Annotated in this window: 57 protein-coding genes and 4 pseudogenes (1 of these 61 only partly in view); 52 read left to right on the top strand and 9 right to left on the bottom strand. The window is 67.5% G+C overall.

Features of this window, described 5'->3' with window-relative positions; translation table 11 throughout:
- The 4 genes from V9E98_09450 to pyk form a co-directional block, all read left to right on the top strand.
- On the top strand, window positions 1-246 hold the end of the coding sequence (locus V9E98_09450; protein ID MEI2717205.1) for an AI-2E family transporter. Its footprint begins 882 nt before the window's first position; only the last 246 of its 1,128 coding nucleotides appear in the window; the start codon falls outside the window, past its left edge; it ends in the stop codon at window positions 244-246.
- An 84-nt stretch (window positions 247-330) separates the two neighbouring features.
- Window positions 331-795, top strand: coding sequence for a DUF6325 family protein (locus V9E98_09455; protein ID MEI2717206.1), 465 nt, complete (start codon window positions 331-333; stop codon window positions 793-795).
- Between the two features lie 281 nt (window positions 796-1,076).
- Window positions 1,077-1,181 carry an SHOCT domain-containing protein gene (locus V9E98_09460; GenBank protein ID MEI2717207.1) on the top strand — a complete coding sequence of 35 codons (105 nt, stop codon included), beginning with the start codon at window positions 1,077-1,079 and terminating at the stop codon, window positions 1,179-1,181.
- 48 nt (window positions 1,182-1,229) lie between these two features.
- Window positions 1,230-2,645 (top strand): pyruvate kinase, encoded by a 1,416-nt coding sequence (gene pyk, locus V9E98_09465; protein MEI2717208.1) that lies wholly within the window; start codon window positions 1,230-1,232, stop codon window positions 2,643-2,645.
- A gap of 58 nt (window positions 2,646-2,703) precedes the next feature.
- On the opposite strand, the gene V9E98_09470 is transcribed toward pyk, so the two are convergent.
- Window positions 2,704-3,192, bottom strand: a complete 489-nt coding sequence (locus V9E98_09470; GenBank protein MEI2717209.1) for a transcriptional regulator — start codon at window positions 3,190-3,192, stop codon at window positions 2,704-2,706.
- Between the two features lie 283 nt (window positions 3,193-3,475).
- On the opposite strand from V9E98_09470, the gene pyrR reads away from it, so the two are divergent.
- From pyrR to V9E98_09565, 19 genes and pseudogenes are all read left to right on the top strand, one after another.
- Window positions 3,476-4,048, top strand: coding sequence for a bifunctional pyr operon transcriptional regulator/uracil phosphoribosyltransferase PyrR (pyrR, locus tag V9E98_09475; protein MEI2717210.1), 573 nt, complete (start codon window positions 3,476-3,478; stop codon window positions 4,046-4,048).
- Window positions 4,045-5,016: an aspartate carbamoyltransferase catalytic subunit gene (locus tag V9E98_09480; protein MEI2717211.1), complete on the top strand. Its 972-nt coding sequence runs from the start codon at window positions 4,045-4,047 to the stop codon at window positions 5,014-5,016. Before pyrR ends, V9E98_09480 begins: the two co-directional genes overlap by 4 nt.
- Complete coding sequence (locus V9E98_09485) at window positions 5,013-6,323, top strand: dihydroorotase (GenBank protein ID MEI2717212.1); 1,311 nt, start codon at window positions 5,013-5,015, stop codon at window positions 6,321-6,323. Before V9E98_09480 ends, V9E98_09485 begins: the two co-directional genes overlap by 4 nt.
- Window positions 6,320-6,862: a hypothetical protein gene (locus V9E98_09490; GenBank protein ID MEI2717213.1), complete on the top strand. Its 543-nt coding sequence runs from the start codon at window positions 6,320-6,322 to the stop codon at window positions 6,860-6,862. Before V9E98_09485 ends, V9E98_09490 begins: the two co-directional genes overlap by 4 nt.
- Complete coding sequence (gene carA, locus V9E98_09495) at window positions 6,859-7,971, top strand: glutamine-hydrolyzing carbamoyl-phosphate synthase small subunit (GenBank protein ID MEI2717214.1); 1,113 nt, start codon at window positions 6,859-6,861, stop codon at window positions 7,969-7,971. Before V9E98_09490 ends, carA begins: the two co-directional genes overlap by 4 nt.
- Window position 7,972: 1 nt before the next feature.
- Entirely contained in the window at window positions 7,973-11,263 is a 3,291-nt protein-coding gene (carB, locus tag V9E98_09500) for a carbamoyl-phosphate synthase large subunit (protein MEI2717215.1), read from the top strand.
- Window positions 11,263-12,087 carry a hypothetical protein gene (locus tag V9E98_09505; protein ID MEI2717216.1) on the top strand — a complete coding sequence of 275 codons (825 nt, stop codon included), beginning with the start codon at window positions 11,263-11,265 and terminating at the stop codon, window positions 12,085-12,087. Before carB ends, V9E98_09505 begins: the two co-directional genes overlap by 1 nt.
- A complete protein-coding gene (locus V9E98_09510) occupies window positions 12,084-12,965 on the top strand; it encodes a hypothetical protein (GenBank protein ID MEI2717217.1) in 882 nt (293 codons plus the stop codon). The genes V9E98_09505 and V9E98_09510 overlap by 4 nt, the downstream gene beginning before the upstream one ends.
- A complete protein-coding gene (gene pyrF, locus V9E98_09515; protein MEI2717218.1) occupies window positions 12,962-13,651 on the top strand; it encodes an orotidine-5'-phosphate decarboxylase in 690 nt (229 codons plus the stop codon). Before V9E98_09510 ends, pyrF begins: the two co-directional genes overlap by 4 nt.
- A 19-nt stretch (window positions 13,652-13,670) precedes the next feature.
- A complete protein-coding gene (gene mihF / locus V9E98_09520) occupies window positions 13,671-14,003 on the top strand; it encodes an integration host factor, actinobacterial type (protein ID MEI2717219.1) in 333 nt (110 codons plus the stop codon).
- Window positions 14,000-14,563, top strand: a complete 564-nt coding sequence (gene gmk / locus V9E98_09525; protein MEI2717220.1) for a guanylate kinase — start codon at window positions 14,000-14,002, stop codon at window positions 14,561-14,563. The genes mihF and gmk overlap by 4 nt, the downstream gene beginning before the upstream one ends.
- Before the next feature lie 59 nt (window positions 14,564-14,622).
- Window positions 14,623-14,853 (top strand): annotated as a pseudogene (gene rpoZ / locus V9E98_09530) (DNA-directed RNA polymerase subunit omega).
- A 176-nt stretch (window positions 14,854-15,029) separates the two neighbouring features.
- Window positions 15,030-16,247 carry a bifunctional phosphopantothenoylcysteine decarboxylase/phosphopantothenate--cysteine ligase CoaBC gene (gene coaBC, locus V9E98_09535; protein ID MEI2717221.1) on the top strand — a complete coding sequence of 406 codons (1,218 nt, stop codon included), beginning with the start codon at window positions 15,030-15,032 and terminating at the stop codon, window positions 16,245-16,247.
- Window positions 16,248-16,340: 93 nt separating this feature from the next.
- Window positions 16,341-17,534 (top strand): methionine adenosyltransferase, encoded by a 1,194-nt coding sequence (gene metK / locus V9E98_09540; GenBank protein MEI2717222.1) that lies wholly within the window; start codon window positions 16,341-16,343, stop codon window positions 17,532-17,534.
- Window positions 17,535-18,102: 568 nt separating this feature from the next.
- The gene (locus V9E98_09545) at window positions 18,103-19,479 is read left to right on the top strand and encodes a hypothetical protein (GenBank protein MEI2717223.1); all 1,377 of its coding nucleotides are present in this window, start codon (window positions 18,103-18,105) and stop codon (window positions 19,477-19,479) included.
- A gap of 119 nt (window positions 19,480-19,598) precedes the next feature.
- Window positions 19,599-20,144, top strand: coding sequence for a peptide deformylase (gene def / locus V9E98_09550; GenBank protein MEI2717224.1), 546 nt, complete (start codon window positions 19,599-19,601; stop codon window positions 20,142-20,144).
- 3 nt (window positions 20,145-20,147) lie between these two features.
- The gene (gene fmt, locus V9E98_09555; protein ID MEI2717225.1) at window positions 20,148-21,083 is read left to right on the top strand and encodes a methionyl-tRNA formyltransferase; all 936 of its coding nucleotides are present in this window, start codon (window positions 20,148-20,150) and stop codon (window positions 21,081-21,083) included.
- Between the two features lie 17 nt (window positions 21,084-21,100).
- Window positions 21,101-21,937 (top strand): transcription antitermination factor NusB, encoded by an 837-nt coding sequence (locus V9E98_09560; protein ID MEI2717226.1) that lies wholly within the window; start codon window positions 21,101-21,103, stop codon window positions 21,935-21,937.
- Complete coding sequence (locus tag V9E98_09565; GenBank protein ID MEI2717227.1) at window positions 21,937-22,539, top strand: hypothetical protein; 603 nt, start codon at window positions 21,937-21,939, stop codon at window positions 22,537-22,539. Before V9E98_09560 ends, V9E98_09565 begins: the two co-directional genes overlap by 1 nt.
- 183 nt (window positions 22,540-22,722) lie before the next feature.
- Here the strand turns inward: V9E98_09565 and V9E98_09570 are convergent, their stop codons facing one another.
- Window positions 22,723-24,675 (bottom strand): hypothetical protein, encoded by a 1,953-nt coding sequence (locus V9E98_09570; protein MEI2717228.1) that lies wholly within the window; start codon window positions 24,673-24,675, stop codon window positions 22,723-22,725.
- Between the two features lie 32 nt (window positions 24,676-24,707).
- Entirely contained in the window at window positions 24,708-24,869 is a 162-nt protein-coding gene (locus V9E98_09575; GenBank protein ID MEI2717229.1) for a hypothetical protein, read from the bottom strand.
- Window positions 24,870-24,917: 48 nt separating this feature from the next.
- Between V9E98_09575 and V9E98_09580 the strand changes: the two genes are divergently transcribed.
- The 10 genes and pseudogenes from V9E98_09580 (at window position 24,918) to V9E98_09625 (ending at window position 32,491) form a co-directional block, all read left to right on the top strand.
- Window positions 24,918-25,910 (top strand): helix-turn-helix domain-containing protein, encoded by a 993-nt coding sequence (locus V9E98_09580; GenBank protein MEI2717230.1) that lies wholly within the window; start codon window positions 24,918-24,920, stop codon window positions 25,908-25,910.
- Window positions 25,911-26,109: 199 nt separating this feature from the next.
- The gene (gene rpe / locus V9E98_09585) at window positions 26,110-26,775 is read left to right on the top strand and encodes a ribulose-phosphate 3-epimerase (protein MEI2717231.1); all 666 of its coding nucleotides are present in this window, start codon (window positions 26,110-26,112) and stop codon (window positions 26,773-26,775) included.
- Window positions 26,772-27,386 (top strand): bifunctional diaminohydroxyphosphoribosylaminopyrimidine deaminase/5-amino-6-(5-phosphoribosylamino)uracil reductase RibD, encoded by a 615-nt coding sequence (ribD, locus tag V9E98_09590; protein ID MEI2717232.1) that lies wholly within the window; start codon window positions 26,772-26,774, stop codon window positions 27,384-27,386. Before rpe ends, ribD begins: the two co-directional genes overlap by 4 nt.
- Window positions 27,373-27,792 (top strand): dihydrofolate reductase family protein, encoded by a 420-nt coding sequence (locus tag V9E98_09595; protein ID MEI2717233.1) that lies wholly within the window; start codon window positions 27,373-27,375, stop codon window positions 27,790-27,792. The genes ribD and V9E98_09595 overlap by 14 nt, the downstream gene beginning before the upstream one ends.
- Window positions 27,793-28,416 (top strand): riboflavin synthase, encoded by a 624-nt coding sequence (locus tag V9E98_09600; protein MEI2717234.1) that lies wholly within the window; start codon window positions 27,793-27,795, stop codon window positions 28,414-28,416.
- Window positions 28,413-29,738 (top strand): bifunctional 3,4-dihydroxy-2-butanone-4-phosphate synthase/GTP cyclohydrolase II, encoded by a 1,326-nt coding sequence (locus V9E98_09605; GenBank protein ID MEI2717235.1) that lies wholly within the window; start codon window positions 28,413-28,415, stop codon window positions 29,736-29,738. The genes V9E98_09600 and V9E98_09605 overlap by 4 nt, the downstream gene beginning before the upstream one ends.
- 7 nt (window positions 29,739-29,745) lie before the next feature.
- Window positions 29,746-30,258 carry a 6,7-dimethyl-8-ribityllumazine synthase gene (gene ribH / locus V9E98_09610; GenBank protein MEI2717236.1) on the top strand — a complete coding sequence of 171 codons (513 nt, stop codon included), beginning with the start codon at window positions 29,746-29,748 and terminating at the stop codon, window positions 30,256-30,258.
- A pseudogene (locus V9E98_09615) lies at window positions 30,255-30,525 on the top strand (phosphoribosyl-ATP diphosphatase). The gene ribH and the pseudogene V9E98_09615 overlap by 4 nt, the downstream one beginning before the upstream one ends.
- Window positions 30,522-31,385, top strand: a complete 864-nt coding sequence (hisG, locus tag V9E98_09620) for an ATP phosphoribosyltransferase (protein MEI2717237.1) — start codon at window positions 30,522-30,524, stop codon at window positions 31,383-31,385. The pseudogene V9E98_09615 and the gene hisG overlap by 4 nt, the downstream one beginning before the upstream one ends.
- A 32-nt stretch (window positions 31,386-31,417) precedes the next feature.
- The gene (locus tag V9E98_09625; protein ID MEI2717238.1) at window positions 31,418-32,491 is read left to right on the top strand and encodes a hypothetical protein; all 1,074 of its coding nucleotides are present in this window, start codon (window positions 31,418-31,420) and stop codon (window positions 32,489-32,491) included.
- Here the strand turns inward: V9E98_09625 and V9E98_09630 are convergent.
- Window positions 32,475-33,854: an aminotransferase class V-fold PLP-dependent enzyme gene (locus V9E98_09630; protein ID MEI2717239.1), complete on the bottom strand. Its 1,380-nt coding sequence runs from the start codon at window positions 33,852-33,854 to the stop codon at window positions 32,475-32,477. The genes V9E98_09625 and V9E98_09630 overlap by 17 nt on opposite strands.
- Window positions 33,855-34,082: 228 nt before the next feature.
- Between V9E98_09630 and pap the strand changes: the two genes are divergently transcribed.
- Both pap and V9E98_09640 read left to right on the top strand, forming a co-directional pair.
- Entirely contained in the window at window positions 34,083-35,564 is a 1,482-nt protein-coding gene (gene pap / locus V9E98_09635; GenBank protein MEI2717240.1) for a polyphosphate:AMP phosphotransferase, read from the top strand.
- A gap of 263 nt (window positions 35,565-35,827) precedes the next feature.
- A complete protein-coding gene (locus tag V9E98_09640; protein MEI2717241.1) occupies window positions 35,828-37,351 on the top strand; it encodes a carboxyl transferase domain-containing protein in 1,524 nt (507 codons plus the stop codon).
- Here V9E98_09640 and V9E98_09645 read toward each other — a convergent pair.
- Window positions 37,336-37,686 carry a DUF1844 domain-containing protein gene (locus V9E98_09645; protein ID MEI2717242.1) on the bottom strand — a complete coding sequence of 117 codons (351 nt, stop codon included), beginning with the start codon at window positions 37,684-37,686 and terminating at the stop codon, window positions 37,336-37,338. The genes V9E98_09640 and V9E98_09645 overlap by 16 nt on opposite strands.
- Before the next feature lie 143 nt (window positions 37,687-37,829).
- Here V9E98_09645 and infC point away from each other — a divergent pair, with 143 nt between their 5' ends.
- From infC to V9E98_09665, 4 genes are read left to right on the top strand one after another with little or no spacing between them, the layout of a single operon-like run.
- The gene (gene infC, locus V9E98_09650; protein ID MEI2717243.1) at window positions 37,830-38,480 is read left to right on the top strand and encodes a translation initiation factor IF-3; all 651 of its coding nucleotides are present in this window, start codon (window positions 37,830-37,832) and stop codon (window positions 38,478-38,480) included.
- Window positions 38,481-38,494: 14 nt separating this feature from the next.
- Entirely contained in the window at window positions 38,495-38,692 is a 198-nt protein-coding gene (gene rpmI / locus V9E98_09655; GenBank protein ID MEI2717244.1) for a 50S ribosomal protein L35, read from the top strand.
- A 16-nt stretch (window positions 38,693-38,708) separates the two neighbouring features.
- Window positions 38,709-39,071 carry a 50S ribosomal protein L20 gene (gene rplT, locus V9E98_09660; protein ID MEI2717245.1) on the top strand — a complete coding sequence of 121 codons (363 nt, stop codon included), beginning with the start codon at window positions 38,709-38,711 and terminating at the stop codon, window positions 39,069-39,071.
- A 32-nt stretch (window positions 39,072-39,103) separates the two neighbouring features.
- A complete protein-coding gene (locus V9E98_09665) occupies window positions 39,104-39,910 on the top strand; it encodes an RNA methyltransferase (protein MEI2717246.1) in 807 nt (268 codons plus the stop codon).
- Here the strand turns inward: V9E98_09665 and V9E98_09670 are convergent.
- Window positions 39,898-40,851 carry an MBL fold metallo-hydrolase gene (locus V9E98_09670; GenBank protein MEI2717247.1) on the bottom strand — a complete coding sequence of 318 codons (954 nt, stop codon included), beginning with the start codon at window positions 40,849-40,851 and terminating at the stop codon, window positions 39,898-39,900. The two genes, V9E98_09665 and V9E98_09670, sit on opposite strands and share 13 nt — an antisense overlap.
- Before the next feature lie 74 nt (window positions 40,852-40,925).
- On the opposite strand from V9E98_09670, the gene V9E98_09675 reads away from it, so the two are divergent.
- From V9E98_09675 to V9E98_09690, 4 genes and pseudogenes are all read left to right on the top strand, one after another.
- Window positions 40,926-41,285 (top strand): hypothetical protein, encoded by a 360-nt coding sequence (locus V9E98_09675; GenBank protein MEI2717248.1) that lies wholly within the window; start codon window positions 40,926-40,928, stop codon window positions 41,283-41,285.
- A gap of 4 nt (window positions 41,286-41,289) precedes the next feature.
- Entirely contained in the window at window positions 41,290-42,093 is an 804-nt protein-coding gene (gene pheS / locus V9E98_09680; GenBank protein ID MEI2717249.1) for a phenylalanine--tRNA ligase subunit alpha, read from the top strand.
- Window positions 42,093-42,971 (top strand): annotated as a pseudogene (locus V9E98_09685) (phenylalanine--tRNA ligase subunit beta). The gene pheS and the pseudogene V9E98_09685 overlap by 1 nt, the downstream one beginning before the upstream one ends.
- A gap of 118 nt (window positions 42,972-43,089) precedes the next feature.
- On the top strand, window positions 43,090-44,601 hold the full coding sequence (locus V9E98_09690; protein ID MEI2717250.1) for a phenylalanine--tRNA ligase subunit beta: 1,512 nt from the start codon (window positions 43,090-43,092) through the stop codon (window positions 44,599-44,601).
- 27 nt (window positions 44,602-44,628) lie between these two features.
- Here the strand turns inward: V9E98_09690 and V9E98_09695 are convergent, their stop codons facing one another.
- From V9E98_09695 to V9E98_09705, 3 genes are all read right to left on the bottom strand, one after another.
- Complete coding sequence (locus tag V9E98_09695) at window positions 44,629-45,285, bottom strand: zinc ribbon domain-containing protein (protein MEI2717251.1); 657 nt, start codon at window positions 45,283-45,285, stop codon at window positions 44,629-44,631.
- 75 nt (window positions 45,286-45,360) lie between these two features.
- Window positions 45,361-46,527 (bottom strand): AMP-binding protein, encoded by a 1,167-nt coding sequence (locus V9E98_09700; GenBank protein MEI2717252.1) that lies wholly within the window; start codon window positions 46,525-46,527, stop codon window positions 45,361-45,363.
- Entirely contained in the window at window positions 46,508-46,933 is a 426-nt protein-coding gene (locus tag V9E98_09705) for an AMP-binding protein (protein MEI2717253.1), read from the bottom strand. The genes V9E98_09700 and V9E98_09705 overlap by 20 nt, the downstream gene beginning before the upstream one ends.
- Window positions 46,934-47,165: 232 nt before the next feature.
- Here V9E98_09705 and argC point away from each other — a divergent pair, with 232 nt between their 5' ends.
- From argC to V9E98_09750, 9 genes and pseudogenes are all read left to right on the top strand, one after another.
- Window positions 47,166-48,206, top strand: a complete 1,041-nt coding sequence (argC, locus tag V9E98_09710; protein ID MEI2717254.1) for an N-acetyl-gamma-glutamyl-phosphate reductase — start codon at window positions 47,166-47,168, stop codon at window positions 48,204-48,206.
- Window positions 48,203-49,354 (top strand): bifunctional glutamate N-acetyltransferase/amino-acid acetyltransferase ArgJ, encoded by a 1,152-nt coding sequence (gene argJ / locus V9E98_09715; protein MEI2717255.1) that lies wholly within the window; start codon window positions 48,203-48,205, stop codon window positions 49,352-49,354. The genes argC and argJ overlap by 4 nt, the downstream gene beginning before the upstream one ends.
- Window positions 49,351-50,259 (top strand): acetylglutamate kinase, encoded by a 909-nt coding sequence (argB, locus tag V9E98_09720; protein MEI2717256.1) that lies wholly within the window; start codon window positions 49,351-49,353, stop codon window positions 50,257-50,259. Before argJ ends, argB begins: the two co-directional genes overlap by 4 nt.
- Before the next feature lie 41 nt (window positions 50,260-50,300).
- Window positions 50,301-51,464 (top strand): annotated as a pseudogene (locus V9E98_09725) (acetylornithine transaminase).
- Entirely contained in the window at window positions 51,461-51,970 is a 510-nt protein-coding gene (locus V9E98_09730) for an arginine repressor (GenBank protein MEI2717257.1), read from the top strand. The pseudogene V9E98_09725 and the gene V9E98_09730 overlap by 4 nt, the downstream one beginning before the upstream one ends.
- A gap of 39 nt (window positions 51,971-52,009) precedes the next feature.
- Window positions 52,010-53,215, top strand: coding sequence for an argininosuccinate synthase (locus V9E98_09735; GenBank protein ID MEI2717258.1), 1,206 nt, complete (start codon window positions 52,010-52,012; stop codon window positions 53,213-53,215).
- Entirely contained in the window at window positions 53,212-53,610 is a 399-nt protein-coding gene (locus tag V9E98_09740; protein MEI2717259.1) for a hypothetical protein, read from the top strand. Before V9E98_09735 ends, V9E98_09740 begins: the two co-directional genes overlap by 4 nt.
- Complete coding sequence (gene argH, locus V9E98_09745) at window positions 53,535-54,158, top strand: argininosuccinate lyase (GenBank protein MEI2717260.1); 624 nt, start codon at window positions 53,535-53,537, stop codon at window positions 54,156-54,158. The genes V9E98_09740 and argH overlap by 76 nt, the downstream gene beginning before the upstream one ends.
- 451 nt (window positions 54,159-54,609) lie before the next feature.
- On the top strand, window positions 54,610-54,921 hold a 312-nt coding region (locus V9E98_09750; GenBank protein MEI2717261.1), incomplete at its 3' end, for a hypothetical protein.

Here is a 54,921-nt window from a genome sequence, read left to right on the forward strand (position 1 = left end):
ACGATCGTCGTGGGTTCGTTCGACGGCGATGTGATGCAGCCCTTGGTGATGGGCAAAGCCGTCTCCCTGCACCCGCTGGCGATCGTGACCATCATCGCCGCCGGGGCCCTGACATTCGGGGTCATCGGGGCGCTGATCGCGATACCGATCGCATCGTCGATCTACGTGATCCTGAAGTACCTCACGGGGCGAGATCCGGATCACCCCTATCCGCGGCGACCCGAGATGGAGCCGGCCCCGGCGTGATTGGGGCCCCGGTGCGATCGTGTGGGAGTGCGCAACTGCGGTGGCGTTCTATGATGCGGTGACACCCACCACTGGAGGATCTCCATGAGCCAAGCGGCCGCCGACGATATCGAACTCGGCCCCATCGACTACCTCGTTGTCGAGTACCCCGGGGGGCAGATGACCGGTGAGGCGCTGCCGCATCTGGTGTCCCTGGTCGAGTCCGGGACCATCCGGATCCTCGACGTCGCGCTGGTGCGCAACCTCGCAGGAGGCGGTTTCCAGGCGATCCGACCCGAGGATCTCGTCGCCGCCGGTGCCACGGAATTCGAGCTTCTGGCAGGTGTCGCGACCGGCATGTTGTCGGACGAGGACCTCGCCGAAGTGGCTGCCATCATGGACGCCGACAGTGCAGCAGTCATCCTCGTGTACGAGAACTCCTGGGCCGCTCCCATGGCCACCGCCATGCGCCGCGCCGGTGGACAGTTGATCTCCAACGGCCGGATCCCCGTCGAGGCCGTGGTCGCCGCCCTCGGCGAGAGCGTCGACGCCACGATCACCGGCCGCTGAGACCCACCACCCGCCGACCCCCAACCCCCACCCCAACCAGCACCCACCAACCAGCCGAGAACTCGAACCGAGAGGAACCACAATGCCCGGACTCTTGCGCGGCGTCGCCCGTACCGCGGTGATCGCCGGAACTGCCACCGCCGTGTCCAACGGAGTTTCCAAGCGCCAGGTCAGCCGCTGGGACAAGAAGGCTCAAGAACAGCAGGCTCAGCAACCGCAGCAGGCGCCCCCTGCCCAGCCGGCTGCCCCGGCCCCGGCTCCCGGCTGCCCCTGCCGACGACATGACCGCCAAGGTCGAGCAGTTGAAGCAGCTGGCTCAGTTGAAGGACCAAGGCATCCTCACCGAGGAGGAGTTCGCAGCCCAGAAAGCCAAGATCCTGGGCTGACGTCGGACTCCGCTGGAGTCGGATCGCCGCGACCACTAGGTTCGAGCCATGCGCCGGGCCAAGATCGTCTGCACCATGGGTCCCGCGACGGATTCCTTCGATGCGGTGCGCGAACTTGTCCAGGCGGGCATGGACGTGGCGCGCCTGAACCTGAGCCACGGCACCCATGCCGACCACGAGCGCACTTACCGCCATGTCCGCCGAGCCGGCGACGAGGCCGGGCGCGGTGTGGGAATCCTGGCCGATCTCCAGGGTCCGAAGATCCGGCTCGGTACATTCACCGATGGCTCCGTGGCGCTGCAACGAGACGAGCGGTTCGTCATCACCACCGACGAGGTCCCCGGTGACTCCGGGATCTGCTCGACCACCTACGCCGGGCTGCCCGGGGATGTGCGACCCGATGACCTGATCCTCATCGACGACGGCCGGGTCACCGTTCGGGTGGCCGACATCGTCGGCAACCAGGTGATCACCCGGGTCATCGAAGGTGGCGTCGTCTCCGACCACAAGGGCCTCAATCTCCCGTCGGCCACCGTGAGCGTGCCCGCGCTCACCGAGAAGGACGACGCGGACCTGCGGTGGGCGCTGCAGATCGGCGTCGACATGGTCGCGCTGTCCTTCGTGAGGTCGGCCGCCGACATCGATGACGTCCACCGCATCATGGACGAGGTCGGTCGCCGCGTGCCTGTGCTCGCCAAGGTCGAGAAGCCGCAGGCTGTCGCGCGACTGCAGGAGATCGTCGACGCCTTCAACGGCGTCATGGTCGCTCGCGGCGATCTCGGTGTGGAGATGCCGTTGGAGGAGGTCCCGCTCGAGCAGAAGCGCGCGATCGACTTGTGCCGCAAGGCGGGCAAGCCGGTGATCGTGGCTACTCAGATGTTGGACTCGATGATCACCGCGACTCGGCCGACCCGGGCCGAGGTGTCCGACGTCGCCAACGCGGTCCTCGACGGAACCGATGCGCTCATGTTGTCGGGGGAGACCAGTGTGGGTCGACACCCGGCGCACGTGGTCATGACGATGTCCCGCATCATCACCCACGTCGAGGAAGAGGCGTTGGACCGACTGCCGCCGCTACCGCCGGATCCGCAGGGATCGACCGCCCGGGCCATGACTCGCGCAGCTGTCGATGTGGGCCGGTCGGTCGAGGCGACTCACGTGATCGCCTTCACCGAGACGGGATCGACCGCCCGCCTGATCTCGCGTCACCGGCCGGACATCCCCTTGCTGGCCTTCACCCCGAACGCGGATGTGCGCAGCAAACTGTCCGTCGTGTGGGGAGTAGAGACCTTTCTGGCGCCGAAGGTCCGCGAAACCGACGACCTGGTTCAGCAGGTCGACTCGGCGCTGCTGGCGATCGGCAGGGTTCGACCGGGCGAACGTGTCGTGATCGTGGCCGGCGTACCACCGGGGGTGCCGGGTACCACCAACGGCATGCGGGTACACAAGATCGGCAGCGCCTGACGCCGGAACTCCGCCGAAGTCTTGGATCTCTCCGGCAAAAGACGTCCGGATCGACTGATCAGTCGACGGCGGATCGGGCCTCGGGGTTCAGGACCCCCCACGCGATGAGTTCCTCGGCGAGCAGCCCCGCCGGTTGGTCGTAGATCACGGCCAGGGTGCGCAAGTCCTCGGCACGGATCGACAGCACCCGGCCGTTGTAGTCGCCGCGTTGGGTCTGGATCGCGGCGGCGTAGCGCGCCAAAGGCGCAGCCTTGTCCGTGGGTACCCGGTTGAGCTGCTCGAGGTCGATCACGATCTGGGTCGGCGGTTCCAATGTGGCGCCCGCGACGCCGCCCGGCAGCAGTTCGCCCACCGGGACCCCGTAGAAGTCGGCGAGTTCGGCGAGTTTCGCCACGGTCACTGCGCGGTCCCCCCGCTCGTAACTGCCGATCACGACCGCTTTCCAGCGCCCTTCGGACTTCTCCTCGACGCCCTGCAGGGAAAGGCCCTGCTGCTGGCGGATCGCCCGCAATCGGCTGCCGAGAGCCTTGGCGTAGTCGCTGGACATATGTTCTCCCCACCCTGCGTAGTCGGTACGTCGCCGACAAATCAATACGTTACGTAGTCGCCATGCGAGCCTCAATCACTATACGTGCGGATTGGGTCACATCGAACCCCGTTGGAGACCTCTGAAGCCGCTTGAAAGACGATTGTGACCACCGAGGGTGATCGGACACGGATGTTCCAGACCGACGCCCCACGCCTGCTGCGCGGCGGGGACGCAGTCGCGGGTTAGGGTAGTTCGACCATCCTTTAACAAGCCGTCCAGCGAGGCGGCGAAGGAGTGTGACATGGGGACATCTCCGCCCAGTGGCAGCACCGTCGGCCCCGTCGTGCTCGACGACGCCGACCTCAACCGGGCCCTCACTCGCATCTCGCACGAGATCATCGAGTACGCGAAAGGGGCGCACGATCTCGTCATCCTCGGGATCCCGACCCGTGGTGCGATCCTGGCGCAGCGACTGGCCGACCGGATCGGTATGGCCGAGGGATGCGTCGTGCCCGTCGGGTCCATCGACGTGACCATGTACCGCGACGACTTGAACATGCACCCCGCTCGGGCGCTGGGACACACCTCCATCCCGAGCCAGGGGATCGATGGCCGCATCGTGGTACTGGTCGATGACGTGCTGTTCTCGGGCCGCACGGTTCGCGCCGCATTGGACGCCATCCACGACGTGGGCCGCCCCCGGGCGGTTCGGTTGGCGGTCATCGTCGACCGGGGCCACCGCGAACTACCGATCCGGGCCGACCACGTCGGCAAGAACCTCCCCACCCACAAGGGCGAGAGTGTCCGGATGCGCCTGACCGAGATCGACGGTGTCGACGAGATCGTCCTGCTGCGCAAGGAGGTCGACGAATGATCCGCCACCTACTGTCCGCCAAGGACCTCAGCCACGACGACGCCGTCTTGGTCCTGGACACCGCTGCCGAGATGGCCACCCTGTCCGACCGCTCGGTGAAAAAACTGCCCGCCTTACGCGGTCGCACCGTCGTGAACCTCTTCTTCGAGGATTCGACCCGCACCCGGATCTCGTTCGAGGCCGCGGCCAAGAGGCTGTCTGCGGACGTCATCAACTTCTCCGCCAAGGGGTCATCGGTATCCAAGGGGGAGACGCTCAAGGACACCGCCTTGACCCTGCAGGCGATGGGAGCCGACGCGGTGGTGATCCGCCACGGCGCCTCGGGGGCACCGCATCGGCTGGCCGAAGCCGGGTGGATCGACGGTGCTGTGGTCAACGCCGGAGACGGCACCCACGAGCACCCCACCCAGGCGCTGCTCGACGCCTTCACCATCCGGCGGCACTTGCGTGGTGGCACCGGCGACCTGGCTGGTCTGCGCGTGACGATCGTCGGAGACATCCTGCACAGTCGGGTCGCCCGATCGAACGTGCACCTGCTGGACACGTTGGGCGCGAAGGTCACGCTGGTGGCCCCGCCGACTCTGCTGCCGGTCGGGGTGGAGCAATGGCCGGTGACCGTGTCCTACGATCTCGACGAACCGCTGCCCGACAGCGACGCCGTCATGATGCTGCGCGTGCAGCGGGAACGGATGAACGCCGCGTACTTCCCCAGCATCCGCGAGTACAGCCGCCGCTACGGACTCGATCAAGATCGCATGGACCTGCTGCCCGAACACGCGATCGTCATGCACCCCGGTCCGATGATCCGCGGCATGGAGATCGCCGACGGCGTCGCCGACCACGATCGCTCGGTAATCGTCGAGCAAGTCGCGAACGGAGTCAGCGTCCGCATGGCGGTCTTGTACCTGCTCGTGGGTGGCGCCCGTTCCCAGTCGCCGGTCACTGTGGCTGCGGAGGTGGGCGCGTGAGTACCTACCTCCTGCGCGGAGTACGCCCGCTCGGTGGCGCAGTCACGGACGTCCTGTTGGCGGATGGCGTCATCGCCGCGATCGGTCCGGACGCTGCTACCGCTTCTGCTGCCCCCGGCGACACCGCCGTCACCGTCCTCGATCTTCCCGGGCAGGTACTGCTGCCGGGTCTCGTCGACCTGCACACCCACCTGCGCGAACCCGGCCGCGAGGACGCCGAGACCGTCCGGTCTGGGTCGGCTGCCGCCGCGCTGGGAGGGTTCACCGCGGTTCATGCCATGGCCAACACCGATCCGGTGGCCGACACCGCCGGCGTCGTGGAGCAGGTCTTCCGCCTCGGCCAGGAAGCCGGATACGTCGATGTCCATCCGGTCGGCGCGGTCACCGTCGGCCTGGGCGGCCAGCAACTCGCCGAGTTGGGTGCCATGGCCGACTCGGCTGCTCGCGTGCGGGTGTTCAGTGACGACGGCAAGTGCGTCGACGACGCCCTGCTCATGCGCCGGGCGCTGGAGTACGTCAAAGCATTCGACGGTGTGATCGCCCAACACGCGCAGGAGCCGCGCCTGACCGCGGGTGCTCAGATGAACGAGGGCGCTGTTTCGGCGGTCCTGGGATTGCGCGGCTGGCCGGCGGCGGCAGAGGAAGCGATCATCGCGCGCGACATCTTGCTCGCCGACCACGTCGGTTCCCGCCTCCACGTCTGCCATGTGTCCACCGCGGGCAGCGTCGACCTCATCCGGCGCGCCAAGGAGAGAGGCATCGACGTCACGGCGGAGGCGACCCCGCACCATCTGTTGCTGACCGACGAGTTGGCCCGCAGCTACGACCCCGTGTACAAGGTCAATCCGCCGCTGCGCACGGAGCGCGACGTCATGGCACTGCGGGAGGGTGTCGCGGACGGAACCGTCGACATCGTCGCCACCGACCATGCCCCCCACACGTCGGAGGACAAGGACTGCGAATGGGATGTCGCCGCCTTCGGCATGCTCGGGCTACCCACGGCCCTTTCCGTGGTGGTCATGACGCTGGTCGAGCCCGGTCTGCTCGACTGGGTGGGGGTCGCGGACCGACTGTCGTCAGCCCCCGCCGCGATCGGGCGTGTGCCCGATCAGGGTCGGCCCCTGGCCGTGGGGGAGCCCGCGAACCTCACTGTGCTCGATCCGGACGCGCAGTGGACCGTCGACCCTTGGCAGTTCCCCGGGCCTGCGCGGAACTCGCCGTACCGTGAGATGCGACTTCCCGGTCGGGTCACCACGACATTCCTGCGCGGCACCCCGACCGTGCTGGGAGGCGCACTGCAATGGTGAGCGCCGACCAACTGTCCCAACAGGCCGCGGTGACGGATTGGCCGTTGCGCCTCCTGCTCGTGATGCTGACGCTCGTCGTCATCACGCTGGCGCTGTGGGGGCTGCGGCGCGGCTGGCAGAACCGCGGCCGACGTCAAGACCTGACCCTCCCGGCGGTGCCCGCCGCGGTCACTGAGATGCCCTCTCGAGGGCCCGAGGGGGTGAGGGGCAAGTACCTGGGGACAGTGCCCGAGGGGCAACCCATGGAACGGCTCGTCGCCGCCGGGGCGGTCGCCCAGGCCGAGGTGATCGTCTCACCGGCGGGAGTACTGCTGCGCCGCCAGGGCGAGGGGCCGCTCTTCGTCCCCCATGACGACATCGTGTCGGTCTCCACGAGTCCCGGCCTGCTGATGCGCTACTACGGCCGACACGGTGTCCTGCTGATCAATTGGCAGTGGTCCGGAGCCATGGTGAGCAGCGGCATCTGGTTCGCCGACCCCGACGATCAGTCGGCCGTGCGCGACGCCATCGAGCATGTCCATCTGGAGGAAGTCTCATGACGGATCCTGCGGTCCTGGTTCTCGAGGACGGCCGAACCTTCCGGGGTCAGGCCTATGGCGCGCGAGGGGTGACATTCGGCGAGGCAGTCTTCACCACCGGCATGACCGGCTATCAGGAGACCCTCACGGATCCCTCCTATCACCGCCAAGTCGTCGTGCAGACCGCCCCTCACATCGGCAATACCGGCATGAACCGTGAGGACCCGGAGTCGCGGCGTATCTGGGTGTCCGGCTACGTGGTCCGCGACCCCGCAGTGCGGGCGAGCAGTTGGCGGGCCGACAGCGAACTCGAGGCCGACCTCGCCGCCGCCGGTGTCGTCGGCATCGCCTGTATCGACACCCGTGCCCTGACCCGACACCTGCGCCAGCGCGGTGCCATGAGGGTGGGTGTGTTCTCAGGACCTGACCTCGCGTCCGAGTCGGACCTCCTGGCGCAGGTGCGGGCCAGCCCGCCCATGGCCGGGGCCGATCTGACAGCCGAGGTCACGACCAGCGAGCCCTATGTCGTCGAGCCCGACGGCGACCACCGATTCACCGTCGCCGCCGTCGATCTCGGTATCAAGGCGATGACTCCTCGGCGCCTGGCCGAACGTGGGGTTCGCGTCATCGTCCTGCCCGCCGCGACATCCGCGACCGACCTGCTCGGCACCAAAGCGGACGGCTACTTCCTGTCCAACGGCCCTGGCGACCCGGCCACCGCCGACCACGCGGTGTCGCTGGTGCGCGCCGTGCTCGAGGCAGATCGACCCTTGTTCGGCATCTGCTTCGGCAACCAGATGTTCGGGCGCGCGCTGGGATTGGACACCTACAAGCTCAAGTTCGGCCACCGGGGGATCAACCAGCCTGTCAAGGATCTCGCCACGGGCAGGGTCGAGGTGACCGCCCACAACCACGGATTCGCGGTCGCTGCACCGCTGCACGAGCCCTTCGACACTCCGTTCGGGCCCGCTGAGGTGAGCCATGTGTGCCTCAACGACGATGTCGTCGAAGGTCTGCGTCTGGCCAGCGGGCGGGCTGCGAGTGTCCAGTACCACCCCGAGGCAGCCGCCGGACCCCATGACGCCGCCTACCTGTTCGATCGCTTCTGCTCCGTGATGGGGGGCAACTGACATGCCACTGCGTGACGACATCTCGTCGGTGCTGGTGATCGGCTCGGGGCCCATCGTCATCGGACAGGCCTGCGAGTTCGACTACTCGGGCACACAGGCGTGCCGGGTTCTCAAGGACGAGGGTCTGCGCGTGATCCTCGTCAACAGCAACCCGGCCACCATCATGACCGACCCGGAGTTCGCCGACGCCACGTACGTCGAACCCATCACCGTGGACATGGTCGAGCAGATCATCGCCAAGGAGCGTCCGGACGCACTCCTACCGACGCTCGGCGGGCAGACCGCGCTGAACACCGCCATCGCACTGTCCAAGGCCGGGGTGCTCGACACCTACGGTGTCGAACTCATCGGTGCCGACATCGATGCGATCGAGCGCGGCGAGAACCGGGAGGTGTTCAAGACCATCGTGTCCTCCATCGGAGCGGAGTCCGCGCGCAGCCGCATCTGCCACACCCTCGATGAGTGCTTCGCGGCAGTGGAGGAGTTGGGCTACCCGGTGGTCGTACGACCTTCGTTCACGATGGGCGGGGCCGGATCCGGTTTCGCCCACACGGCCGACGAACTCAGGCAGATCGCCGGCGCCGGACTGCTCGCGAGCCCCACCACCGAAGTGCTGCTCGAGGAGTCGATCCTCGGGTGGAAGGAATACGAACTCGAGCTCATGCGGGACCACAACGACAACGTGGTCGTCATCTGTTCGATCGAGAACCTCGACCCCATGGGCGTTCACACCGGCGACTCCATCACCGTCGCGCCCGCCCTTACGCTCACAGACCGCGAATACCAGCGGCTGCGCGACATCGGCATCGACATCATCCGTGCGGTCGGTGTCGACACCGGAGGGTGCAACATCCAGTTCGCGGTCAATCCGACCGACGGGCGGATCATCGTCATCGAGATGAACCCCCGTGTCTCCCGATCCAGTGCCCTGGCCAGCAAGGCCACGGGATTCCCGATCGCCAAGATCGCTGCCCGACTGGCCGTCGGGTACAGCTTGGACGAGATCCCCAACGACATCACTGCGGAGACTCCGGCCTCGTTCGAACCCGCTCTGGATTACATCGTCGTCAAAGTGCCGCGGTTCGCTTTTGAGAAGTTCCCCAACGCGGATGACCGCCTGACCACCACCATGAAGAGTGTCGGCGAAGCCATGGCCATCGGACGCAACTTCACCGAGGCCCTGCAGAAGGCCCTGCGGTCAATGGAACGCGCTGACGCGGAGTTCAGTTGGTGTGGCGATCCGGTCGCCGATCCACACGCACTGCTCGCGCAGGCGGCAACCCCACGCGATGGGCGGCTGCGGCTCGTGCAGCAGGCCCTGCGAGGTGGGGCCACGGTCGCCGAGGCCCATCAGGCGACGGGGATCGACCCTTGGTTCCTCGACCAGATCGTCGTGCTCAACGACATCGCCGATGAGTTGCGCGCGGCCACCGTCATGCAGCCGGATCTGGTCCGCATCGCCAAGCGCAACGGATTCTCCGATCGCCAGATCGGCGAGATCCTCGACCTCGGCGAAGACGTCGTGCGCGGTGTGCGCCACGCGCTGGGCGTACGTCCGGTCTACAAGACCGTCGACACCTGCGCCGCGGAGTTCGCCGCCCGCACGCCGTACCACTACTCCTCCTATGACGAGGAAACCGAGGTGGAGCCCGGACTTCGCCCGAAGGTACTGATCCTGGGAAGCGGACCCAACCGCATCGGACAGGGCATCGAGTTCGACTACTCGTGCGTGCACGCGTCCTTGACGCTGCGCGAGCACGGCTACGAGACCGTCATGATCAACTGCAACCCCGAGACCGTGTCCACCGACTACGACACGTCCGACCGGCTGTATTTCGAGCCCTTGACCCTCGAAGATGTTCTCGAGGTCTACCACGCCGAATCCGTCAGCGGCGAGGTCGCCGGTGTCATCGTCCAACTCGGGGGCCAAACGCCGCTCGGCCTGGCTCAGTCGTTGAAGGATCTCGGGCTGCCCGTGGTCGGCACGTCGCCTGAGTCCATCCACCTCGCCGAGGATCGCGGTTCGTTCGGACGGGTCCTGCTGCGCGCCGGGCTGCCGGCTCCCCGTCACGGCACTGCCCTGTCCTTCACCGAGGCCCGCGACATCGCCCACGAGATCGGGTATCCGGTCCTGGTGCGACCGTCGTATGTTCTCGGTGGCCGCGGCATGGAGATCGTCTACGACGACGCCATGCTGGCCGACTACCTCGACCGGGCCACCCAGATCAACCCCGAACACCCGGTGCTCATCGACCGGTTCCTCGACGACGCCATCGAGATCGATGTCGACGCCCTCTACGACGGCACCGACCTGTACCTCGGCGGTGTGATGGAACACATCGAGGAGGCCGGCATCCACTCCGGCGACTCGGCCTGCTCACTGCCACCGATCACGCTCGGTCACGCCGAGATCGAGCGGATCCGACGCTCCACGATCGCCATCGCCGACGGTGTCGGGGTCCGCGGCCTGCTGAACGTCCAGTACGCCCTGGCCGGCGACGTGCTGTACGTCCTCGAAGCCAACCCGCGCGCGTCCCGCACGGTCCCATTCGTCTCCAAGGCAACGGCGGTTCCGCTGGCCAAGGCGGCTGCCCGCGTGATGATGGGCGAGACCATCGCCGAACTGCGCGCCGACGGCACCTTGCCCGCCACAGGTGACGGCGGCACGTTGCCGATCGGGGCGCCCATCGCCGTCAAAGAGGCCGTGCTCCCATTCGGCCGCTTCCACGGGGTCGACACCGTACTCGGCCCCGAGATGCGCTCGACCGGTGAGGTCATGGGGATCGACTCCTCGTTCGGGACCGCTTTCGCCAAGTCCCAGTCGGGTGCCTACAGCGGTGGCCTTCCGACCAGTGGCCGCATCCTGGTCAGTGTCGCCAACCGGGACAAGCGGTCCATGATCTTCCCGATCAAGCGGCTGGCCGATCTGGGGTTCGACATCGCCGCGACCGAGGGCACCGCCGAGATCCTGCGCCGCAACGGGCTGAAGGTCTCGGTGCTGCGCAAGCACCGTGAGGGCCCGGGACCCGACGGAGAGCCCACCACGGTGCAAGCCATCAACTCCGGCGACGTCGCGTTGATCGTCAACACGCCCTTCGGGGTCGGCACCCGCCTCGACGGATACGAGATCCGCACCGCGGCCGTCACTCACTCAGTTCCGTGCATGACCACCACAGCCGGGCTCGCGGCGGCCGTCCAGGGCATCGAGGCCGCCCGAGATGCGCAGGTGGGGGTCCGCTCCCTGCAGGAACACGCCGCCGATATCGCCCGGCTGCGAGCCGGGACCGCGTGATGCCACCGGTCGCCCACTGGGGGGCCAAGGTTCTGGCCCGGCGCCGATCCGGGCGCTACGCGGTTTTGACGGTGGCGGCCGGTGGTGTGGCCGACCGCTGCCGTGCCGGTCACTTCGCATCGGTGTCGGTCGCGGGGCAGGATTCGTCGATGCTGCTGCGCCGCCAAGTCTGGATCGCGAACAGCTCGGCGTCTGGGCGCGACGGTGGCGCCCTCGAACTCGTCATCGATTCGGCGGAACCCGGTGGGCGCCGGGTGGCGGCGCTCGAGCCGGGGTCGGTGGTGGATCTGATGGCACCGCTGGGGCGGCCGTTCTCCCACCCCCGTGAACCGGTCGGGGTGGTAATGGTCGCGGGTGGGGGAGTTGCGGCAGCCCCGTTGATCCGGCTGGCGGCCGACCTGGGGGCTCGCGGTTGCCGGGTGACTTTCCTCGCCGCCGCCCATCCCGAGCCGTTCGGGATGCTCGATGCCAAGCGCGTCAGCACGGCTACCGCGGTGATCGATGGTGACCTCGGCGACGCAGTCCGCGACCATCTGGGCTCAGACATCTCGGTGCTGTATTCGGCCGGACCGGCAGATGTGCTGTGCGACGTTGCGCGAGCCGCCGCGGGCGGGGTGGCCCACCAGGCAGCGCTGCAAACGGATCTGGTGTGTTCGGCCGGCACCTGCACCGCGTGTGTCGTGCCCGTGACCGGTCGGGATCAGGTGACGCGCATGGTCCGCGCCTGTACGGAGGGTCCCGTGTTCAACGCCGACCTGGTGCGGTGGGACGACCTCGGCACCATCCCCGATGACTGCGCCGACGCCCCCGAGGTGCTCGCGTGAACGACGTCGACCTCGCCGGTGTCCCGCTGTCCAGCCCAGTGCTGGCAGCCGCCGGGTGCGCGGGCTCGGGCGCTGAGATGCAGCGGGTCACCGATCTGTCGGTGCTGGGAGCCGTCATCACGCGCAGCGTCACTGGAGCACCGCGTGCGGGGACACCTTTGCCGCGGCTGGTCGAATCGCCCAGCGGTCTGGTCAATGCTCTCGGGTTGCCGGGGCCCGGCGTGGATCGATTCGTCGACGAGGAACTTCCCGAACTGATGGCCACAGGTGCCACCGTGATCGTGTCGATATGGGCCGACAGCACCGCCGAGCACGGGCGGATCGCGCAGCGGCTGCGTCAGATTCAAGGCATCGCCGCGATCGAGGTGAATCTGTCGCACCCCTCGGGCGGCACGGCGGATCCGGCCGCGGTCATCCACCAGGTGCGGCGCAACACCGCGGCCCCGGTACCGGTGCTCGCCAAACTCGGCAGCGATGTGACGGTTCCTCTGGCGCGTTCTTGCGTCGCCGCAGGGGCCGACGGCCTGTCACTCATCAACGCCGTGCCCGCCGTGGCCATCGACGCGGCCGCCGGTCACCCGGCCCTGGGGACGGTGCCCGGGGGATTGTCCGGCCCCGCGATCCGGCCCATCGCACTGCGCGCCGTCTGGCAGGTGCACGAGGCGATCCCCGAGATCCCGATCGTGGCATCCGGTGGAGTGACCACTGGTGCGGATGCCCTGGAGTTTCTCCTCGCCGGTGCTACGGCCGTTGCGGTCGGCACCGCGTTGCTGAACGATCCCGGCGCCGGGCCCCGGATCGCCGATGAACTCCACACTCTGGTGGCGGGGCGAACCCTCAGCCAGATCCGAGGAACTGCCCACGGGAGGATTCCATGAGCCCGGCACTGGCCGTCGCACTCGACACGACCTCGGTCGACACGGCAACTGAGTGGGCTGCCGCCGTGGCCCCGCACGTCGACGTCCTCAAGGTCGGTTTGGAGTTCTACCTGCGCCACGGAGCCTCCGGGGTCGCGCAGGTGCGTCGGGCGGCCCCGGAATGCGGGCTGTTCCTCGATCTGAAGCTGCATGACATTCCGGCCACGGTCGCAGGAGGTGCCCGAGCGGTCGCCGCCCTGGCCCCCGACTTCCTCACAGTGCACGCGTCCGGTGGCGCCACGATGGTCGGTGCCGCTGCGGAGGCCCTACCGAACACGCGCATCGCGGCCGTGACGCTGCTGACCTCGCTGGCCCCGACGGACCTGCTCGCTTTGCGCCTGCCGCCCGCAGATGAACTGGTCGTGCAGTGGGCGCACGTCGCCGTGACAGCGGGCGCCCGGGCTCTCGTGTCGTCGGCGCTCGAAGTGGCGGCGCTACGCGTGGAGTTCCCCGGCGATGTCCGGCTGATCACCCCCGGTATCCGCCCGGCCGGTGGTCAGGCGCAGGACCAGAGCCGGGTCGCGACCCCCCAGGCCGCAGTCGGCTGGGGATCCGACGTCCTCGTGGTCGGCCGTCCCATCACCGCAGCTGCCGCTCCCGCTGCCGCCGCGGCGGCTATCGCGGCCGAGATCCGGGCCGCATCGTGATCCTTGCTAACGTTCCCAGGTGACCCCGCCGGTGCCACCTCCGCTCACCGCAGCAGAGCGCAGCGGTGCCCGTGACCGGGCACTGGTGGCCAGACGCACGAGGGCGGAGGTCAAGGCCAAGGTCAGGGCCGGGTACCTGTCCTTCTCACAAGTGGTCGACATCGCGTTCACGGACACCGAACAGGGCCGGGCGGTCGCGCGGATGACTGTCGGTGAACTCCTCCTGGCCCTCCCCGGTGTCGGACCCACCACTGCCGACCGACGGCTGGTGGAATTGGGGATCAACGGCGACCGCAGGCTGCGGGCGCTCGGTGAGCGTCAGCGCAGCCAACTGGTGGCGGTGTTCTGGTGATCCGCTGGTGTGACCTTCTCGTCGTCAGCGGACCCTCGGGTGTGGGCAAGGGCACCGTCATTGCCGAACTGCTGCACCGCCGCCCCGACGTGTGGCTGTCGGTATCGACCACCACCCGATCGCCGCGACCGGGGGAGGAGCACGGACGGTCGTACTTCTTCGTGTCGCGACCGGAATTCGAGGAAATGGCGGCTGCGGGCGGATTCCTCGAGTGGGCCGAATACGCCGGCAATCTCTACGGCACCGCACAGGCGCCGGTGGCCGAACGGATCGCCGCCGGTCAGCCTGTCGTTCTCGAGATCGACCTGGCCGGTGCCCGCCAGGTCCGCCAGCGTCACCCCGACGCACTGTTCGTCTTCCTCGCCCCACCCGACACTGCCGAGCTGAGGCGTCGTTTGGCAGGGCGCGGCACCGAGAGTGGTCCGGACGCCGAAGCCAGACTGCAGCGAGCCGTCGCCGAGATGGAAGCCGCCGACGAGTTCGACCACGTGGTCACGAATTCGCTGGTGTCCGAGTCCGTCGATCAGTTGCTACAGTTGTGGGACACCCGTCGCGCCTGACGCGACGCCAGCGGCGTCCGAACCCGCATTCACCTGACCCACGACGAGAGGCCACCCACATGAGCGCGCGTCCCGAGGGCATCACACATCCCTCCATCGACGAACTGCTCGCCACCACCGAGTCCAAGTACTCCCTGGTCATCTACGCCGCCCGGCGGGCCCGTCAGATCACTGGCTACTACTCGCAGATGGGCGACTACCTCCTGGAATACGTGGGGCCGCTGGTCGAGACCCACCCGCAGGAGAAGCCGATGAGCATTGCGCTGCGGGAGATCCACTCCGGCATGCTCGTGGCGACCACCGACGACGCCCCCGAGACTCCGATGACCGACTCGATCCCGGGCGAACCGGAGTTGGTGGCCATCGACACCACCGAGATGGTCGTCGTCGATGAGATCGCTGACGATGCAGCAGGCGTCGAGGTGATCGTCACCGACGAGCCGGCCTCCGACACCGAGTAGGCATAGTGCCCGCCGACCTGACCGGTCTGCGCATCGTGGTCGGCGTGTGCGGCGGGATCGCCGCGTACAAAGCCGCGGCACTGGTCCGGCTTCTCACCGAAGATGGCGCCGACGTGACTGTGGTGCCGACCGAGTCCGCTTTGCGCTTCGTAGGCGCCCCGACATGGGAAGCGCTGTCGGGTAAGCCCGTTAGCACCACCGTCTGGGAGCGGGTACCCGACGTGCAACACGTCCTGCTCGGGCAAAGTGCCGATCTCGTCGTCGTGGCACCCGCCACCGCCAACCTGCTCGGCAAGGCCGCCGCAGGACTTGCGGACGACCTGCTCACCACCACTTTGCTCACTGCCCACGGCCCGGTGGTCATGGCCCCCGCGATGCACACCGAGATGTGGCAGCACCCCGCCACCGAGGCCAACGTCGCGACTCTGCGCCGACGCGGTGTTCGGGTGATCGAACCTGACGTCGGACGGCTGACCGGGTCGGACTCAGGTCCGGGTCGGCTGCCCGAACCCGCTCAGATCGTTGCCGAGTGCCGTGCGGCGCTCGGTTCCGCCCACGATCTCGCCGGGCGCCGGATCCTGATCTCGGCGGGTGGCACCCGGGAACCCATCGACCCCGTGCGATTTCTCGGTAACCGCTCCAGCGGCCGGATGGGCTGGGCGCTGGCGCGAACAGCGGTCGCTCGAGGCGCAGAAGTCACAGTGGTTGCCGCGAATGTGTCACTGCCGACCCCCGCGAATGTCGACCGAACCGACGTGATCACCGCCGCCGATCTGCATGAGGAGATGCGCGCCCGGCAGGCGGACCACGACATCGTCGTCATGTGTGCTGCCGTAGCGGACTTTCGGCCCCGCACCGTCAGCGACGCCAAGTTGAAGAAGGGCTCGGACTCCGAGCCACAGTCGATCGAGTTGGAGCGGACTCCCGACGTCCTGGCCGATCTCGTCACCCACCGTTCGCCCGGCCAGGTCATCGTCGGATTCGCCGCCGAGACAGGTGACTCGAACGCCGACGCATTGACGCATGCGCGGGCCAAGTTGGCGGCCAAGGGGTGCGACTTCCTCGTCGTCAACGATGTCGGCGGCGGTTCGGTGTTCGGCGCCGATGACAATGAGGTGGTGGTCCTCGACGCGACGGGCGCGGCGGTGACCATCGACCGAGCGGACAAGACCCGAATCGCCGACTCCGTCTGGGATCGGCTCCTCGCAGTATCTGCGGGTTGATTCGGACGGGGCGGCGCCACCCGTTACCCTGTGGGGAACCCCGGGGGCCCGCCGCTCCCGGTCGGCAGCCGGAACTCCCGAGGAGCAATCCCCATGACCAAGCGACTCTTCACGTCTGAATCAGTGACTGAAGGCCACCCCGACAAGATGGCCGATCAGATCAGTGATGCGATCCTTGACGACCTCCTGCGGCAGGATCCCGGCAGCCGGGTAGCGGTCGAGACACTCCTCACCACTGGCCAGGTCCATGTTGCCGGCGAAGTCACCACCGAGGGCTACGCCGATGTGATCGAGATCGTCCGAGACGTTGTCCTGGACATCGGTTACGACTCCTCCGTCAAGGGATTCGACGGCGAGTCCTGTGGGGTGTCGGTATCGATCGGCAAGCAGTCACCAGACATCGCCCAGGGGGTGGACGATGCCTACGAGGAGCGGATCGACCGCAGCGGAGACCCGCTCGACCTGCAGGGCGCCGGTGATCAGGGGCTCATGTTCGGCTACGCCTGCCGCGACACCGACGCCTTGATGCCTCTGCCCATCTCGCTGTCGCACTCCCTGGCCGCCACCTTGGCTCGAGTTCGTCACGACGGTGTCCTGCCGTACCTGCGCCCCGACGGCAAGACCCAGGTCACCATCGAATACGACGGGGACAAGCCGGTGGCGGTCGAGACCGTCGTCATCAGCTCGCAGCACGCCAAGGACATCTCGCTGGACGGCATGCTGGCACCCGATCTGCGCAAACACATCCTCGAGCCCGTTCTGGATGACTTCGGATTCGCCGCTGACGACATCCGGTTCCTCGTCAATCCCACAGGCAAGTTCGAGATCGGCGGCCCCATGGGCGATGCGGGGTTGACGGGACGCAAGATCATCGTCGACACCTACGGAGGCATGGCCAGGCACGGTGGCGGCGCGTTCTCGGGCAAGGATCCCTCCAAGGTCGACCGCTCCGCCGCCTACGCGATGCGCTGGGTCGCCAAGAACGTCGTCGCTGCGGGCCTGGCGGACCGCTGTGAGGTTCAGGTCGCGTACGCCATCGGCAAGGCGCATCCCGTCGGACTCTTCGTGGAGACCTTCGGAACCGAGACGGTACCGACGGAGCAGATCGCCGGTGCCGTCATGGACACCTTCGACCTGCGCCCCGCCGCGATCATCCGCGACCTCGACTTGAAGCGGCCGATCTTCCGGCAGACCGCCGCCTACGGCCACTTCGGTCGAGAACTCGACGACTTCACCTGGGAGCGGACTGACCGGGCCGAGGACCTGGCCCGCGCCGTCAAGGGCTGATCCGTCTGTCCGATCAACTGCCCCTGATCGGACCGCGTGGCGGGCTGCGGCCCCGAACACCCGGACGTCCGGCGACCGGAGGCGACCGGCTCGTCGACGTTCTCGTCGACAGTCGATTGCCGCATCTGGCACGCGCGTTCACCTATTCGGTGCCCCACCGCCTGAGTCAGCGGGTGGCGCCCGGAGTGCGGGTCCGGGTGCGTCTGGCGGGCAAACTCACCGAAGGCTATGTCCTCTCCGGTGCGGCCGACTTTCGTGCTCCTGTCACCCCCATCGCATCGGTCGTGTCCGATGTCCCCGTTCTCACCACCGACATCCTTGCGCTGTGCCGTGAGGTAGCGACTCACTACGCCGGATCGGTCAGTGATGTCGTTCGGCTTGCTGTGCCCCCGCGGGTGGCCGGCGCCGAGACCGGGTGGCGCCCCGGATCTTCGCGTCCGCGCCGACAACCTCGCCCGGGCGTCGGACTCGCCGCTCATCCGTTCGTGGTGGAGGCCGCCGGCGGAGTCCCCGTGCGCGGTACTTGGGTCGCACCCGCGGGGGAGACTGGGCGGACCAATTGGCAGCAGTGGCCCGCGTTGTCACCGAGGCGGGTCGTTCGGTCGTCTTGGTGGCTCCGGACGCGCGCGATGTGGCTCCGCTGGCCGCCGCACTGCGATCTGCCGTACCCGGTCACACCGCGGTGCTCACCGCGGATGAGGGTCCCCGGGACCGGTACTCCGCATTCCTCGACGTCCTGAGTGGACAGGCCCATGTGGTGGTCGGAACCCGGGCCGCTGCGTTCGCACCGGTGCTCGACCCCGGTTTGCTGGTCGTGTGGGATGACGGCGACTCCTCCCTGGCCGAACAGCGGGCTCCCTATCCACACGCTCGAGAAGTGCTGGCCTTGCGCAGCCATCTCCAGACGTGCGCGCTGTTGTTGGCGGGACACACCCGATCCGCCGAGACCCAGCGATGGCTGGATGCCGGCTGGTGCTTGGATCTGACTGATCAGGCAGCCGTCCGCTCCCGCCGCCCGCATGTGTTCTCGACCATCGACCGGGTGCGTTCACCGTTCGACCTCGTGCGACGGCTGCCGCAGTCGACGGTGGCTGCGCTGCGAACGGGACTCGATGCCGGACCTGTGTTGGTGCAGGTGTCCCGGCGCGGTTACCTGCCCTTGACTGCCTGTCAGACGTGCCGCGAACTCGCTGAGTGTCCTCGCTGCGGCGGACCGTTGGAGGTCGCCGCCAACGGGTCGGTGCAGTGTCGCCGCTGCTCGGCGGCCGACGAGTTCCACTGCCCCTCGTGCGGGGGGACCCGGTTGCGGGCGGTGCGCTCCGGCGCGAGCCGCACCGCGGAGGAACTGGGTCGGCTGTTCGGGGGGATACCGGTGCTGCAGAGCACCGCCGAGCACCCAGTCGCCACTGTCGCGCACACCGCGATCGTGGTGGCCACCGCCGGCGTTGAGCCAATCGCCGCCGGCGGTTACACGGCTGGAGCGATCCTGGACGCCCAGGAGGATCTGTGGCGGGTAGGTGTCCGCTCGCGTGAGGAAGCAGGTCGACGCTGGTTCAACGCCGCGGCCCTGCTGCGTCCGGGGGCACCTCTGGCACTCAGCGCCGATTCCGACGACCCCGTCGTCCAGGCGCTGATCCGCTGGGATCCCGGGGTCCTGGCAGCCGACGAACTGAAGCGTCGCACAGCCGCCGGTCTACCGCCCGCACAACAAGTCGCTCAGATCGACGGTTCCCCGACCGACCTCGAGGAGGTCATCGCCGCGCTGTCTGGCGAGGTCGATGTGCTGGGACCGCGTGAGATCACCGGTTCCACGGCGCGAGCACTGTTGCGTTCGTCGGACTTCCCGTCGTTGCGTGATGAGCTGCGTACCATCATCATGGCTCGCTCCGCCCGCCACAGAGGTGGTGCCGTCCGCGTTCAGGTCGATCCGGTCGCGCTGGACTGATCGTGCGTTCATGACGAGTCCGACTCGTGTCCTGCCGGCGCCTCCCCGCCGCCCCCGACTGTGCGCTGGATCGAACGCCGGCCGGGACTGGGTAGGCTGACTCGGTCGAAAGGAGTCCAGTGGCGCTGCGACAGATCAGGCTGTTCGGCGATCCAGTGCTGCGGACCGTCGCCCAACCGGTGGAGACCTTCGACAAGGAACTGCGGCGACTCGTGCAGGACCTGACCGACACGATGCTCGACGCTCCCGGCGCCGGGCTGTCGGCGCCGCAACTCGGCGTGAGCCTGCGGGTCTTCACCTGGTACACCGACGGTGAACTGGGCCACCTGGTAAATCCGGATTTGGACCTGTCCGCAGATTCCGAGGAACTGGAAGAGGGATGTCTCTCCCTGCCCGGAATCCACGCACTCACCCCCCGGGCCATACGAGTGGTGGCCAGGGGTCAGAACATGTTCGGTGAACCGGTCACTGTCGAAGGTTCGGCGATCACGGCACGCGCGATCCAGCATGAGACGGATCACCTCGACGGGGTGTTGTTCATCGACAGGCTGGATTCCGAACAGCGCAAAGCAGCGCTTCGCGCCATCCGGGACGCTGAGTGGTTCGGTACCGAGGCGCCCGCTGTGCGCGTCAGTCCCCACGCGGTGACCGAACGGTGGCGGTGAGACGTGCGACTCCTCTTCGCGGGGACACCGGAACCAGCCGTGCCCGCACTGCAGCGTCTGCTGGCGTCGCGGCACGATGTCGTCGCCGTGCTCACCAGACCCGATGCACCGGTGGGCCGTGGTCGGCGTCTGGCCCGATCTGAGGTCGCCCGCGTCGCCGATGAGGCCGGAATCCCCGTGTTGCAGCCGTCGGGGCTGCGAGACCCCGCGGCCTTGACCACGATCCGGGACCTGAAGGTCGATGCCTGTCCGATCGTCGCCTACGGCAATCTGATCCCGAGCCCACTGCTGTCTGCGCTGCCACACGGATGGATCAACCTGCACTTCTCGCTACTGCCGGCGTGGCGAGGGGCAGCGCCGGTGCAACATGCGATCTGGCACGGTGATGATCTCACCGGTGCCACCACGTTCCTGCTGGACGAAGGGATGGACACCGGGCCCGTCTTCGGCACGGTGACGGAACCGGTGCACCCGCGCGACACCGCAGGTGATCTGTTGGCCCGGCTGGCGGTCTCAGGAGCCGAGCTACTCGCCGTCACCCTCGATGCGGTGGAGTCCGGCGACGTTGTCGCTGTCCCGCAAGGCGACGACGGGGCCAGCCTGGCTCCCAAGATCACTTCGGAGGACGCTCGGGTCGCCTGGCAGCAGCCAAGCCTTGCGGTGGACCGCCAGATCCGGGCGTTCACTCCCGCGCCAGGTGCCTGGACCACGCTGCGGGACATCCGGGTCAAGATCGCTCCGGTGCTCCCCGTACCCGGTCATGAGGATCTGGACGCGGTTCCCGGGCAACTGCGCGAGTCCGGCCGCAAAACGTGGCTCGTCGCCACCGGGTCGGGCGCGGTGCAACTCACGGACGTCCAACCGGCGGGCAAACGCAGCATGCCTGCCGCCGACTGGTTGCGAGGGCTGCGGCCCGGTGCGGGCGAGACATTCCGTTGACGCCTCCCCACCAGCCGTTGACGCCTCCCCACCAGCCGCGCGAGGCAACTGCTCGCGACATCGCCCTTGAGGTCCTCATCGCTGTCAGCACAGAGAACGCCTACGCCAATCTCCTGCTGAGCCAGCTCCTGCGGCGGCATCGCACCGATCGCCGTGACTCAGCTCTGGCGACGGAGCTGGTGTTCGGGACTCTGCGGTTGCAGGGAAGATACGACGCGGTCATTGCCGCCTGCTCCACACGTCCGCTGGAGCGCATCGACCCAGTGGTCCGCGACGCCTTGCGCCTCGGGTCGCATCAGATCCTCGACATGGCGACCCCGGCCTACGCTGCCGTGTCGGCGACCGTCGACCAGGTGCGCAGACGCCGAGGTCCGGGAGCTGCGAAGTTCGCGAATGCGATACTGCGCGCGGTTGCTCGCCGATCCTGGCCGGAGTGGCTCGCGGAAATCGCGCCGTTCCCTGAGCAAGCGGTCGGTGAGATCGTCGGTTCGTCCCTCTCCGGTCAGGCCGCCGTTTCTTCCGTGCAGTTGGAGGGCCGGCAGTCGGAGGAGCTGCTGCCGCGCTGGGAGGTCGAGTTCTCGCATCCCGTCTGGATCATCAGGTCCTTGCTTGACGCCCTCGACAAGCAGCGGGCAAGGGACGAGATCGAGGCTTTGTTGCAGCGCAACAATGAGCCCGCCCGTCACTCTGGTTGCCAGGCCCACCCGGATCTCCGCACGAGAACTCACCATCCGCAACCGGAGGGGAGACCGGCCGATGGTCCCCCTGGGCGGTTCGGGTGGCCGGTGACCCGGGTCGGTTCGCGGCCGTGCGCGATCATCGGGCCGCTGTACAGGATGAAGGCAGTCAGTTGATGGCCTTGGCCGTGTCCCGGCTCGACACTCCGCCCGGCGACTGGCTGGATCTGTGTGCCGGGCCCGGTGGCAAGACAGCGGACCTCGCGGGACCGGCTGCCTCGATGGGTGCGACCCTGACGGCCGTCGAGCAGCATCCTCATCGTGCCGATCTGATTCGTCAGACAGTCGCCGGCGGTCCTCCGGTGGACGTGCGGACGGGGGACGCGCTGGAGGTTGGACCGCAGCGGTACTCGAGGATCCTGCTCGACGCCCCATGCACCGGATTGGGTGCGCTGCGCCGCCGCCCGGAGCTGCGGTGGCGCCGCACGCCTGCGGACCTGCCTCAACTGCGTGCCAGCCAATTGGCCCTGTTGGCTCGAGCGGTCGACCTGCTGGTGCCAGGGGGATGCCTCGCTTACGTGACCTGTTCCCCACATGTGGCGGAAACCCATGACATCGTCAGCGCAGTCCGCAGACGGCACCCCGACCTCCAACAGGTACCGGCCGCGCATCTGTTGCCAGAGGTCGCTGACTGCGCCGTCGGGGATTTCGTGCAGCTGTGGCCACATCGCCATGACACCGACGCGATGTTCCTCGCGGTACTGCGCCGGCCGATGTGAACCCCGGCCACCGCTGTCGGCAGACGCATCCCGTGCCGGCAGGTCAGGGCCAGTGACCGCGGAGCAGTGGCCAGCGCCGGCAGATCAGAAGTGGGTGTGGTCGGACGCAGACTTCATCGGCCGTAGCCGTAGCCGTAGCCGAACCCGAACCCCACCCGGATCCGGCTTGGTCCGGGTGGCTGGTCAGGTTCGCAGGGGGTGTTCGGGGATGTCGTGGTGGGTGATGCCGGTGGGGGTGGCCCAGGTCCAGCCGCTGGGGCTGTCGCCGTCGGGGGTGTGACCGTCGGGGCTGTGACCGTAGGGGCGGTCGCTGTCGGGGCTGTGACCGTGGGGGCCGTTGTTGGTCAGTTTCCAATGTCTGTGTGTTTTGAGGTTGTGGTGGCGCCTGCAAACGGGTCCGAGATTGTCTGCTGTGGTGTCGCCGTCGGGCCAGGGCACGGTGTGGTCGAGGTCGCAGCGGTGCGCGGGGGCGCGGCAGCCGGGCATGCGGCAGTACGGTTCACGGGCTCGGATCAGCCGCGCCAACGCCGCGGATGGGGTGTAGGTCCGCGCGCTGGTGGCGGTGACGTGTGCGGTGGTGGGTTCGGTGATCCACCACCGCCATTTGCGGTCCGCGGCCAGTTCGCGGGCGATCTCGGCGGGGATCGGTCCGCAGCCGGGGATCTCACCAGCGTGGTCGGCCAGGGCGAGCAAGGTGGCGGCGTCGATGACCACCGCGACCTCCCCTCGCCCCGGGGTCACCCGCGGCGGGCGGGAACCCGACCAGAACCAGAACCAGAGCCCGGGCCTGAACCCGGGCCCGAACCGAGCCTGAGGTCGCGTCGCAGCCTGAGCCCGGGCCTGAACCCGGGCCCGAGTCCGGCCCTGGGGCTGAGTCGGGGTTCGAGGCTGGCTGCGGCGGTGCGCCTGACGCCTCCCCGTCGACCGCCCCCGGGCCTGAATCGCAGCCCGAGCCCAGATCAGAGCCCGATCCTGAGGCGGGGTCCGGGTCTGACGGTGGCGGCGCGACCGCCGTCTCTGCGTCCCCCGCGCTTGAGTCTGGGCCTGAGCCGAACCCGAGTCGCAGCCCGATCCCGACCCTGACTTCGGGCCTGACACGGCGGTCGCGCGACTGGCTGCCTGGTCGAGGAGCAGGTCGGTGAACACGTCGGCGCGTTTGTGGTCCGCGGTGCGGTCATCGTCGGGGTCGGTGAGGTGGTGGGCGAGGTCGTGCAGGCGGTCCATGATGCGTACCGCGACGTCATCGGGGAGGTCCGCGATGATCGTGCCCACGCGCCCGTCGCGGGTCATGGTGACCCGCCGCCCCGTCTTCGCGCGTTGGCGGGTCGCGCGGAGATCCACGTGCAGTGACGCGGCGATGCGGGTCAGGCACTGGCGGACCTCCGTGATCGTCCACGCCCGCGCCCCGGTGACGTGACGAGCGCGTAGTTTCTCGATCAAGATGTCCACGACCAGGTCCGCGCGCGCGGGGGCGTCGCGGGTCAACTCGTGCAGGTCGCAGGTGACCGCGCGGGCCATGAACCCCGTGACCAGGCCCTGCTCCACCGCGGCCGACAGCGCGGGGCGCGCGATCAACGCGCGCGCGGACTGCACCCGGGTCCGCGCCCCGCGGGGGGACACGCGTAGTGCGGGGGCCAGTTCGTCGACGGCGGGGTCGACCACGGTACCCATCCGCGGGTCGTCGCGGTCCCAGTCCACAACCTGAACCGTCGCACCAGCGGCGGCGGCCACCGCCACCGTGGCCTGATGATCGATCCACGACGCCACCGCCGCCCACGCCGCGCACACCACCGTCATACACGCACACGGAGACCCCGAGCGCCCCGTGGGGCGCAGATACGACGGATGCTCCACATGAGGGTCCGGGCAGCGCCACCGCGACTGCGGGTCCAACCCCAGCAACGCCGTCACCAAGTCTGGACCCAGCGGGACATCCAGCAACGCGCGCACCGCAGGGCGCAGCGGCGCGTCCCACCACCCCGCCTGCACCCACCCCGGCCGCGACCCCACCCACATCGCCCGCGCCGACCCCCCCGACCCCGGCAACGGCAACACCGGATCCGTGCCGGCTGCCTCCGAGGCGGGATCCGCGGGGGGTCGAGGGGGAGGGTCCCCCGACATGTCATTCGAACTCATGTTCGAAACCTACGCCTCGGGTCCGACACCCATCACCGCCCCGACACGACCCGGGACACACCCGCGACCACGACACCTGTGGACAACCCCGGGCCGACAGACGCCACCCCGACCGACGCCGCCCCGGAAAGCGCCGAATCACCCAGCACCCAGACGACACTTGGGGCTTGCGCCTCCGTGGAGGTGTGGGCCACGAGTGGGAGTCTCTGGATTGTTCAACGATCTAGAGATGGAGCCCGCTCGTGACCCACGAAGACATTGTGTATGACCGTCGTGTCCGTTTGATTCAGTACGCCGCCGCGTGCGGCAACGTGTCGCATGCCTGCCGGGTGTTTGGGGTGTCGCGCAAGACGTACTACCAGTGGATCAACACCGCCAGCCGGTACGGCACGTCGGGGTTGCTGCCCAAGGACCGCCGCAGGCCACATCAGCCCAATGCGATGAGCCCCGAGGAGGTGTCGACCATCCTCGCCGAAGCCATCGCGCGGCCCACGCTGGGTCCGAAGAGCCTGCTGCGCCACCTCGCGGCCCGTGGCGTGCACCGCTCCGCGTCCGGGGTGGCCAAGGTGCTGCGCCGCCACCAGCTGGGCACCGCGAAACAGCGGGTCGCGGCGTTGGCGTCACTGACCGCCGCTGAGGCCGGGCAGGTCACCGACGCCGCCGCCGAAGGCCCGTTCGGGTTTTGCCTATACGCCACCAAGCCCGGGCAGGTGGTGTCGCTGGACACGTTCTACGTCGGCCGGCTCAAAGGTGTCGGAGCGGTGTGGCAGCTGACCGCGGTCGATGTGGCCACCCGCCACGCCGTCGTGCAGATCATCGTCGGAGACAAGACCGCCGCCGTCGCTGCGGCGTTTCTGACCGACCTGAAACGGGCGCTGCGCCGCGTGGGAGTCACCATGACCGGCGTGCTGACGGACAACGGCCCCGAGTTCGTCGGACGAGCGTTCCAAGACCGCGCCGCGGCCATGGGCTTGACGCACCACCGCATCCCGCCGCGGTCTCCGAATCACAACTCCGTGTGTGAACGCTTCCACGGCACCGTGCTGCGCGAGTTCTACCGGCCCCACTTCCACCGCGGCCGCGTCGACGACACCGCACTGCTCGACAAGTCCCTGCAGACCTGGATCCACGACTACAACAACCACCGCCCCAACCACGGGGACTACATGCGCGGACGAACCCCACGCCAAGTCCGCCTGGACCTGACCCGCCGACTACGCAAGACTGCCGCCTGACAGCGAAACCATCGCCGTCCCAGAGACACCCAACTGTAACAACTAGAGGGACAGTCCAGCCCCAACTCCCGGCCACCGTCTGGGTGGCTGAGGGATTACGGCGAGAACCAGATCCGCAGCAACCTCACGGCCCTCTAATCCACGCGACCATCGCCATTGGCTCGCGGGCCGTCCAGCGCACCCCCTAACCTGAGGGATCGTGACCGTCCAGATCTCCCCCAGCATCCTGTCGAGCGATTTCGCGGCGTTGGCCGCTGAGTGTGGTCGGGTCTCGTCGGCCGACTGGCTGCATGTCGATGTGATGGACAACCATTTCGTGCCGAACCTCACCTTGGGGCTGCCCGTCGTGGCGGCGCTGCTGCCGCATGTGTCCACCCCGGTGGACTGCCACCTCATGATCGACGACCCCGATCGTTGGGCACCGGCCTATGCGGACGTGGGCGCCGGTTCGGTCACTTTCCATGCTGAGGCCGCGCATGCACCGATCCGACTGGCCCGCGAGATACGGGCGTTGGGTGCGCGCGTTGGCTTGGGGTTGAAACCCGCCACCCCGGTCGAGCCGTATGCCGACCTCCTGTCCGAGATCGACATGTTGCTGGTCATGACCGTCGAACCGGGGTTCGGTGGCCAGAAGTTCCTGGATGTCGTCGTGCCCAAGATCCGACGTGCGCGAGAACTGATCGCAGCCAGCGGGACGCAGGTGTGGCTCCAGGTCGACGGAGGCGTCGACGAGGACACCATCGGGACGTGTGCTGAGGCCGGGGCCGATGTGTTCGTCGCCGGGAGCGCGGTGTTTGGCGCCGAGGATCCCGATCGGATGGTTCGGCATCTGCGGGAATTGGCCGAACATGCGAGTTCCCAGTGACCAGTACGGAACCCGCGGTCGATGTGGCGATGCGTCAGGCGATCGAACTGGCGGCGGGTACGCGTGATCCGAGCCCGAACCCCCGGGTCGGATGTGTGCTGTTGTCTCCGGACGGAGAGGTCATCGCCACGGGAGCGCACGAAGGGGCCGGCACACCTCACGCCGAGGTCATCGCTCTGGCGGTTGCCGGATCCCGCGCTCGTGGTTCGACTGCCGTCGTCACACTCGAACCGTGCAACCACACCGGCCGTACCGGGCCGTGTTCCGAAGCCCTGATCGCCGCCGGGGTCGCCCGGGTCGTCTTCGGGCAGTCCGATCCGAATCCGGAAGCAGCGGGTGGCGCGGACAGGCTGCGTGCCGCGGGCGTCACCGTCACCGGAGGGCTGCGCGAGAAAGAAGCCGCCGACCTGAATCGAATCTGGAGTTTCGCGATGGCTCAGCAGCGGCCGGAAATCACCTGGAAGATCGCCGCGACGCTGGATGGGAAGGTGGCCGCTCCCGACGGCACAAGTCGTTGGATCACCGGCGATGCAGCGCGCGAACAGGTCCACGAACTGCGGGCCGGACACCGACGCAGTCCTGGTCGGAACAACCACAGTGCTGACGGATGATCCGGAACTGACCGCCCGCACGGGGTCGGTCGTCGGACAGCCGTGGCGGGTGGTGATGGGCCAGCGGTCCGTGCCGGCGGGAGCGCGGGTTCGGCTGGCAGATCCCACGGATCGGTTCTGGCAGATTCCGAGCCGGGACCCGGTCTTCGCCGCCGAGCAGATGGCCCGACGAGGGATTCACACTGTGCTGCTCGAGGGAGGGCCGGCGCTCGCGGGATCGTTCCTGCGAGCGGGTCTCATCGATCGCATCATCTGGTACACGGCACCGGCTCTCCTCGGGGCTGGTCAACCGGCAGTGGCTGATCTGGGGGTCGGTTCCATGGCCGGAATCGTGCGCCTGGAACTACTCGATGTGCTGCGTGTGGGCGATGATGTCCGTATCGACCTGCGCCCCTCGGGTGCCTGAGTGGAGGCAGTCATGTTCACCGGCATCGTCGAAGAGGTGGGTCGTATCGCGCGGATCGAACCCGTCGCCGATGATGCGGCGCGCTTGGCCATCACCGCTGACACGACGTTGGCGGGAACCGGTCCCGGTGATTCGATCGCGGTCAACGGAGTATGCCTGACGGTGGCCGACCTGCAGGCCACCGGATTCGTCGCTGACGTCATGCCAGAGACTATGCGCCGCACGACATTGGGTGACCTGACACCGGGAACTGCGGTCAACCTCGAACGTGCCGTCACCCCTGCGACCAGGCTGGGTGGCCACATCGTGCAGGGTCACATCGATGTCGTCGGGAGGATCGCCGAGCGCAGGCCGGACGGCGACTTCGACGAGGTCGTGATCGACCTGCCGCTGGAGTTCGCGCGCTATGTCGCGGAGAAGGGCTCGATCGGTGTTGATGGGGTGTCGCTCACGGTCGCTGGAGTTGGAGACGACGATGGCCGACACTGGTTCTCGGTGGCGCTGATCCCCACCACTCTCAGCCACACCACACTGGGGACCCTCGCCGAAGGGGACAGCGTGAATCTGGAGGTCGACGTGATCGCCAAGTACGTCGAGCGGATGATGTCCGCGGGCGACCGGTGATCCCGGCCGATCGGCTCCTGGCCGACGATGACACCCCCGACCCTCCGGCCCGGCCCGATCGCCAACCCGCCGAGCCCGCCGAGCCCGCCCACGTACGGCTCGACCCCGTGCCTGCCGCCGTCGAGGCAATCGCCGCGGGCAGGGCGGTCGTCGTGGTCGATGATGCCGACCGGGAGAACGAGGGCGACCTGGTGTTCGCGGCCGGTAAGGCCACCGCCGACTTGGTCGGCTTCATGATCCGCTACACGTCGGGCGTGATCTGCGTCCCGATGCCCGGGGAGCGGCTCGACCGCCTGGACCTGCCTCCGATGACCTCCGTCAACGAAGATCGCAAACAGACCGCCTACTCGGTCTCCGTTGATGCCCGCGATGGTGTGACCACCGGGATCTCCGCGACCGACCGGGCGCACACCATCCGGGTACTCGCCGACAGCGCCACGGAACCCTGGGAGTTGACCCGGCCCGGCCATGTTTTCCCGTTGCGTGCGGTCCCTGGGGGAGTGTTGCGCCGAGCCGGCCACACTGAAGCGGCCGTCGAACTGGCCCGGCTGGGCGGGCTGTCCCCGGCGGGGGCGATCTGTGAACTCGTCAACGATGACGGTTCCATGATGAGGGCGCCGGACTGCCGGAAGTTCGCGGACGACCACGACCTGCTGATGATCTCCATCGCTGATCTCATCGCTCATGTGCGCCGCACCGAGTCGCAGATCGAGCGGGTCGTGGAGACGCCACTTCCCACGTGGTACGGGGAGTTCCGTGCCGTCGGCTACCGCTCGACGATCGACAATCAGGAGCACGTCGCACTCGTCGCCGGCGATATCGGTGACGGTCGCGACATCCTGGTCCGAGTGCACTCGGAATGCCTCACCGGCGACGCTTTGGGTTCCATGCGGTGCGACTGCGGTCCGCAGTTGCACGCAGCTCTCGAGCAGGTGGCGGACGAGGGTCGTGGCGTGGTGCTCTACCTGCGAGGCCACGAGGGACGCGGGATCGGGCTGCTCCACAAGCTGGCCGCCTACCGGCTGCAGGACGCCGGTAGGGACACAGTGGATGCCAATCTCGACCTCGGTCTGCCGGCTGACGCCCGCGAGTACGGCACGGGTGCGCAGATTCTGGCGGACTTGGGCGTGCGCACGCTGCGGCTGCTCACGAACAACCCGGCCAAGCGGGCCGGTCTCGAGGGCTATGGTCTGAGCATCGTGGAACGTATCCCGCTCCTCGTCGGCCAGACCGATCAGAACCGCGGCTATCTGCGCACCAAGGCGGAGCGGATGGGGCACGATCTGGGGCAGCTGCCGCCAGGGATGTCGAGCGAATGGTGAAGCGGACATGAGTGGATCGGGTGCGCCGGAGGTTGGCGTCACGGCTTCGAACGCCCGCATCGCAGTGATCGCGGCGTCGTGGCATGAGCGTGTGATCGACGGACTGATCGCGGGGGCGCAGCGAGCGGCGGCCCGCAGCAACGCTCGGTTGGAGTTGTTCCGAGTCCCGGGTTCATTCGAACTGCCCATCGCGTGTCAGCGGGCCGCTGCAGCGGGCTTCGACGCAGTGGTGGCGCTCGGTGTCATCGTGCGAGGTGGGACCCCCCACTTCGAGTACGTGTCGGCGGGGGTCACCCAAGGGTTGAGTCAGGTGGCCCTCACCGCGGGGATACCGGTTGGGTTCGGTGTGCTCACCTGCGACACGGAGGAGCAGGCCCTGGACCGTGCGGGTTTGCCTGGCAGCAGCGAGGACAAGGGTGCTGAGGTCGTCGACGCGGTTCTCGGAACCGTGGCCACCCTGCGGCGGATCGACGGCCATCAGCAGTCCTATCCTGGGTTCACCCCAGCCGGACAGGAGTGACCGTGAAGACCTTCGACGGTCTGTACGACGAGTTGGTCGACCGGGCTCAGACTCGACCCGAACGGCTCAGCGACCGTGGCCCTGCTGGATGGCGGTGTGCACGCGATCGGGAAGAAGGTCGTTGAGGAGGCCGCCGAAGTGTGGATGGCGGCCGAGTACGAGGGTCGGGAGCGTACTGCCGCCGAGATCGCCCAGTTGATTTACCACCTCGAGGTCCTGATGGTTGCCTGTGACCTCACTCCGGCCGACGTCTACGAGCAACTGTGACGAGGACCGAGCCTGTGCTGCGTATCGCCCTCCCCAACAAGGGGCAACTGTCCGAACCGGCCAAGCAGATGCTCGCCGAGGCCGGCTATGCCCGGAGTCGAAGTCCACGGGACCTGGTCATCCACGACGCCGACAACCACGTCGAGTTCTTCCTGCTGCGACCCCGTGACATTGCCACCTATGTGGCTGCGGGAACTCTTGACCTGGGAATCACCGGCCGCGACATGTTGGCGGATTCCCGCGTCGCAGCCGACGAGTTGCTCGCCCTGGGATTCGCTGGGTCAACGTTCGCCCTGGCGGGTCCGGCCGGCGAGTTTTCGACGGTGGGGGATCTCGACGGTTGCCGGGTGGCGACCTCGTACCCCGAGATCCTGCGCACCTATTTCGAGGTCGCCGGAGTCTCCGCCACAGTCGTTTCGCTCGACGGCGCGGTCGAGAACGCCGTGCGGCTGGGGGTGGCCGATGCCGTCGCCGATGTGGTGGATACCGGGACCACCTTGCGAGCGGCGGGACTGGAGGTCATCGGGGAACCGATCATGCACAGCGAGGCGCTACTGATCCGCCGCAGCGGTGTCGCCTCCACCCCCGATGCGGATGTCTTCATTCGGCGTTTGCAGGGAGTCCTCACCGCCCGGACCTACGTGCTGGTCGACTACGACATCCCCCTCGAACAGGTTGAACAGGCGTGCGCGCTGACCCCCGGGCTGGAGTCGCCCACCGTGTCGCCTCTGCGCGAACAGGGATGGGCGGCGGTCCGTGCGGTTGTCCCCAAGAATCAGGTGCATCGAATCATGGACCGACTCGCGGACATCGGTGGCCGGGGGATCCTGGTCACCGCGATCTCGGCGTGCCGACTGTGAACGCGGTACCTGCCTCCGCAGCGGCTGTGTCCGTGAGCAAGAAGTCGACGACCAAGAAGTCGACGACCAAGAAGTCGACGACCAAGAGATCGACACCGAAGCCGACCAGCGTCAAGAAGGCCAGCCTCAAGAAGGCCAGCGTCAAGAAGACGGGCAGCACGAGGGCGAACGGCAAGAAGCCCACAGCTGCACAGGCCCCTGCCAAGAAGCCCGGTAACAAGAAGTCCGCCACCAAACCGAGCCCCGCCGCAGTCACTGTTTCCCCGAGCACGGACCCGGCCGCGTCCAGCTTCCCTGTTCCGGACCCTCCCCAGATTCCTCGCTCCTGGCCGAACGCGCCTGTTCGGCGCGGGTTGGGTGTCGCCCTTCTCGGCTTGGCCGGCGCGGGTCGCTTCACTTCTGGCGCGACGCCTCTGGCCGGACCTGGCACCGAACTACCGGCCGAGCCGGTCATGGACGTCGCACTAGGAGCGGTCGATCTCGCGCTGGAAGCGGCCGAACGGGTCAGTACGGGAGTACGTGACTACGTCAATCCGCTGCTGGCGCGGGCGTGGGGTCCGGCGGCGGACACCATGGGAGGTGTGGCCGGTTCCGGGCTAAGAATCCTCGCCGGTGCCACCGAACCGTTGGCCGCGAGGGGCAGGCGGCTGCGCTCCGATGCCGAACATGAGGCGGCCGAAGCCGTCGCCGCAGTGCTTCCCGAGACCATTCAACTCGTCATGGAGCAGTTGGATCTCACGGGAATGGCCATCGACCACGTCGACCTGGCACGCGTCCTCGACGCCACCGCCGACAGCGTCGATCTGACCGGGTTCGCGATCGATCACATGGACCTCGAACGGCTGATCGAGGCCAGCGTCGACCAGATCGACTTCACCGGACTCGCCATCTCAAAACTCGACTTCGCGCGCGCGGTGACGGCCGCCATGGAGCAGGTCGACGTCTACACGGTGGCGCGGGAGCAGATGGACCCCGCCAGAGTCGCGCAATACCTGCGCGAGAACGTCGACGTGGCTGAAGCGCTGCGGGCCGCGCCCACAGCCGTTGCCGGAGAGGCAGTGCGAGGCATGCGCGACACCGTGGGGCGTCTCACCGGTCGACGCTGAGCGCCAGGCAGCGTTCGATCTCTGCCAGTGACATGTCCACGTCCGCTGCTCCGGTCATCCAGTTGCACACCGAGATCCGCATCATGGCGACGCCTGCGCGTCGCGTGCCGCCCATCCAGCAGACGCCACCCGCTTGGATGCGCCGAATGACCTCGTCGGTGGTCGCATCGTCGGCGCCGAACCGCACCAGAACCTGGTTCGCGGTCACTTGATTGCACACCTGCGCGCCGGGCATGTCGGCCAAGGCGACTGCGAAGCGCTGTGCCAGATCGCATTGGCGCGTGACGAGGTCCGCGACCCCACTGCGTCCCAGCTGCCGCAACGCTGCGTGAACGCCCAGCGCCCGAGCCCGGCGCGATCCCTCCGGGGTCCACGCCGATCCATCGCGGCGGTCGGTGCTCGCAGGGAGATACGGTGCGGTGGCTCGGCATACCTCCGTGTGGTGCCCGGGATGGGCGGTGAGCACGATCCCGCTGTCATAGGCGGTGTTGAGACCCTTGTGCGCGTCCAACGCCCACGAGTCGGCCTGCTCCCAGCCCCGCAGCTGGTCCCGGTGACGTGGGCTGGCCGCCAGCCAAGCTCCGACGGCGGCGTCGATGTGGACCCATGCGCCAACGGCATGAGCGGTACGACAGATGTCTGCCATGGGGTCGATGGCGCCCGTGTTCACGTTGCCTGCCTGTGCGCACACGATCGCGGGACCGGCGACCTCCGCGAGGCCGCGCTTGAGGTCCTCCGGATCGATTCGGCCCTGGTCATCGACACCGACGATCCGCAGTCGGCGGCGCCCGATGCCCAGATAGCGCAGGGCCACGTCGATGGAACTGTGACGCTCAGCGCCCGCGAGCACCGTGATCGGTGGGCCGCCCGCCAATCCGTCTTCATCGAGATCCCAGCCCACTTGCGTCAGCACGTAGCGGCGAGCGGCAGCCAGGGCCGTCCAGTTGGCCATGGTCGCTCCGGTCACGAAGCCGTACGACAAAGCGGGCGGCAGTCCCAACAGCTCGATGATCCAGCGACCCGTGACGTCCTCGAGTTCCGCCAAAGCAGGCGACATGACAGCCAGCGCCGTGTTCTGGTCCCAGGCGGCCGTCAGAACCTCGGCGCCCAGGGCGGCCGGCAGAGTGCCCCCCGTCACGAACCCGAAGTACCGCGGCCCGGCGGATGGCATGATCCCCACGGCCAGTTCCTCGGCGAGCTGTGCCACCGTGCCGGCCGGGTCGATCGGGGAGTCAGGCATCACCTCGCTCAGGCGCGCAGTGTCCGTCACTGCCGTGCGGTGCTGTGGCAGTGCGGCCAACCAGGATCGAGCCTGCGCAGCGGCAGCGTCGAAAGCCGGCAAGACGTCTGCTTCGTGGGTCATGACGCCATCCTGATCGATCCCCTTGCCGAACCCGAACTCACGTCGGAACCTGAACTCCTGCCGGAACCCGAGATATCGCGGAGACGAACCCGGGGCACCACAATGGCGCGACGCTGGGCAAAGCGGTGATGAACCCAGGGCAACGCTGTGATGAACCCCGTCGGCAGGTAACCCGCATCGTTCGCTGTCATGATCGGCACGCAACCACAGCAGGGACGGAGGCGCGACATGCTCGAGGTGGCCGAGGTCGGTAACACGATCAGCAAGGCGGACTACAAGGCGGCAGTGCCGCAACTGAGGGTCGACCTGATCAACGCTCAATACGACCTGCGGAACGCCGATTTCTCAGTGATCATCTGGATCGCCGGCGATGACCGGATCGCAGCCAACGAGATGGTCAATCGTCTGAATGAATGGATGGATGCGCGATACGCCAACACCAGGGTCTTTCTCGATCCCACCGAGGAGGAGCAGGAACGGCCTCAGTTGTGGCGGCTGTGGCGCTCGTTGCCCAAGAAGGGTCGTGCGTCGATCTTTGTCGGTGGCCTCATGCGGGCAGCCTCGATGCGCGCCAACGATGAGATCAGCGAGGGGCAGTTCAGCAGTTGGCTGCGCCACATCTCCTTGATGCAGCAGCAACTGGTCGCGGACGGAACCCTGGTCCTCAAGTTCTTTCTGCACACACCGGAGAAGAAGCAGCGCAAGAAGTTGCGAAAAGCCGAGCAAGACCCAGAGGCTGGGTGGCAGATCGATCAGCGAGACTGGGCTGCACTGGACCAGATGAACCCCGTCCTGCCGATCGCGGAGCGGATCCTGAGAGAAACCAGTGCCCCGGGTGCGCCGTGGACCATTGTCGAGTCCACGAACAACCGCTACCGCGACCTCACCGTCGCCCGCACCATTCTCACCGCCCTTCAAGGCCGGTTGGAGTCGAAAGCGAACCACGGCCCGGCGGTGGCTGATTCGTTGTTCAGTGATCTCGAAGGCGAAGCCAACGTGCTCAGTGGCGTCGACCTGTCCCAGTCACTGGACAAGGCCACCTATCGGGCGCAGTTGGCGAAGCAACAGGCGAAGTTGCGCAAGCTCTCCCTCGAGGCCCGCAAGCGCGGCATCAGCACCGTCCTGGCCTTCGAAGGGTGGGACGCCGGCGGAAAGGGCGGCGCGATTCGGCGGGTCACGCAGGCGCTGGAGGCCGGCGACTACCGCGTCATCCCCGTGGCCGCTCCTACCGAGGAGGAACAGAAGTTCCACTACCTGTGGCGGTTCTGGCGCGATCTGCCTCCCGCTGGCCGCTTCGTCATCTTCGATCGCACCTGGTACGGACGCGTCCTCGTCGAGCGCATCGAGGGCTTCGCGGAGCCCGCCGAGTGGCAGCGCGCTTACGACGAGATCAACGACTTCGAGGCGCAGATGGTCGAACGGGGTTATTACGTCGCGAAGTTCTGGCTCCATATCTCCCAAGAGGAGCAACTGGCGCGGTTCGAAGCGCGTGAGGACACCCCTTACAAGCAGCACAAGATCACCGAAGAGGACTATCGCAACCGCGAGAAATGGGACGACTACGTCCAGGCGATCGATCAGATGGTGCTGCGTACCACCGCCGACCGCGCGCAGTGGCACGTGATCCCCGCCAACGACAAGTACTTCGCGCGGGTCGCGGTGTTGAAAGCCATCAACAAAGGGCTCCAGCGCGTGTTGCGCGACTCGTGACCGCCCTTCACCACTGACCGCGTTGCGGTCACGACGAGTCGGCTTGGTCCCACCGAAGCAAAGCTTCGATCCACCGATCCACCGGCTGCTGCGCGTCACCATCGAGGCGCCCTGGCTTCGTTACAGCCACTCAACAGTGGCCCGCACTGCCCTCGCGCCTGTGCCTTGCCATGCCACCCCGCTGGTGACGCTCGCTGGGGGCCCCTCCCACGTCGAAGCCGTGGGGGAGCCGAGGATCGGTGGATTGAAGCTAAGGTGACGGCATGCCGCGGACTTCAACCGCCGACCTTCAAGAAGTCCTGTTCGATTCGGACTCGTGGCGGTCATGGGATGCACCGATGCCCGACCCCCCCGGCGACGCTTCCTATCTCGACGAGTTGGCGCGTGCTCGAGCTGCCACCGGCAGCGATGAATCCATCACCACCGGATCGGCTCGTATCGACGACCAGCCGGTCGCCGTGGTGGCCGGTGATTTCGACTTCCTCGCCGGTTCGGTGGGGATGGCCTCCGCCGCCCGCATCGTTGCCGCGGTGGAGCGGGCCACCGCGCTGGGCCTGCCACTGATCGGTCTGCCCACATCCGGTGGGACCCGGATGCAGGAAGGAACTCCGGCATTCCTCGAGATGGCCGGCATCGCGTCCGCCCTGCGCCGACACACGGGCTCCGGACTGCCGTACCTGGTGTATCTGCGCCACCCCACGACAGGTGGTGTGTTCGCCACCTGGGGATCCCTCGGCGACATCACGTTCGGCGAACCGGGTGCGCTGACGGGTTTCCTGGGCCCCCGGGTGTACGCGGGGCTGTACGGGCGGGAGTTCCCCTCCGGAGTCCAGACCAGCGAAGGGCTGGCTGCTGCCGGAGTCATCGACGGTGTCGCCTCACCGTCCGAGTTCCGCTCCCTTGCCGCCGCGGCCATCGAGATCTGGCGCTCCCGACCGGGCAGTGAGGTGCCGGCAGGGTGGGAGACCCCCGGCCCGATGGTCAGCCATCTGCCCGCCGCACGAGCCCCGGAACATCACGAACCCGGCGTCGCCGACGATGCCTGGTCCGCGATCGTCGCGACCCGAGACGAACACCGATCCGGCGCCGGCGAACTGCTCGCGGCCCTCGACATGGTCGTGGAACTGTCGGGGACCGGTGCTGGCGAACGGGCGGCGGCCACAGTGTTGGCCCTTGCCCGACTGGACGATCAGGGCTTTGTGGTCGTGGCCCAGGACCGCGCCGCCCAACGACAACTCGCCGCCGGGGATCCCGCGGCCGGCATAGGGCCCGCCGATCTGAGGGTGGCCCGCCGGGGCATGAGGCTTGCCGAGCGCTGGGGGTTGCCCCTGGTCACAGTGGTGGACACGCAGGGCGCCGAGCTGAGCGCACGAGCAGAGTTCGGGGCCTTGGGCGGAGAGATTGCCCGCTGCCTGGCGGATCTGTCGGAACTGCGGGTCCCGACTCTGTCCGTACTCCTCGGCGGGGGCGGTGGAGGTGGTGCCTTGGCGCTGTTGCCGGCAGATCGGGTGATCGCTGCCGCAGACTCGTGGGTGACACCGCTGCCGGTCGAGGGTGCCTCCTTGATCCGGTTCCGAACCACCGATCGAGCCGCGGAGGTCGCCGCCAATCAGCACATCCGGGTGGCGGACCTCGCGCATGTCGGCGCTGTAGACAGAATCGTGGCCGAGCCAGTCGCCGAGTGCGCGGTGTGGAGCGCGGTGTTGTCGGAGGAACTCGCCCGACTCGTTGCACGCGGGGTTGATCCCGCGGGACGACGGTGGCCCGCTGGTCAGGTGGAGGGCTGACGCTCGCCTGGCCCGGTCCCGGGCGCATCAGGGTACTGCTGGGCCTCGGCGAACGCCGCCTGCAGACTCTTCAGACCATCTCGCAACGGAGCGGCATGATGGTGTCCCAGATGGGGAACCGCCGCTTGGACGAGCCCGGCGAGCGCCTCGATCAGGATGCGCGCCTCGGCCAGGTCCACATCGTCCGAGGTGCCCTCGTACAACCCGAGTTTCACTGCCGCGGCAGTCATGAGGTCGACGGCGTTCGCCCCGACGATCTCGACGGCCGACAAAGCCCTGAGGTCGCGCGTGGCGGTAACGATGCTGTCATTGGATTTGGCTGCAGCTGAGTCCATGCGGCTACACTGGCACGCGACCTATCCGGATCCGCAGTGCGGGTCGGATGCGCAAGCGGACTCAAGTCCCACCTTTCGACCCTCGGTCGTCTGGTTTGGTCCCGGCAGGTACTTCGGGTACCTGTCCGCTTGTGCCTCCCTCCGTGCCCGGTTCCGGTGACACCTACGAAAAAGGAGGCGCCATCAGCGTCGAACCCCGGATCAACGACCGGATCCGAGTCCCCGAGGTCCGCCTCGTCGGACCGAATGGGGAACAGGTCGGAATCGTACGCATCGATGATGCGTTGCGACTGGCCCGGGAGAGTGACCTCGATCTGGTCGAGGTGGCCCCCCAGGCGCGACCCCCGGTCTGCAAGTTGATGGATTACGGCAAATTCAAGTACGAGGCCGCCCAAAAGGACCGTGCTGCCCGCCGCAATCAGGCGCAGACAGTAATCAAAGAGATGAAACTCCGGCCCAAGATCGATCCCCACGACTACGAGACCAAGAAGGGTCACATCGTCCGCTTCCTCAACGGTGGCGACAAGGTCAAGGTGACGATCATGTTCCGGGGTCGCGAGCAGAGCCGACCCGAACTGGGCTTCCGGCTCCTCCAAAGACTCGCCGAGGACATCGAGGACATCGGCTTCGTGGAGTACACCCCGAAGCAGGAGGGGCGCAACATGATCATGGTGATCGCGCCGCTCAAGAAGAAGTCCGAGGTCAAAGGTGCGCGCAGCCAGCAGCGTCGCGACCGGGAACGTAGAGATGCGGAGCGCGCCGAAGCCGGCGCCGGCGAAGCCGCACAGGACTGACGAGAGGACAGATCATGCCGAAGATGAAGACCCACAGCGGCACCAAGAAGAGGATCAAGAAGACCGGATCCGGGAGACTGCGCCGTGAGCAGGCGAACCGCCGCCACCTGTTGGAAGGCAAATCCACCAAGCGCACCCGGCGGCTGGCGGCAGACGTGGACGTCTCGCCCGCCGACACCAAGAACGTCAAGCGCCTGCTCGGCGAGCGCTGATCGGAGGAGAACTGACATGGCAAGAGTGAAGCGGGCAGTCAATGCCCACAAGAAACGCCGCGAGGTCCTCGATCAGGCCAGTGGCTACCGCGGTCAGCGGTCCCGTCTGTACCGCAAAGCCAAGGAACAACTGACTCATTCGCAGGTCTACGCGTTCGACCATCGCAAAGACCGCAAGGGTGACTTCCGCAGACTGTGGATCCAGCGCATCAACGCCGGTGCCCGCGCCAACGGCATGACCTACAACCGGTTCATCCAGGGTCTGCGACTGGCAGGCGTGGAGGTTGACCGGCGCATGCTCGCCGAACTGGCGGTCAACGACCCGGACGCGTTCGCGGTGCTGGTCGACCAGGCTCGCGCGGCAGTGTCCGCCGCCTGAGGGGCCGCGGTCACTCCCGCCGACCCAGCACGATGACGCCAGACGGCCCCACCTCGGTCAAGTCCGACCGGGTTGGGGCCGTCCGTCGTCTCGCCAACCGTTCTTTTCGACGCAAGGTCGGTCGCTTCCTGGCCGAAGGTCCGCAGTCCGTGCGAGAAGCCGTCGCATGGCGCCCGGACATCATCGACGAGGTCTACGTCAGCACCGAGGCACCGGCGCCGGTGCAGGAGATCGCCGCCGCCGCACAACTTGCCGGCCAATCTGTCACGGCGGTTCCGGAGCCTGTCCTGCTGGCCATGACTGAGACCGTGCACCCGCAGGGGATCGCCGCGGTGTGCCGGTTCCTCGATGGTGACGCGATGGGACTGCTGAACCAGTCTCGTCTTGTCGTGATGCTCCATGAGGTCCGCGACCCGGGCAACGCCGGTACGATCCTGCGCACCGCAGATGCCGCTGGGGCTGACGCCGTGATCCTGGCCGGGGATAGCGTGGATCCCTACAACGGCAAGTGTGTGCGGAGTAGCGCCGGTTCACTGTTCCACGTTCCCTTCGCCCAGACCGATGCACCCGCCGATTCGCTCTCCGGCGCACGTGCTGCCGGCCTCCAAGTGCTGAGCACCTCGGCGGCTGGTACGCGGAACCTGTTCGACATGCAGCGTGACGGTTCGCTGGCTGCGCCCACGTTGTGGGTGTTCGGAAATGAGGCGCACGGCCTGCCGACTGAACTGGCCGCGGATGCTGACGTGGCGATCCCGATCTTCGGCCTCGCGGAGTCACTCAATCTGGCGGCCGCTGCTGCCGTTTGCCTCTACGCGACGGCTGCTGCTCAGGCGGGGTGATGGTCCGTGGTGGAGCCAGGGGTGTCCAGCCACCGCAGGATTCCCGCTACGTTGGCCGCCGTTGCCGACAACTCCTCCTGCTTGGCCAGGAGCCCCGAATCCGCGTATAGCGCACCGTGGCGCTCTCGATCCCGCTCCCGCACCATGGCGACGGCGTGGTCCAGATCGGGGGAGATGTCGCGTGCGAGTCGCACGACGTCCACCCAGGCATGGAGTTCGGCGACAGAGGCCGCCAACGTGTCATCGACATCGCTCACCGGTCCGAAATGGCTGAACAGGAGCCTGGTCGGGCCGACATCGCGCATCGCGGCCAGCGACGACAGCGTCAGGTCGAGGTCGAAGTCCGGCGGGGGTGTCGCGGGTCGCATGTCCCGGGTCTCAGGCACATAGACGCCCGCTGCGTCCCCGGTGTAGAGATCGCCCGTGGCCGAGTCCACCAGCCCGATGTGGTGTGACGCGTGCCCCGGATTGTGGAACGCTGCCAGCCACCGGCCATCTCCGAGATCAATGGATCCTCGCTCCGCGATAGAGACGATGCGCCGCGCCTCGGTCGGTCGCAGAACCCCGAAGAGCCGGTCCATCGTGGCGCCGAACACGCGCCGAGCGCTGGCGACCAGCCGAGTCGGGTCAGCGAGATGCCGGGCGCCCCGTTCCTGGACAACGACATCGGCCTGAGGGAACGCAGCTGCGAGGTCACCCACTCCGCCGGCGTGATCCAGGTGGATGTGGGTCACGACGATCGAGCCCAGGTCACCAGGGCCGATGCCCAACTCCGCCAGTTGCCGGCGGACCAGCGATGCCGATCGGGCGGTCCCCGTCTCGATCAGGCACGGTCGCGAACTACGGATCAGGTAGGACGAAGTGATCGACTCGTGGCCACCCATACGGGTGTCCATCATGAAGATCTCGTCACCCAGGTCGGTGGTGTCGACATGCGTCACATCGTCGATTCTGGGCCTTCGCCCCACCCGTTGCCCGGCGATGGGGCCACCGCGAGCATCACTACACTTGTCGAGTGCCGAAACAGACCGGGGAGGGCCCCGAACAGTCCCAGCAGGCCCGCGAGCAGCCCCAGCAACGGCCCCAGCGGGAGGCCGACCCCGCTGTCGCCGAGGCAGTGTCGGCGGCGGCTGTCGACGCCGCCGTGGGCCAGGCGCTCACTGCCATTGCCGCAGCTGATGACCTCGAGGCGCTGAAATCGGCACGGCTGGCCCACGCCGGTGATCGTTCGCCCCTGGCATTGGCGAACCGCGGGATCGCTGCACTGCCGGCCGCAGCCAAGGCAGATGCCGGCAAACGGGTGGGCCAAGCTCGCCGACAAGTCCAGGCGGCACTGGACGAACGACAGCACGGTTCTCGAGGCGCAGCGGGATGAGCGAATGCTCGTTGCCGAGGCGGTCGATGTCACCAAGGAGTACGACCGCGACCCCGTGGGGGCCCGACATCCGCTCACCACCATCCAGGAACGGATGGCGGACATCTTCGTGACAATGGGCTATGACGTCGTTGATGGGCCCGAGGTCGAGACCGAATGGCACAACTTCGATGCGCTCAACATCGGTCCGGACCATCCTGCCCGCTCGATGCAGGACACGTTCTTCGTAGAGTCTGCTGACTCCGGCGTCGTTCTGCGCACGCACACTTCACCAGTCCAGATCCGGACGATGCTCACCCAAACTCCTCCCATCTACATGGTTGCGCCGGGCCGCGTGTTCCGCACCGACGAACTCGATGCCACCCACACCCCCGTATTCAGCCAGATCGAAGCGCTTGCCATCGACCGCGGCATCACCATGGCGCATCTCAAAGGCACGTTGGACCACTTCGCAGCGGCGTTGTTCGGTGCCGGAATCGTCACGCGGCTGCGTCCGTCCTACTTCCCGTTCACCGAGCCGAGCGCCGAGATGGACCTGCAATGTTTCGTCTGTCGCGGCGCCTCCGTCGGCGACCCCGACCATCCATGTCGCACCTGCGGCAGCGAAGGGTGGATCGAGTGGGGCGGGTGCGGGATGGTCAACCCTCGGGTGCTGCGGGCATGCGGCATCGATCCAGACACATACAGCGGCTTCGCGTTCGGGATGGGTCTGGAGCGCACCTTGATGTTCCGGCACGGCATCACTGACATGCGCGACATGGTCGAAGGTGACGTGCGTTTCACCCGTGCGTTCGGGCTGGAGGTCTGATGCGCGTTCCAGTGTCCTGGGTGCGTGAGTACGCGCCGGTCCCGGCCGATCAGAGCGGTCGCGATATCGCCGCCCGACTCATTTCGGCCGGGCTGGAAGTCGAGACGGTCGACACCGTCGGTGCCGGACTGTCGGGGCCGTTGGTCCTCGGTCGGGTTCGTTCGATCGAGGAGCTGACCGAATTCAAGAAACCCATTCGGTTCTGCCAGGTGGAAGTCGGCGATGCCCACGGTCACCCGGACACCCCTGGGCTGCGTGGCATCATCTGCGGCGCCCGCAACTTCGCCACCGGTGACCTCGTGGTGGTGGCGCTGCCCGGAGCCGTGCTCCCCGGTGACTTCGCCATCGGTTCTCGCAAGACGTATGGACGCGTGTCCGACGGCATGATCTGCAGCGAGCGGGAGTTGGCGCTCGGTGACGAGCACGACGGGATCATGGTTCTACCCCAGGGCAGTGGTGTCCCCGGTGACGACGCGAAGCCGCTGCTCGGCATCGGTGATGAGGTGCTCGATATTGCGGTCACCCCTGACCGTGGCTACGCGCTCTCCGTGCGAGGGGTCGCTCGCGAGGCAGCAACGGCCTATCAGGTGCCGTTCAGCGATCCCGGCGTGCAGTTGCACGAGCTGCCTGTCCCCGCCGATGACGCGGTGGCCCACGAGTGTGCCAGTGAGGATCCCGTCGGATGTGACCTGTTCACGCTGCGCACCATCAGCGGATTCGATCCTCAAGCGCCCACACCCTTGTGGCTACGCCGCCGACTCGCCGCCTGTGGAATGCGGTCGATCAGCCTCGCCGTCGATGTCACCAACTACGTCATGCTCGACGTCGGACAGCCGCTGCACGCCTTCGACCGTGACCTGCTGCGCGGGCCGGTGCGCGCACGGCGAGCCCGGCCGGGAGAGACCCTCGAAACCCTCGATCACGTCCAGCGGGAGCTGGACCCCGGACGATCTCGTGATAGCCGACGACCGCGGAGCGATCGGGCTAGCCGGGACCATGGGTGGCCTCACCACCGAGATCAACGACGACACCACCAACATCGCACTCGAGGCAGCTCACTTCGATGCGGGTGTGGTCGCCCGGATGTCGCGACGACACAAACTCAGCAGCGAGGCCTCGCGTCGATTCGAGCGCGGTGTCGACCGTGGCCTGGCGCCCTTCGCGTCCGAGATGGGCGCGGCTCTGCTCCTCAAGTACGGGGGCGGCCGCCATGACGGCATGACCGCGGTGGAATCCGCACCCGAACCCGTGAGCATCACCATCGCTACGGACCTGCCAGGCCGGGTCGGGGGGCTCGACATCAGCGCCGACGTCGCAGTGGCTGCCTTGAGTTCCGTCGGATGTGAGGTCCGGACGGACGGCGCCCGCCTGCACCTCACCCCGCCCACCTGGCGACCAGACCTGACCGATCCGTACGACTTCGTCGAGGAGGTACTGCGGATCGTGGGGTACGACGCGATCCCGTCAACTCTGCCAGCGGTGCCCGCGCAGCACGGGCTGCCCGATTCCCGCCGGATTCGTCGGCGGGTAGGCATGGCTCTGGCCGGCGCCGGCTACGTCGAGGCGCCGTCGTATCCATTCCTCGGGGAGGCGGATCTGGCAGCGCTGAGCATCGAGACCCCCGACCCCCGCCATCGCGCCGTCCGACTCGCCAACCCCCTCAGTGATGAGCAGCCTCTACTGCGCACCACCTTGCTCCCCGGCTTGGCGGCCACAGCACGGCGCAACCTAGCGCGCGGGAACGAGGACCTGGCCTTGTTCGAACAGGGGCTCGTGTTCCAGCCGCGGATCTCGGTCCCTCCCAGTTCCGTGCCGCGCCCCGATGTGTCCACGCGGCCCAGTGACCACGAACTGGATGCCCTGCAGGAACTGCTCCCCGACCAACCCCGGCATGTGGCAGTGCTGCTGACGGGAGCCCGGGAACTGGGTGGCTGGTGGGGATCCGCTCGCCGCGCGGACTGGGCGGACGCGGTCTCCGCGGCCCGACTGGTCGCTCGCACGGTCGGCACCGACATGCACGTCACACCTGGCGCGGCTGCTCCCTGGCATCCCGGCAGGTGCGCCGCCTTGCTCGTCGCTGACATCGTCGTCGGTCACGCGGGGGAGCTGCATCCGAAGGTCATCGAGCGGTTGGGGCTCCCCGAACGCAGCGCCGCCATGGAGTTGAATCTCGACGCGGTGGCCGCCGCGCGGGTGCCCGTGACTCCCGCACCAGGCGTCGTCACCATGCCCGTGGCGAAAGAGGACGTGGCACTGGTCGTTGCCACCGACATCGCCGCCGGGGACGTGGCGCACGCCCTGCAGCAGGGCGGTGGCGCGTTGTTGGAGTCGGTGCGACTGTTCGACGAGTACACGGGAAGCCAAGTCGGTGAGGGCAGGAAGTCATTGGCCTTCGCCCTGCGCTTCCGAGCCGCTGATCGGACGCTCACCTCGGATGAGGTCGCGGCCACTCGACGCGCCGCAGTCGCCGAGGCGGCGCGTCGATTCGGCGCCGTGTTGCGCGACTAGGGCGAGTTCAGATCCTCAGGCGGCGGGTCAGGGGATGTAGTCGATCACGACGGAGGCGTTGTTCCCGCCGGTGCATTCGGTAGGGAGTGTCTCGGAACAGTACATGTCGTAGTACTGGTCGGTCACGGGGCTGTAGACCCCGCTCAGGAATGTGGAGCCACCCGAGGAGTACCACGCGGAGGCAACGTTGTTCGCGAAGGGGCAACTCGTGGCGGGACTGGCGTAGACCCCGACGTCACACGACTTGTACTCCGTCGGAATCGTGTAGCCGGGCCAATCCGGTAGATCGGGGATCGATTGGCGCGTCACCGTCACGGTGGGAGCGGGCTTCGGTTTCTTCGTCAACGTGACGGTCGGAGTCGGAGATGGGCTTGCCGATGGTGACGTCGCCGCGGTGGTGGTCCCACCCGTGCCCGACGAACGCAGGAGAACAAAGGCGCCGACGCCGAGTGCGATCACACCCACCACCAGCGCGGCAACGACCAGGACCGTCAGGCCGTTCCCCGACGACTGGGGCGCGGGGGTTCCGGCGGGCGCCACCGGTGTCCCGGGGGGAGCAGCCGTAGGCGGCGGCGTGATCGGCTGGGTCTGTTGGGCAGCGGCATCGAAGGGTGTTCCGCACTGTTCACAGAAGTGAGCGGTGGGATCATGCTGAGCTCCGCAGGACGGGCAGAAGTTGCTCATGACGACCTCCCCAGGACTAACCCCGGATACCTCCACGCTACTCCCTGTGCCCGATTCATCACCTCGCCCGGGGCACTACAGCAATCGGCGGAGCACCTTCCCCGTCTCGTTGCGAGGGAGGTCCGAGACAACCGTGATGTCGCGGGGCCGCTGGTACCCGGCCAGGTGATCCTTGGCGTAACGACGCACATCGGCCACCACATCGGCATGCGGATCACAAGGGACGACGAAGACGGCGACCCTTTGACCGTACTCAGGGTCCGGGCGGCCGACAGCGGCGATGTCGGCCACGCCCGGGCAGCGTCGCAGTACGTGCTCGACCTCGCTGGGATGGACATTCTCACCGCCGCTGATGATCAGGTCGTCGGCCCGCCCCACGATGGTCAGAGTTCCCGCCGAGGTCCAGTAGCCGACGTCCCCGGTCGCGACCAGATCTCCGCGGCGATCCTTGTCATCACCATCCACGTAGCCGTCGAACGACGCGGCGGAGCCCACCCACACGTGGCCCTGACGGCCAGGTCGTACCGGCTCGCCGACGTCGTCGAGGAGTTCCACGCGGACCCCCGGGAGCGGGCGTCCGGCCGAGTCGGGATCACGCGCGAGATCCTGTGGAGTGGCTACCGTCGCGTATCCCACTTCCGTGGAGCCGTAGAGGTTGTACAGGACGTCGCCGAACTCGGCACGGAATCGCTCGACGATGTCCGTGGGCAATGGCGCCCCGCTGACCAGCACTCCCCGAAGCGCGCTGAGGTCGCAGGAGCCCGCTCCAGCCTCGGCCAATCGTGCGACGACCACCGGAGTCGTGATGATCAACCCCGCGGCATGACGGTGTGTTGCCGCAAGCACCTCCTCTGCTCCCGGTCTCGCGATCATCACCTCCGTCGAGTCGAGCAGAGCCGCAAGTCGATGATTCAGCCAGCCCCACGAATGGAACAGGGGGGCGGCCATCACATGGGTGTCCCGCTCGCGGTACGGCAGCATCGACAACAGTGACACCGTGGCGGACAACGGCGTGCCGGACCTGTCGGCTCCCTTCGGCTTTCCGGTCGTGCCCGAGGTCAAGATGATGTGCCGGCCGCCACCGGCGAGGACCCGCAGGGTCCGCGAGCCCGAAGTGGCGCCGGTCGCCCACCGCTCGGGCTGGGTCAGATTCAGCACCTGAATGCCCACCGGTATCCGCGGCGTCAGGTCCGGATCGGCCAGCACCAACGTGATGCCGTGCTCACTGCACAAGGACGTCACCTGGTCGGCGGTGAAGCCGGGATTCGAAGTAGACGAGGTCGGCCCCGGATCGCGCGACAGCGGCGATCGCCACCGCGAATCCCGCCGAGTTGCGTCCGTACACGGCCGCCGTGCGGCCGGGCGCCAGACCTGTCGTCCGCAAGAAGGCGGTTGTCCGCCGGGTGAGGTCTTCGGCCTGATGCTGGGTGAGGGTCACGTCGTACTGGTCGATCAGGGCGAGTTGGTCGGGGTGGCGGTCGGCGCCGGCGGCCCATCCGATGGCGGGAGACACACCGTGGACCAGCAGATCTCGGCCCAGGCGCACACCGGTGAGCGGGTTGATGGGAACCGTCAGCCCGGACGAACGCCACGCTGAGAAGCCGGCGGTCGTGAGTTGTCGGACTTGGGACAGATCCGGGCGTCTCACCACGTGACCGCTCCGCCGTCGGCAGCGGTCCCGGGGGATTCACCCGGGTCTGCCGCGGAAGGACCCGGGCGTTTGGCGGAAGGTCCCAGGGTTGCGGCGGAAGGGACGGTGGGGCGGCGCCGCATGGGCCGACTGTGCCGTACCTCGGTGCCTCGAATCCAGTCGGCCTTGAAATCCGGCCGGGTGGGTGGGCGGCGGACCATCCCCCAGGGGTATGCGTATACTCGCATTCATGCTCGAGAGTAGGCGCGTGCGAACCGCGGTCGTCGGTGCCAGTGGGTACGCGGGCGGAGAGTTGGTGCGGATCCTGACCGCCCACCCGGCTGTGGACCTCGCCGTGTTGGCAGCAGGCGGCAAGGTGGGGGAGCCGGTCACGTCGGTACACCCGGGGCTGACCGACCGCGCAGATCAGACGTTCGCCCCGACCGATCCGGCGACCCTCGCGGACTGTGACCTGGTGTTCTTGGCTCTGCCTCACGGCCACTCCCATGCGATCGCCGCACACTTGCCGGAATCCTGCATGGTGGTCGATCTCGGCGCCGACCATCGACTACGTGACCAGTGTGCCTGGGCGCGCTACTACGGCGGCCCCGCTGCGCCGGCCTGGACCTATGGAATGCCCGAGCTGCTCGACACACGTCAGACCTTGGCCGGGGCGCGGCGGGTCGCGGTACCAGGCTGCTACGCCACGGCGATCACTCTGTCTCTATGGCCCTTGGTGGCGCATTCCCTCATTGCGAGCGACATCGTCGTCGTCGCTGCCAGCGGGACCAGTGGGGCCGGACGGGCACCGTCCGAAGCGCTTCTGGCGACCGAGGTGATGGGCTCGATGAAGGCGTACAAGGTGGGGGGGATCCACCAGCACACACCGGAGATCGAGCAGGCCCTGGCCACGGCCGGCGGTGGCGACGTCACCTTGTCCTTCACGCCGCTCCTCGCGCCCATGTCCCGGGGGATTCTCGCCACGTCGAGCGCGCCGATCATGGCAGGCGTGTCCGGCGATGATCTGCGCGCGGCGCTGCACAAGGCCTATGCCGATGAGGTCTTCGTCAAACTATTGCCGGAGGGGATTTGGCCGGTCACAGCGGCCACCTACGGCGCCAATACTGCGCTCGTGCAGGTCGCGTTAGACGAGCACGCGGGCCGCGCTACCGTCGTGACGGCCATCGACAACTTGCAGAAGGGCGCCGCCGGACAGGCAGTGCAGTGCGCGAACATCATGCTCGGACTTCCGGAGACGACGGGTCTCACCACCTTGGGGGTCGCACCGTGAGTGTCACCGCCGCCGCGGGGTTCCGCGCCGCAGGTGTCGCCGCAGGCCTCAAGCAGTCGGGAGCGGCCGACATCGCGCTGGTCGTCAACGACGGACCACTGCAGTCCGCAGCGGCTGTGTTCACCACGAACCGGATCAAGGCCGCCCCGGTCCTGTGGTCCGAGCAGTGTCTCAAGACAGGATCGGCGCACGCGGTGGCACTGAACTCCGGGGGCGCGAATGCGTGCACCGGGCCCGATGGATTCGCCGATACCCACCACACGGCGGAACACGTCGCGGGTCTGCTCGGCTGCGGACCGATCGAGGTTGCCGTGTGTTCCACCGGGCTCATCGGTGAACGGCTCCCGATGGATCTCCTGCTGGCCGGGTTCACGACAGCCGCCAACCAGCTCGATGGCGAGGGCGGTGCGGCAGCCGCCCGGGCGATCATGACCACGGACACTGTTGCCAAGGAGGCGACGGCCACAGGGGACGGCTGGCGCGTCGGGGGAATGGCGAAAGGGGCGGGCATGCTCGCCCCGGGGATGGCGACCATGCTCTCCGTCCTCACGACCGACGCGGTGGCCGACGCCGCGACGTTGGACGAGGTACTGACTGCTGCCGTCGCCCGCACCTTCAACCGAGTGGATTCCGACGGCTGCATGTCCACCAACGACACTGTCGTACTCATGGCCTCGGGCGCGTCCGGAATCACGCCCCCGCGGGGGGAACTCGCGTCCCTGGTGACGAAGGTGTGCGCCGAGCTCGCCCGCATGTTGGTGGCCGACGCGGAAGGCGCCGGAAAAGACATCCGCATCGATGTGCGCAACGCGGCGTCGGAGTCCGATGCCGAGATCGCGGGTCGGGCGATCGCACGCAGCAATTTGTTCAAGTGCGCGGTCCACGGCGAGGACCCCAACTGGGGTCGCATCCTGTCTGCTGTGGGAACCACGGATGCGATCTTCGAGGCGGACGCCATCGATGTCGCGGTCAACGACGTCTGGGTGTGTCGCGGGGGTTCTGTGGGCGACGACCGGGATCAGGTCGACATGAGCGGCCGGGAGGTCACTGTCACCGTCGATCTCCACGCCGGCGATGAGAGCGCAACTATCTGGACCAACGACCTGACAGCCGACTACGTGCACGAGAACTCGGCTTACTCCACATGAAGACGCTTCGGACTATCGACCGTGAGACGGCCGTGGCGAATGCGGCGGTCCTGGCCCAGGCGTTGCCGTGGCTGGAGCGCTTCCACGGGGCCACGGTCGTGATCAAGTACGGCGGAAACGCGATGATCGACGAGGCGTTGCAGCGTGCCTTTGCCGAAGACGTCGTCTTCCTGCGGATGGCGGGCCTACGCCCGGTTGTGATTCACGGTGGCGGTCCTCAGATCACGTCGATGCTGGGTCAACTCGGCATCGATTCGCAGTTCAAGGGCGGCTATCGGGTCACGACGAAAGAGGCCATGGACGTCGTCCGGATGGTCCTGACCGGACAGGTTCAGCGGGACATCGTCCGGCTGATCAACGAACACGGCCCTCACGCCGTGGGGCTGTCTGGGGAGGACGCGCACCTGTTCACGACGACGCGCCGCCTCGCAGTTGTTTCCGGGGTGCCCGAGGACATCGGATTTGTCGGTGATGTCTCGGCCGTTCGACCCGACTTCGTCACCACGCTGCTCGATGACGGACTGATCCCGGTCGTCTCCAGTATCGGGATCGGGGAGGACGGCCAGGTGTACAACATCAATGCCGACTCGGCTGCTGCGGCGCTGGCCATCGGACTTGAGGCGGACAAGTTCATCTTGCTCACTGACGTCGAAGGTCTCTACGCGGATTGGCCGGCTTCGGCAGAGGTGATCCGCACGATTGCCCTGTCGGAACTTCGGGAAGCGCTACCAGGGCTCGAATCCGGCATGGCGCCGAAAATGCAAGCCTGCGCCGACGCCGTCGCGGCTGGTGTCCCACGTGCCCATGTCATCGACGGTCGGATTCCCCACTCACTGCTCCTCGAAGTCTTCACCGACGAAGGCATCGGGACCATGGTGCTGCCCGATGGGGTGGCCGACGAATGAGCGCCACCTCGGACCTCGCGGCGCGGTGGGACACCGTCATGATGGCCAACTACGGAACTCCACCCGTGGCCCTGATCCGCGGCGAAGGTTGTCGGGTCTGGGACATCGACGGGGTCGAGTACCTCGACCTGGTCGCGGGTATCGCCGTGAACACACTGGGTCATGCGCACCCCGCAGTAGTGGCGGCGGTCTGCGATCAGATCGGTCGGCTCGGGCATACCAGCAACCTGTCGATGCACACCACCGGCATCGACCTCGCGGAGAGCTGGTCGCATTGACCGGGCGACCCGCTCGGGTGTTCTTCAGTCAGGACGGGGCGACCGCGAATGAGGCCGCCTACAAGAATTGCGCGGCGCCACGGTTGGGCCAAGGACCCGACCGGCGGTTCCCAGCAGATCGTCGCAGCCGAAGGCGCATTCCACGGTCGCACCATGGGCGCTTTGTCGATCACGGGGAATCCGGCGAAGCGGGACCCGTTCGAGCCGCTTCCACAACCCGTCACGTTCGTCCCCTACGGTGACGCCGACGCGTTGGCCGAAGCTGTCTCGAACCGTACTGCCGCGGTGTTCCTCGAACCGGTGTTGGGCGAGGGCGGAATCGTCGTTCCCCCTCAGGGCTATCTCGAGGCCGCCCGGAGCATCACGTCGGCCCACGATGCGCTGCTTGTGATCGACGAGGTGCAATCGGGCATCGGTCGCACAGGTTCCTGGTTCGCAGCGGCGGCTGTTCAACCCGACATCATGACCCTCGCCAAAGGGCTGGCCGGCGGACTACCGCTGGGCGCCTGCCTGGCGTTCGGCGCAGCCGGGGATGTGCTGCGCCCCGGTGACCATGGCACCACTTTCGGGGGCAACCCTGTCAGCGCGGCCGCCGCTCTCGCCGTCCTCGACACGATCGAGCGCGACGATCTGCTGGCGCAGGTTCGGGACAACGGTGACCGGTTGGCCCGGGGGCTGCTCTCGACCGATGACCCGTGGGTCGCTGGGCAGCGCGGTGTCGGGCTGTGGCGCGCATTGGTGTTGACCGATGATGTCGCGCCCGCTGTCGAACGTTCCGCTCGGGAGAAGGGCTTTCTGGTGAACGCGGTGCAACCGTCAGCGGTCCGTCTGGCGCCGCCGCTGACCATCACCGCTGAGCAGATCGACCAGTTCATCGCGGCCCTTCCGGCGATTCTCGCGGACGCTCGACAGGAGACCGTGACATGACCGTGCCCCGGACGATGTCGGCGCGGCGGCTGCGCATCGTGGAAATCCTCGAACGCCATCCGATTCACTCGCAGGCCGAACTGCGGGAACACCTCGAGTCCGACGGGATTCAGGTCACGCAAGCGACGCTGAGTCGCGACCTTGATGAACTGCGCGCCGTCAAAGTGCCGGCTGCCGATGGACAACTTGTGTACGCAGTCCCGGGTGAAGGCGGTGACATGACGCCACGCCCTCCGGACCTGGATGCCGCCCGTGGCTCCAAACTCGCCCGGGTCGGCCCCGAACTGATCATCACCGTGGACTCGTCGGCGAACCTCGTGGTGTTGCGGACTCCACCCGGGGCCGCCCAGTACCTGGCCAGCACGATCGATCACACGGTCCTCACCGATGTGATCGGAACCGTGGCCGGCGACGATACGGTGCTCCTGGTCACGCGAGACCACATGGGCGGGGCCGCCGTGGCCGACAGGATTCTGACGATGATCAACGAACGGGTGCGACCATGAAGGAAGCATTCCGGGGAGTAACGACAGGAGAGGCGCATCATGAGTGACCGGGTGGTATTGGCGTACTCCGGGGGGCTGGATACGAGTGTGGCGATCGGTTGGATCGCGGAGCAGACAGGCAGCGAGGTCATCGCTGTCGCCGTCGATGTCGGTCAGGGTGGGGAAGACCTCGAGGTCATCCGCAAGCGGGCTCTGGCGTGTGGCGCAGTCGAGGCGGAGGTCGCTGACGCCCGCAACGAGTTCGCAGACGAGTACTGCGCTCCCGCGCTTCGTGCCAACGGGCTGTACATGGACCGATATCCGCTCGTCTCGGCACTGAGCCGACCACTCATCGTGCAGCATCTGGTGGCTGCTGCACGCAAGTACGGCGCGACCGTGGTGTCACATGGCTGTACAGGAAAGGGCAACGACCAGGTTCGTTTCGAGGTCGGTATCGCCAACCTCGCACCTGAGCTGACGTGTATCGCACCGGTTCGTGACTACGCCATGACCCGGGACAAGGCCATCGAGTTCTGCGAGTTGCACGGGCTGCCCATCGATGTGACCAAGAAATCCCCCTACTCGATCGATCAGAATGTCTGGGGCCGTGCCGTCGAAACGGGGTTCCTCGAGGACATCTGGAACGGTCCCATCGAGGATCTGTATTCCTACACCTCTGCACCAGACGCTGCCGCCGAGCCGGACGAAGTCGTCATCGAGTTCCGGCAGGGGGTGCCGGTGGCTATCGACGGGCGTCCCGTCACCATGCTGCAGGCGATCGAGGAGCTGAATCGTCGCGGAGGTGCCCAAGGTGTGGGTCGCCTCGACATGGTCGAGGACCGCCTTGTCGGCATCAAGAGCCGTGAGGTCTACGAGGCTCCCGGCGCGATCGTCTTGTTGACCGCTCGCGAGGAACTGCAAAACGTGACCATGGAGCGGGATCTGGCCCGGTTCTTCCGCGGCGTATCCCAACGGTGGACCGAGCTGGCCTACGACGGTCTGTGGTTCTCTCCTCTGATGCGGGCTCTGGACGGTTTCGTCACCGAGGCGAACCGTTCGGTCAGTGGGGAGGTTCGCGTCGTGCTGCACGCTGGACGCGCCGTTGTCACCGGACGTCGCTCTCCGCAGTCCCTCTATGACTTCGGCCTCGCCACGTACGACACGGGGGATACGTTCGACCAGTCCAAAGCCAAGGGGTTCATCGACCTCTGGGGTCTTCCCAGTTCAATGGCCACCGCGCGGGACATGCGGTCGGGGCAACAGTGACCGACACCGAGGATCTGCGGCTGTGGGGCGGTCGTTTCGCCAGCGGACCCTCTGAGGCAATGGCGCTGCTGAGCTTGTCAGTGCACTTCGATTGGGTACTCGCGCCCTACGACATCCAACAGGGAAAGGCGCACGCCCGGGCATTGAACCGGGCCGGGCTGCTGTCGGACGACGACCTAGCCGCCATGCTGGCGGGCCTCGACGGACTACTGGACGATGTGCAGTCGGGATCGTTCCGGCCCACGCAGGCTGACGAGGACGTCCACACCGCGATCGAGCGGGGTCTGCTGGAGCGGCTCGGCCCCAATTGGGTGGACGGTTGCGAGCGGGACGCAGTCGCAACGACCAAGTCGCCACCGACTTCAAGTTGTACCTACGCGATCACGCCCGCCTGATCCAGTCGATGGTGCTGGATCTCGCCGCTGCCCTCGTGACCCAAGCCCGAGCACACGCCTACGACGCGGCGCCCGGGTTCACTCATCTTCAGCGGGCCCAGCCCGTGGCCTTCGGCCATGAGTTGGCCAAGCATGCCCACGCCCTGCTGCGAGATGTCGAACGCTTCGACGATTGGGATCGGCGGGCTGCCCGCTCACCCATGGGCGCCGGCGCACTGGCCGGTTCGTCGCTCGGCCTCGACCCCGAGGCGATCGCTGCGGATCTCGGCTTCGACTCGGTCATGACCAACTCGATCGATGCGGTCAGCGACCGTGACTTCGTGGCGGAGTTCCTGTTCGCGGCCACGATGCTCGCCGTGCACATCTCGCGGTTGGGAGAGGAAATCTGCCTGTGGGCCTCCAACGAGTTCGGCTGGGCCACGCTCGATGACCGGTTCGCCACAGGATCCAGCATCATGCCGCAGAAGAAGAATCCCGATTCAGCCGAGCTCGCCCGAGGCAAGGCCGGTCGCATCATCGGGAACCTCACGGACTCCTCGCGACCCTGAAAGGGTTGCCGTTCGCGTACAACCGCGATCTGCAGGAGGACAAGAACCTGTCTCGACACCGTCGGCCAGTTGCAGATGATCCTCCCGGCGATGACGGGAACTGTCGCGACTCTGGCATTCGATGCGGCCGTCATGGCCGCGAAGCCCACGCCGGTTTCGCGCTCGCCACTGATATCGCCGAACGGCTGGTCCGCGCGGGCATGCCGTTCCGGCGGGCGCACGAGGCCGCCGGCGCCTGGCGTGGCAGATCGCGGGAACCCCCGCGGCGTCGAGTTGGACGACCTGACCGATGGAGGAACTTGCCTCGGTATCGCCACTGCTGACGCCGCAGGTTCGCTCGGTCCTCGACGTCGAGGGCGCACTCGCCTCCCGGGGACAGCGTCGGCGGCACCGCGCCGAGCCAGGTGTTGGACGCAAGTCGCCGACCTCGAGGCCGCGATCGGACGGATGCGTGACCAGGCGGAGCGCAAGTCGTCCGAATGACGTCTCCCTCGCGGGTCAGCGAGGATCTGAGGTCCCAAGGAAAGGCTCGGGGTACTTCTTGTGCCGACAGCGGCATCGTGCGCGATGTGATCGCGTCCGAGCCGCCGCGCTTCTTGAGGCGAGTGTCACGCCCTGCCAGGCGCAGTTGGCCGTCGCGCTGCTCGAGCGCTGTAAACCCGCGTCCCGCATCACCTGCATGGGGGAGTGGGACCGACTCTTCTGCAACGCCACGTGCGAGTTCTCAGCAAGAAGCACTGTGCTGTTGATCATCAGGATCCCC

The sequence above is a fragment of the Candidatus Nanopelagicales bacterium genome (genome assembly GCA_037045355.1).
GTDB lineage: Bacteria > Actinomycetota > Actinomycetes > S36-B12.

What these genes read in the sequence shown, in the direction of transcription:
- V9E98_09455 (MEI2717206.1), top strand. Translation starts at nt 331, where the DNA reads ATGAGCCAAGCGGCCGCCGACGATATCGAACTCGGCCCCATCGACTAC.
- pyk (MEI2717208.1), top strand. Translation starts at nt 1,230, where the DNA reads ATGCGCCGGGCCAAGATCGTCTGCACCATGGGTCCCGCGACGGATTCC.
- metK (MEI2717222.1), top strand. Translation starts at nt 16,341, where the DNA reads ATGACCAAGCGACTCTTCACGTCTGAATCAGTGACTGAAGGCCACCCC.
- V9E98_09645 (MEI2717242.1), bottom strand. Translation starts at nt 37,686, where the DNA reads ATGGACTCAGCTGCAGCCAAATCCAATGACAGCATCGTTACCGCCACG.
- V9E98_09565 (MEI2717227.1), top strand. Translation starts at nt 21,937, where the DNA reads ATGGCCTTGGCCGTGTCCCGGCTCGACACTCCGCCCGGCGACTGGCTG.
- ribH (MEI2717236.1), top strand. Translation starts at nt 29,746, where the DNA reads ATGAGTGGATCGGGTGCGCCGGAGGTTGGCGTCACGGCTTCGAACGCC.
- V9E98_09630 (MEI2717239.1), bottom strand. Translation starts at nt 33,854, where the DNA reads ATGACCCACGAAGCAGACGTCTTGCCGGCTTTCGACGCTGCCGCTGCG.
- rplT (MEI2717245.1), top strand. Translation starts at nt 38,709, where the DNA reads ATGGCAAGAGTGAAGCGGGCAGTCAATGCCCACAAGAAACGCCGCGAG.
- V9E98_09480 (MEI2717211.1), top strand. Translation starts at nt 4,045, where the DNA reads ATGATCCGCCACCTACTGTCCGCCAAGGACCTCAGCCACGACGACGCC.
- pyrR (MEI2717210.1), top strand. Translation starts at nt 3,476, where the DNA reads ATGGGGACATCTCCGCCCAGTGGCAGCACCGTCGGCCCCGTCGTGCTC.
- V9E98_09695 (MEI2717251.1), bottom strand. Translation starts at nt 45,285, where the DNA reads ATGAGCAACTTCTGCCCGTCCTGCGGAGCTCAGCATGATCCCACCGCT.
- argC (MEI2717254.1), top strand. Translation starts at nt 47,166, where the DNA reads ATGCTCGAGAGTAGGCGCGTGCGAACCGCGGTCGTCGGTGCCAGTGGG.
- V9E98_09665 (MEI2717246.1), top strand. Translation starts at nt 39,104, where the DNA reads ATGACGCCAGACGGCCCCACCTCGGTCAAGTCCGACCGGGTTGGGGCC.
- carA (MEI2717214.1), top strand. Translation starts at nt 6,859, where the DNA reads ATGACGGATCCTGCGGTCCTGGTTCTCGAGGACGGCCGAACCTTCCGG.
- V9E98_09570 (MEI2717228.1), bottom strand. Translation starts at nt 24,675, where the DNA reads ATGAGTTCGAATGACATGTCGGGGGACCCTCCCCCTCGACCCCCCGCG.
- rpmI (MEI2717244.1), top strand. Translation starts at nt 38,495, where the DNA reads ATGCCGAAGATGAAGACCCACAGCGGCACCAAGAAGAGGATCAAGAAG.
- V9E98_09460 (MEI2717207.1), top strand. Translation starts at nt 1,077, where the DNA reads ATGACCGCCAAGGTCGAGCAGTTGAAGCAGCTGGCTCAGTTGAAGGAC.
- pyrF (MEI2717218.1), top strand. Translation starts at nt 12,962, where the DNA reads ATGAGCCCGGCACTGGCCGTCGCACTCGACACGACCTCGGTCGACACG.
- V9E98_09730 (MEI2717257.1), top strand. Translation starts at nt 51,461, where the DNA reads ATGACCGTGCCCCGGACGATGTCGGCGCGGCGGCTGCGCATCGTGGAA.
- V9E98_09640 (MEI2717241.1), top strand. Translation starts at nt 35,828, where the DNA reads ATGCCGCGGACTTCAACCGCCGACCTTCAAGAAGTCCTGTTCGATTCG.
- V9E98_09470 (MEI2717209.1), bottom strand. Translation starts at nt 3,192, where the DNA reads ATGTCCAGCGACTACGCCAAGGCTCTCGGCAGCCGATTGCGGGCGATC.
- V9E98_09690 (MEI2717250.1), top strand. Translation starts at nt 43,090, where the DNA reads ATGGGTGGCCTCACCACCGAGATCAACGACGACACCACCAACATCGCA.
- carB (MEI2717215.1), top strand. Translation starts at nt 7,973, where the DNA reads ATGCCACTGCGTGACGACATCTCGTCGGTGCTGGTGATCGGCTCGGGG.
- pap (MEI2717240.1), top strand. Translation starts at nt 34,083, where the DNA reads ATGCTCGAGGTGGCCGAGGTCGGTAACACGATCAGCAAGGCGGACTAC.
- pheS (MEI2717249.1), top strand. Translation starts at nt 41,290, where the DNA reads ATGCTCGTTGCCGAGGCGGTCGATGTCACCAAGGAGTACGACCGCGAC.
- V9E98_09735 (MEI2717258.1), top strand. Translation starts at nt 52,010, where the DNA reads ATGAGTGACCGGGTGGTATTGGCGTACTCCGGGGGGCTGGATACGAGT.
- V9E98_09505 (MEI2717216.1), top strand. Translation starts at nt 11,263, where the DNA reads ATGCCACCGGTCGCCCACTGGGGGGCCAAGGTTCTGGCCCGGCGCCGA.
- argB (MEI2717256.1), top strand. Translation starts at nt 49,351, where the DNA reads ATGAAGACGCTTCGGACTATCGACCGTGAGACGGCCGTGGCGAATGCG.